The following is a 57,671-nucleotide window of genomic DNA, read 5'->3' as shown; positions in this document are numbered from 1 at the left end:
CGCGATCTGTGCAACGCGATGGCATTGCCCCACTTACAGATTGATTTTCAAGCGTCTAATTTACGTTCAGATTACGGCCAGTCTTTTCTGATTGCGGTATATCGTATCGTGCAGGAACTGCTGACCAATGCCCTGAAGCATAGCGATGCCTCTCAGATCTGGGTACAGTGCTCCGAGGCTGATGGATATTTTTACATTTCCGTAGAAGATAATGGCAAGGGATTTGATCCATATGGGGAAGAAATGAAACAGGAAGGCATCGGACTATCTAACATCCGTAACCGGATAGAGATCTTAAATGGACACCTGGAGATTGATGCGGCAACAGGAAAAGGCGCCGCATTTCATATTCAATTTAAGCTAGAAGGAATAATATGATTTCTGTAATAATAATCGATGACCATCCACTGGTACTCAATGGCTTCGAATTCATCCTAAAAAATACGTCGACGATCGAGCTACGCGGTTCGTTCAGCAATGCGAAAGACGCCTTCGATTTCTTAGCCATCGAAACTGTAGATGTCATCCTTGTCGATATCAATATGCCCGATATGAATGGCATCGATGCGACAGAAATCATCAAAAAAGAATATCCCGATACGCAGGTTATCGCGATCAGCAACCTCAACGAAGGGAGCATTGCCCTACGGATGTTAAAGGCCGGTGCAGTGGGATACCTGCTCAAGAATGTCTCCGCTGATGAACTGATCGAAGGCATAGAAGCCGTGATGCGGGGCGAACAGGTACTGAGCAAGGAGATGACCTTTATCTTAACGGACAAGCAAGACGAGATACCCACCGTTAGCCAACGGGAACGCGAAGTATTGGCTTTAATGGCGCAGGGGCATACCACCCCAAAAATAGGCGAACTGATGTTTATCAGCCCGCTAACCGTCGAAAGCCATCGCCGCAACCTGCTGCAAAAATTCGGGGTTGCGAATTCGGCCTCCCTGATCCATAAAGCCACCGAGATGAAGTTTATCTAGCTCGCCGCACTCGGTTGGTGCGCGTCTGCCATCCACTCCCACTTTTGCTGAAAGAGCCGCTCCAAACGTTCTATCTCTGGCTGATACATGGTCTTTTTCCGCGTGCCAAAATATAAGGTATTCTCCAGCGGCGTGTTGCCTTCCCACAGCAGTTTTACCTTACCAGCAGCAATGGCTTCGCAGCAAAGGAAATCAGGCACCACGGAAAATCCGACACAATCACTCAGGCAACGGATAATGGAGCTGATATTGGGCACGATATAATTGGGACTAAAATCCGGATGTTTCCCAAAATTCTTGATCCAAAAATTTTTCAAATGCTCCATATCCGCAGCCGTGCTATACCACAGTTCCTGTTTCAGCAATTGCACCACCTGCTTCAGATCATTTGCCCCCAACAGCCGTTCGATCTCCTGCGTATCGGTATTGCCACCTGCAATCAGCACGATACGTTCTTTCGTAAATGGCCGGTATTCCAGATTTTGCTGACTTCCCTTTTGCGGTGTCACGATCAGATCGAGCAGCCCATTATCCAGATCCTGTTGCATTTGTGGGTATTCCCCAAATTTGATGATCAGGTTAAAGGGCAGCTCATTAATATGTTCTTCCAATGTATATTGGAATGTTTCGAAACACATCCCCACACTAATGGTGGCCCGGTCAGGCTGTGTGCGCTTATGAAAGTGCTGTTCTGCCGCTTCCAACTTTTTCAGCGGCTCCAATATACAGTTGTACAACATCTTCCCCTTCTCGGTGGGCACCATGCGGCGCGCCGAGCGATCAAATAATTTATCTCCCGTGAAAGCTTCGAGCGAACCCAAATGAAGGCTTACCCCCGGTTGGGAAATAAACAACTCCTGCGCAGCAGCAGATAATGTTCCTGTGTCGTATATGGCCTTAAAGGTACGTAGCCATTCTAGATTCCATCGCATAACTATAATTATTATGATACAAATATACAATTTAAGTTATTTTAAATATAGATAAATATACAGGAGATTTGCATAAACAATAATAAAACACATAGAGACATGAACATATTTATCATCAATGCCGGACAAACTTTCGCCCACTCGGGCGGCAAATTCAACAACAGCGTTACCGAATGGACACAAACGGTTCTTGACAAAAACCAGGTTGCATACCGCATCACGAACATCAACGACGACTATGATGCCGTTGCAGAAGTAGAAAATTACAAATGGGCCGACATCATTATCTATCATATGCCAATCTGGTGGTTTCAGGTTCCCTACGGACTCAAGAAATATATCGACGAGGTATTTACGGCAGGGCATCAGAATGGCATGTATGCCAGCGACGGTAGAAGTCGCAAAAATCCGGCAATCAACTACGGTAAAGGCGGCTTGATGCAGGGCAAACACTATATGGTTACCACGTCGTGGAATGCTCCGGATACCGCATTTACCTTACCCGGCGAATTCTTCGAACAGCAGTCGGTCGACGATGGTGTATTGTTTGGCTTCCATAAGATGAACCAATTTACAGGTATGGACCGCATAGCTGGCTTTCATTTTCACGATGTCGAAAAAGATGCAACGGAAGAGCGAATTTCCAATTACCGCAAAGCGTACATGGAGCATTTGGAGCATAAAATTCAAAACTCCTACATAAAAGTGTAGCACTACCACAAAAAGTCGTACATAAAAGTGTAGTTAGTATACAAAAAGTCGTACATAAAAATGTAGTACACCACAGAAAGTCGTACATATTTTTGTATTTTTGTCTTTATGAAACGTGATCTCTATGAAAAGCTACTCGAATGGAAAGTGCGAAAATCGCATAAACCACTTATTATTCGGGGCGCACGCCAGGTAGGCAAAACATGGTTAATGAAACATTTTGGTAAAACAGAATACAAAAGCGTAGCTTATGTTAATATGGAGAGTAATTCTGTGATCCGTGATTTATTTACCTTAGACTTCAACATTGACCGCATTTTATTAGGCCTTCAGATTGAGACCGGTATTTCTATTGATGCGGAGACCTTAATAATCTTTGATGAAATACAGGAAGCTCCTGAAGCAATCACTTCATTGAAATATTTTCACGAGAATGCTCCTCAGTATGATATTATCTGTGCGGGATCGCTTTTGGGAGTAGCATTGACTCGCCATACGTCATTTCCGGTAGGCAAGGTTGAATTTTTAGATCTATACCCTCTACGATTTTCCGAGTTTGCTGCAGCTTTAGGGGAAAGTGCGCTCGTAACCCTGTTGGAGAATCCCGATTGGGCACTCATTACTGGCTTCTCCTCTCGTTATATCGACCTTCTTCGACAGTATTATTACGTAGGAGGAATGCCTGAAGCCGTAACCGCTTTTGCGGAGAACAAAAACTTTCAGGAGGTACGCGAAATACAAAAAAGAATCCTTGCCGCATACGAGCAAGATTTTTCCAAGCACGCTCCTAGTTCGATCGTACCACGAATACGCATGCTATGGAACTCCATTCCAGCACAGTTAGCCAAAGAGAATAAAAAATTCATATATGGAATTATTCGACAAGGTGCACGTGCCAAGGATTATGAGCTCGCGATCGCATGGTTGATCGACTGTGGTCTCGTACACCAAGTGCATAATGTAACTAAACCTGCTATACCGCTTAAAGCTTATGAGGATTTCAATTCGTTTAAACTATTTTTAGTAGATGTAGGTCTATTAAGTGCTATGACCGATTTAGATGTGCGCACCTTGTTAGAAGGCCAGGCACTATTCCAAGAATTTAAAGGTGCCTTGACAGAACAATACGTGTTGCAAGAATTAACCGCTCGTGGAGATATGAGTATTTACTATTGGTCCTTGGAAAATTCAAGAGCAGAAATAGACTTTTTAATTCAAAAAAACGGTAAAATCATACCGTTAGAAGTAAAAGCCGAAGAGAACCTACAGGCTAAAAGTCTTCGTGTTTACTACAACAAGTATAAACCGGAAACAGCTATACGCGCCTCTATGAGCAATTACCGAAAAGAGGACTGGATGACTAATATGCCGTTATATGCGCTAGCAATCCTTTAAATTTATGAAGACATCCGTATACCTTTTCCTACTAACAATTTTACCGACAGCCTGGCTGAGTTTCAGTAATCCCAGACCGACCGATGTACTATTACGGCTACAAACTCCATGCGGTCTGTTCGCTAAAAGGTGTTTTTCAAGCAATTGAGCTTACACCGGCAAACGTATATGACATTCTTTATCTGGAGGACATAAAGCAGTTCCATTTTCACAATTAACAAAAATGTCCTCTGGTGTTTAATTTATTCGTTTTCGAAAGTGAAAGCGTGCCTGGATAGTGTCCAATATGCATGACATAAAACTGCTGTGTGATTGCATTATCCGATTGCATCTCTCTGATTACTTAAGGTGTAATGATCGCTTTTCGCCTTTGAACCCCTCCGATTTACCAGCCTCCACAAATAAGTGGATTTTTTAATTAAATAAATACAAATATCATTATATTTTACATGTTTTAAATCTTTTAATACATTTTTTCCTAAAAAAATGATTGTAGTTTTGGTATATTATAAATCTATACGTATCCACATGTTAGACACAGAAAACCATCAAAAAGGCTTTTTATACATCATTACATTTATTTCCACAATGGGAGGATTATTAAATGGTTAATCAATTGACCATCGTACTCGGTATCTTACTGCCGCAGGTGATCAATTATCTGATCGCCAAACCAGTCGTGCGAGGTGAAGCACTGTTCGACTCTTGGAACACACAAATGGACTGGCGCTGGATGTTTTGGTCTGAAGGTCTTCCAGCTTTCTTATTCTTTTTACTTTTATTTGTCGTACCTGAGAGCCCGAAATGGCTCAGCACAAAGGGGAAATATGACCAATCAAAAAAGATCCTGCTAAAAATTGGTGCACAGCACTATACCTATGCGGAGACACATGCAGTTGGCAATACCCTGACCTTAACAGAAGAAGGATCTAATTATGCTTTATTCAGAGGAAAAACACCTCGTATCCTTTTGATCAGCGACCTGGATCTTATATTGAAAAATTGTTTATATACTATTTAAGTTATGAAAGTATTTTTTTTAAAGGCCTGCCTTTTATCACCAACCTCAATCTGCTTTGCTATCTTGCTAAATGTATACATCACAGACCTACACGCACAGCAAGAAATCAACCTCTCCGGTTCTTGGACGGTTGCATTAGACGCTGAGGACGTGGGTAGCAAAGATCATTGGGAAGAAAGACTTTTTCCACAGTCCTTGCATCTTCCTGGCACCTTGGACGACGCCGGATTAGGAATCCCAACCACATTAAAACCTAAATTAGAAAAGCCGCAATTGACGCATTTGACCCGTAAGCACCGGTACGTCGGTGCTGCCTGGTACGCAAAAGAGGTCGCCATTCCTCTTGGGTGGAAAGGTAAGCGAACTATATTAAAATTAGAGCGTGTGCTATGGAATAGCCAAGTGTGGGTAGATGGAAAGAAGGTAGATGCGAAGCAAAACAGCTTGATCGCGCCTCATTATTTTGAGCTAACAGATTTTCTAATGCCTGGCCAAACCCACCGGATTACCCTGCGTATCGATAACCGTAAATTTTTTGATCTCAGTTATGAGAATATGGCACATGCTTACACAGACCATACGCAAATCATTTGGAATGGTGTCATCGGTGAGATCGTACTTCAACAGCTGCCAACAGTATGCATTGGTGATGTCCAGGTGTATCCAGACTATCGGACGAAGCGTGTACTTGTAAAAGCATATATTGACAATACAACAAATCGCGATGTGAATGTAACTTTAAAGGCATCTATCTATGCCAAAGGACATTCTAATACGAATGGTTCCGCAAAACAGCATATCAGATTGCGCAGCGGAAAACAGAAAATAGAACTAGCGCTACCGATGGAATATGCGATCTCTACCTGGGATGAATTTAACCCCAATCTGTACACGTTAGACTGCTCGCTGACGGCCAAAGGACTTTCAGATAAAAAGCAAGTAGATTTCGGTTTTCGTAATTTCGAAAGACAAGGAAAAATATTCAAGCTCAACGGTATACCCATTTTTTTGAGAGGCACATTAGAATGTAATATTTTTCCGCTCACGGGCTACCCACCGACTGAAAAGAGAGATTGGATAAAAATATTCCAGACCGCAAAAAATTGGGGGCTAAACCACATCAGGTTTCATTCTTGGTGCCCTCCAAAGGCAGCTTTCGCCGCCGCCGACGAACTAGGGATATACCTACAAATCGAGCTTCCTATATGGTCTGTATCCGTGGGAGAGCTGCAAAGCACTACGGAATTTCTATACAGTGAAGCCTCTCGCATCATTGCCGAATATGGCAACCATCCGTCGTTCATGCTATGGAGTTTAGGAAACGAGCTTCAGGGTAGGATGACGGTTCTTAATAATTTAGTCAGTCATCTGCAAGAAATGGATGATCGACGGCTCTATACGAATACTTCTTTCACATTCGAAAAAGGCCATGGAAATAGGCCAGAACCAAACGACGATTTCTTCGTTACACAGTGGACCAAAGACGGCTGGGTACGTGGTCAAGGGGTATTTAATGACCAAACTCCTTCTTTCGATAAAAACTATCAAAGTGCCGTTGAGCGCATCAACATACCGGTCGTTACGCACGAAATTGGTCAATATGCGGTGTACCCTAATATCAACGAGATTGTTAAATACACCGGCGTGCTCGATCCGTTGAACTTTAAGGCAATACAGGGCGATTTAGAATTTAAGGGAATGCTACCCCAGGCTAATGACTTTCTAATTTCTTCCGGCAAACTCGCCGTAATACTGTACAAAGAGGAGATAGAACGTGCATTGAAAACCAAAGGCATAAGTGGCTTTCAATTACTAGACCTTCATGACTTCCCTGGACAAGGCACTGCGTTGGTCGGCCTGCTAGATGCATTTTGGGAAAGTAAAGGTATTATAGATTCCGCTTCTTTCGCACGATTCAACTCTCCAGTTGTTCCACTCCTTAATTTCGAAAAAGCTACATACCAGAACACCGAAACATTTTATGGACAAATAGCTGTATCCAACTATTCGAGACATATTGGCACCAATCAAACACTAGAATGGATCATACAAGCAGATAATCAGACCTTGGCGTCGGGACAATTGCAAACTGAACTTCACGTTGGGCTCAACGAGGGTCTAGGGAACATCAAATTTCCACTACATAACATAAAAATTCCCACCCGTATAAAAGTAGAACTCAGGTTGAAAGACAGCAAATACCGTAACAGCTGGCATATCTGGGTTTATCCTGCTAACAGCGGCGTCGTATATGGCGATGTGAAATATACTCGAAATGTCGACGAGGCCGAACGTCTATTAAAACAAGGAAAGAAAGTACTTCTTAACCCCGATTGGAAAACGTTAAATGGCTTAGAAGGTAAATTTGTACCTGTATTTTGGAGTCCGGTACATTTTCCAAAGCAAGCAGGTACTATGGGGCTTTTACTAAATGCAAACGATGCTGTCTTTAATAAGTTTCCGACCGACAATCATACGGACTGGCAATGGTGGGATCTGCACTGCAATTCAACTACGATGATAATAGATTCCTTAAAAGGAGGCAAATCATTGGTACAGATGATCGATAATTTTGCGAACAACCGAAAATTAGCACTAGCCTTTGAAGGCCGGGTAGGTCAAGGGAAACTGCTCGTGACTTCGATAGATCTAGATAATAAGCTAGAGGAACGTATCGTCGCCAAGCAATTGTTGATATCAATACTATCATATATGAATAGCGAAGCGTTTTCCCCTTCTGAAATTAAAAACCCAGAATGGCTTAAACAGGAGCTTCATAAACGAGCGGGCAAGCAAGAAAAGCAGGATGCGACAGCAATCTACTAGAAAAAACAGGCACTAGTCCTACGCTTCAGAGTAGGTCTTTAGCAGTCGCTTCTAATTGGGAAGCGACTGTAAATTTCCTTCATTCAGGATAGTACTATTTTTAGTTCTCCACGCCTTGAAAAACTTTTCCAGATTTTTTCTATGCTATCCGCATTCATATGGCCGTCAAATACAATAAGCCTATATTTTAAAACATACGTACGACCAGGTTCTAATACCCAATCCCGATCCTGATCTGGAGGACATAAATCAGGAACTCTCCGACTGCATCCTTCTGGACGACAAGGGCTATCTTTCATCGGAGATCCAGCTTAACCTTTTTGAAGTAGCGAACATCAACCTGGATACGCCAAAGAGAATCAACCAAAAATATTATATCCACGAAAACCAGTATTTTCATTTTTTATCATGGAAATGAATCCCCAAATAACGATCTTGCTGGAAAAGCAACATATGGTATTCCGAGTTATTCTTACATTTATCACCACCGGTTATTTATTATTATTCATTTCCTGCGGAAAAGATCAGGGCACTGACGAGGATATCGTTACCGGTCAGGGATCTCGTTTAAAACATATTACGCAAGGTACTGAGGGACATGGATTAATTGGATCCCTCATGCAGGATTATAGTTTGAGCGGCGAATCATTTACCGATGTCGGCAGCTACCCTATCCCGGTGTATACCTATTATTACACCCTTAACTGGGACTGGAATCAGAATAGTGATCAAGTAAACGCACATCGCGTGCTGAGCTGTTCTTCGGGGCTAGGTACGGATAGTAAAAAAGAAATTTTAGAACAATCCCCTGGGTTTATTGAAATACAGGATGAGCGATTAGGCAAGGCTCCCTATGAAAATGTATTTGCCATCCGTTACCAAGATCAGACAAAAGCAGACTGGCGTTACGAAATACATGTGCTCAAGGTCACGAACAATATGCGAAATCAAGGCATTACCTTAACAGGCTCATACGGCCCTGTACAGCGTGATGATATTGCGGCCTTGGCGCCCAATCCTCCAGACGAAGAAGCCGTTGTTACCGAGCTCCTGAAACTTCTTGAACCTATTCAGTAATAACGACAACTTTTGTAAACCAATATTAATCTCCTATATTTGAATCGCTTTGTGCGCTGAGTTGCCTCCAAACCAAACAATTCAACTATGGTAGCCAATCGACTGCGCATGGACTAAAATATAATGATCCGTATTAACGTTTTTTATGACAAAAAAACCTATTCCGTCTTTCAAACTATTTATTATAGTTCTGATTGCTTTTTGTATTTACGACAACGCTTTATTTGCGCAAACCAAGTATATCACCTATCATTCGAAAGCTGAAGAAAAGCAATTTGAACACTTGGAAGGTTCAGCGCAAAACCTCAAACTTATACTTCTGACGGATCTTGATGAACATGTAGCCGAAGCCGAAATCGCAAAACTAGACCGTTTTATCGCGGGACTAGGCTGGTCCCAGACGAATAATCAAAAACCGAACAAAAAATTAAAACATCTCTTCAAACAGGTACATAATGCGTACTTACGGAAATACGACGGGAGATCATCTACGAGCAAGATGTTTACAGATGGTAGTTACCAGTGCGTGAGTGCGTCTATTTTATATGCGTATATTTTCGAAAAACTTGGTATTCCGTACGAGATAAAAGAACAGCCCACCCATGTATATGTTGTAGCATTTCCCCAGCTGCAGAATATATTGATTGAAACTACTGATCCAATGGTCGGTGTATATATAGCCGACACAAAAGCACAAGCAAAATATGTGCAGTCATTGGTCAAAAATAAGTATCTAGAGCAGGAGTATGTGAACAAAGTCGGCGTGGAAAAAGCATTTAACGAGTTTATGTACGGCAAAACAAATATTTCATTTAAAGAGCTTGTCGGCTTAGCATTTTATAACTTAGGGATCTTTGCTGCCGAAGATGAAAACCCTGAGATGGCCTATTCTAACTTTTACAAAACAAACAAACTATATCCGGCCAAAAAGCATGAGTTTCTGCAATATGATATATTGACAACGCTGGCAAATGAAAGTAAACTGGAAAAGCTGGATGACTGGGATGCTCTAATCATTTTGGCCAATAACACGGATCGGGAAGATAATAAAATGTTATTGAAGCATAGGTTTTCAGTACAAGTCAACAATGATTTGATCATTTCGCGGAAAAGAGAGCAAATACAGGAGATACATAAACATATAAAATCTTCTCTTACCGATACGGCCCTGATGAAGGTATTGGATAATAACTATTATTTTGAGAGTGCCCGATCGTATACACTGTCGGCCGAGTATGAAAAAGCGCTTCCACTTCTGGAAGAAATTTTAGCAACAAATACGGATTCTCCCTTCGCTCAATCGATGTTACTGAATTCTATACATCAAACCGTACTACAAAGTTCCCCTACCGCTGAGTCAATCGAAAAGCTGAATAATTGGATCTTAAAATATCCTGAGCTGCGAGCAGACCCGAATATCCAGCATTACATTGTATTCTATTATAGATCTACAACCGACAACCATCTGAATAACGACAGATTTCCGGATGCACTGAAGTCATATAGACAGTTTGTCAATGAACTACAAAATGACTGTAAAATTAAGGATCGTATAAAAAACGAGGCCATGATGACATTTAAGCACATGATAGGTTACCATCATGCTATAAGAAAAGATAACAAGTCTGCTAAAGCAACTTACGACGATGTAATAGCAATTTATCCCGATATGGCAAACGATAAAGCATTTCGCCGTTTCGCATCCTATCATGAGTAAATGATAGCGCACATACTGAACTCCCGAGGCGTAACGCCCCGGGAGTTTGTTTTAATACCGCCGCCGTCGTCGCTTGCCTTCCAACAACCGACTCACTAAGTAACTGACCGCAGCACCGATCGCGGCCATCAGCGCGGTATGCAGCATGTTAGACCAATCGAAGCTATTCCAGATGGAGCACCCCTCTAAGATTGCCGCGTCGCGATGCTCCTCGCAAAGACGAGAATAACAGTTCTGCTCCCTAGTCTTCTAACTCCTAGTCACCAATCACTAGTCACTAATTACGAGCCCCTCTAGGATTGCCGTCGTCGCTTGCCTTCCAACAGCCGGCTCACCAAGTAACTGGCCGCAGCACCGATCAGAATAATTTCAAAATAAAAAGAACGAAATATCTATAAATTATTTATATTTACGGCACAAACTTATTAGCTTAATTTTATGAACAAAATAGTACTTGTTCTATGTCTTGTAACTGTATCTCTTTTTCAATATAGTTGCAAACAAGAAGAAATTATACCCTATAAAGATGAAAAGCCAACGCAAGTAGAAACGCTAGCCGTCGAAATTATCAATTCAGAACAAGTTGTATTAACTGCAGCTGTAACCTATCTCAATGCGCAAGCAAAAGTTGTTGATCACGGCTTCGATGTCGAATACTACGATGCTAGTGGAAAAAGAGGTGTGCACAATTTCTCTCTCGGCAAAGACGCACAACCAGGAAAGATACGCTTTCCCCTTACCGGCGAGTGGAAAGTTGCGGCCGATAGGGGCATCAGCTATACATACTACCTTCGAACAGAACAAGATACCACTCGAGGCAATATACTGAATTACAGCAAAGACTACGCTAATCCGTTCTCTATACATCCGAACCAAGAATTCAAGGTATATGGTGGAGAGAAAATCACCTTAAAAGGCAGTTTTGAAGATATTAAAGGTAAATATAACTTAGTTATAGACATCAATACCAATACAAGTGTAACTGTTCCTTTTGATATTACGGATAATAACTCGAGCCTACAACTGACTTTACCTCTTGGCATTAGCGCCAATAAGGTTGCATTATATTTGACGCCAATAACAAACAATGGAAGCTATCCCCATAAGCATTATTTAATAGAAGTCGACATCCTCGGAAAGTTAAACCCACCCTCAAATTACACATTATCCTGGATAGAGTCTTTACAGCTACAACCAAGTTCCGACAGCCCTACCTACCCTTATTTTCAAGTAATAATAGGCAATAGAATGGCACGGTACGAATCCTATATTTCTATCCGTGATTACATCAACGCATCAGAAGGAGACAGTTATCGCCTAGGGTACTACAATGGCAGAGATACGGTTATCTTTCCGCATAAATTACAGATCCTACGGCCAGATCCGACGAATATCGGATTCATAGAAAACCGGATACATCCGCACAGCTCAGCACACCTCAAGAATATAGGCTTCAACAATATCTTTGGCGAGGTAAGCTACCAATTTGGCTCGCAGGCCGTACAAGTACGCAGTAACAACCAAGGCATTATGAGTTTTTCCATAGGAAATATGGCCGAAGGTGAATATCCGATCACCATCATCAGCAACAGCTACACCATAAGCAGTCAAACTACACTCCGCGTAGAAAAATTAGTAGCCACCCGCATAGATCAACAAAATACTGCAATGGGAAGTGAAGTTACCATCTATGGTAATTTTATCAATGGAAAGTTTTACAATGTTATTTTTGAAGAAAACATAGAATATGGGATAGCAGCAACAGACGGACAGCTACGTTTTACTATCCCAAAATTAAGCGCTGGTAAGCATAAATTGTCTATCGGCTACTTCAACAACGAGTACGGTGAACAGCATATTGTACCTACCGCGTTAAGCATCGACGTGGCTCTCGCTCAGTATACAGGTTTTTCTCCCAAGAAGGGACAACCTGGATCTATGGTTACCTTAAAAGGTAAATCCCTTGCTTTCGCAACAGTATTTTTTGGAGACACCTTTGTATTTGCTTATCGAATGAATCCATCAGGAGATGAGGTGCAAATTGAAGTTCCACGGTATGCTCAACCCGGTAAGTATAAAATTAGTGCACAAGTATTTGCGCATTGGATGCAAGTAGATGATGTATTTGAAGTTGTCAACCCCTAGAATATATGAATATTTTTTTCCGATATATAAGATCTTGGTTTCCGTTACCATCGATAGGAATCTGCCTATTCCTACTCACTATCTTTCAGGGCTGTAAAGAAGAAACCATTGTGACGACCGTAGACGTTACTCCTATTAGCTTTTTTGTTGAAGGGATCAACGTAATCAATTCAGAGCAGATTAAACTGGAAGTCACCATCCAATACCTTAACGATGAGGAAATTGTAGATTATGGCTTTTCGTTCAAAAAGTCGGGTTACAATCATCAGGAACAATTAATCAGCCTCGGTAAGAGCCCATCGATCGGTCTTTTAACATACGATTATAAACCCAAAGAAAAACTAGAACTTGGGCTATATTACGAGTATTATTTTTACATCAAAACCAATAGGGGGTACTATAAAAGCTATACGAACTCGTTTTCGTATTCTGGCTTAAAAACTATTGTAGAAACATTACCTTACAGCTCAGGTGAGACGGTAACATTAAGCGGAGATTTTAGCATGCTGGATGAGAGTTACAAGGTACAAATACTCGATATCAATGCGCGGCAATTACCGATCAAACTGAATGATGGCCGTACCACATTGTCTTTTACACTACCGGCCAATTACACCGCCCACAATAAGTATATTCAGGCCGTACTTGTCCATTATGAGAGCAGCAGATTTTTTAGTCAAAATCTCGTACGAATCAAGCTCTTAGGAAAAGTATCGCCCCCTGTACGAAAGAGTTACTACTACTATGAGAGCTTAGTTTTCACCGGCATCAACAATAATGAAATTTACAATCACGATGGCAGTCTGCGTTTAATTATCGGTGATCAAGTTGTTCCTTATCGATCTGAAATTAAGATCTCAGATATTGGTGATTTCGAAGGGTCGAGCTTCCGTATTGGATACGTCAACGGCCGTGACTCTGTCATCTTTCCGGATCCGGTCACTATTTTACTTCCGCCAGCAGAGATGTTACAGCTTCGGCAGCGCAAAGCACACCCTTTTTCACAACTGCATCTTGTACAGCGCGATATGATGTTTAATTATTTCATCAACGCGGGCATGCCCATCCTAAAAATTGGTCCTTATGACGCATTATATTATGACGACAATCAGGGTAACCCTATCTCATTCCGAATCGGCGATATTCCAAACGGCAATTACCAGATCGGACTAAGCCATAGACTGGGCGAAATAGAAAGTCCATATTCTTTAGAAGTAGAAGAATTCGATTGGCATGTACTTCCAAACCAAAAGCTCCATTATGGAGATAAGATCACGTTCAAAGGAACTTTTATCGACGGTGTGGAATACGGCATACAACCGTTAGAAATGCCACACTATCGGATGGGGGCCATAGCAAGTAACAACGAGATTACCGTTGAGATTCCTTTTATTTTGGGGGGCCGTACTAGCTGGAAAATTGGCTACAATATCGGTGGTAATCAAACGCGGTATGCTGATAAAATCCAAATCATCGACGTCCTACCGATCACCTTTGATGGCGTCTCGCCTTTACGAGGTACAACCGGAGAAATAATCACGTTAACCGGAAAGGGTATTAAACACGCACAACGCTATTATATTGGCGACAGAGAGATCATTCCCTATGCTATAAGTGCGGATGAAGTAAGGTTTGCCATCCCCTTCAACATTCCGCGTGGCACCACCCGACTTTCCATACTAAGCAACAACGAATTAATTATATCACCAGTCTATTTAGAAATTTTTTAATGAGAATTTTACTATATATCATCCCATCTATATGCGTGCTCTTGTCCTCGTGTCGCAAGGTCGAAAATATCATGCAAGCAGAAGAAACTAAGCCTATCGTGCTCGAAGCAGCCATTCTCGAACACTTGGATGCAAAATCTGCGCGCCTCTCCTGCCGAATAACATCGTTAAATAACGAGATAGTTAAAGAACATGGAATTATTTTGTACTCCGGAATGTTTCCGAATGTGAAAGAAGAGCAGGTGTCCATTGGTGGTAAAGTTGAGATCGGAAAGATCAGCTACAACTACACGCGCTCCGTACCGTTCGAAATTGGCAAAAATTATATGGTTTCCTTTTATGTTCAGACCGAAAAAAGCTTTTACCGAAGTGGGCTAGTTAGCTTTAAGTGGAACAATGTTCAAGTTAATCCACAAAATGATCTAAGCGCCACGACTGGAGAAACGATTACGATTACAGGTAATTTTGAAGGGATCGACGAAAAGTTCATCATTACGGATTGGAATACAAACACCACGACACCTTTCACATTGAGCAGTGATAAAAAATCGCTGTCTTTTGTAGTCCCAAAGACAAACATCCCACATGGTTCTATATTGAATTTCAATCTATCTAAGCGTACAACAGAAGGTGGTAATGAATTCAGCACGATCGCACTTTGCCGTGTAAAAGTATTAGCCTCTATCAATCCACCAGAAATATCGCAGTTATATTTATCTGATGCCATCCCATTAAAGGGCAACAACCTACCTAGTATGTACGAAATCCCGGCCGATCTTATGCTTATCATCGGGGATCAAAAAATCAGGTACCAAAATCCGCTTCGGTTAACGAGTATAGAGGGTCTCAAGGGAAACAACTTAAAGATCGGATATTCCAACGGCAGGGATGAGATCATTTTTCCCGAACCGATCCGGCTAATTATCCCTAATAAGAATGACATACGATTCAATGAAAAAGTTGTACATCCAGGTAGCCAACTACGGTTACAAGGTTTAGAATTCGCTAAGTTTTTCAATTATGGTAGCACCAGCTTTAAAGTCGGTGGTGCTCCGCTTACACAACCAATAAATCCGTTTCCATATAACCTAGATATAATAGTTCCCCAAGTAGCTGATGGTCATCACGCTGTGGAAATTATTAGCCCTTTTTACAATGGAATTGTCAGTACCGAAAAAATAGAAGTTAAGGAGCTCAAGTTGAGCGGCCCGAGTCAAGTTAATGCTCACGTGGGCAACACAATACAGATAAAAGGTAGTTTTATTAATGGCAAGATCTATGAAGTTCATATAGCAGGCCACACTATCTATAATATCATCGCACAAAATGGCGAAATCAGTTTTGAAGTACCCAATCTCAAAAGTGGAAAAAACGAAGTTAAGATAAGCTATCGTCACGAAAGTTGGGATAGCCATTTCTCAACAAGCCCATTCACCGTATTCGTTGAGAAAAGTATGATAAATAGTGTTAGCCCGTTAGTAGCATACCCAGGAGATGTTATTACCGTTACGGGACGAGGTTTAAATACAGGTTCTTCCTACACCCTTGGCGGACATTATATCAATGTCGTTAACAAAACGGCCGATGGCTTTAAGTTTCTAATTCCTTCCGGATTTCAAAAAGGGAAAGCACGCCTAACGATAGAAATTAACGACGACATCATCCAATCGGATGATTATATCGAAGTAAAGTAAATTAAGGTTGATAATAGAAAATGTATAAAACTCCCGAGGCGCAAAGCCCCGGGAGTTTGTTTTAATACCGCCGCCGTCGTCGCTTGCCTTCCAACAGCCGGCTCACTAAGTAACTGACCGCAGCACCGATCGCGGCCATCAGCGCGGTATGAAGCATGTTAGACCAGTCAAAGCTATTCCAGATGGAGCACAACGTACCACCAAGTGTACCTGCCTGCACATTACTCAGTGGTCTCATCGCCCACCTCCTTTCTTTCTCCATTACCCTCCGCTTGTTCGTCGCCATCAATACAACCGATGATGACCTTGCTTTCTTCACCATCCTTCTGATCCCGGATTCCTGCTTCCTGGTCCCCGATTCCCGACTCCTGCTCCCCGGTTCGCATTTCCTGACCCCGGATTTCTGCTTCCTGATTCCCGATTTCCGATCCCGACTCCTGCTTCCCGCTATCCATTACCGATTCGATAACCCCCAGCCCAACGGCGACATATTTTAAAATATTCAATGCCTTTCCCGGCAATTTGATTGGAGCCAGCAGTACCACCTGTACCGCCCGGCTGATTTTGTTTATAATGCTACGCATAGTATTAAGTATTTAGATGTTAGATATGAGACATTAGATGTTAGATTTGAGATTTGAGATGTATGACCGTTACAACGTCATCGCGAACCTGAGGCACGAGGGTGACGCGATCTTATTTTGCAAAAGACAAAAGATTGCCGCGTCGCTACGCTCCTCGCAAAGACGAGAATAACAGTTCTAATCACCAGCTCCCAATCACTAGTCACCAGTAACCAATCACTAATCACCAGTAACCAATCACTAATCACCCCCTAATTCTCAATTCGTAATTCTCAATTCTTACCCCCTAATCACTAAAAACACTTCTGCTTCCATATCCCACAGGCTGTACACCAGTGCTTTCAGCTTTTCCACAGCCTTACGGCTGTCGTCGCCGGTTCCTTCCCCAGTGAGCGTCGTAACCGGAGCAATACAACCACGCAAATCACGCTCGGCATTATTAGCCGCATGGATCAAAATCGCTTCGCGCCCCAGTACGTTGGGGATACCAATCTGTTCACCGTTCTTCGGGTACGTTCTTTTCTCCAGCTTGTACCGCCCCTCCGGGATACAGCTCAACCGTCGTAGGTTGTTCCGATCCGGTAGTTCAATGGTATGGCATATGTGTTCCCCCTTAAAGGTGATGGTTCCGTTTGTGCCCTTCTCTCCGTATTTCCGTCGGAGATAGAGTGTTGCTGTATTCATTTAGTATTGAGTATTTTATTAGTATTAAGTATTAAGACCTAAACCGTCATTGCGAACCGAAGCTTGGGGATATGAGGTGGAGTGAAGCAATCCATAAAAAGATTGCTTCGTCGTTCCTCCTCGCAAAGACGAGAAGAAACATCTCCTAACCTCTAACTCCCAATCACCAGTCACCAATCACCAGTCACCAATCACCAATCACCAGTCACCAATCACTACGGTACATCCACCTGCACAACCGTTAATGCATTATACATACCGTTCGACAGCGGATAGTATCCTCCATTTACATGCTGTAAATAGCTGATCCCCATCAAGAGGATAACAGCACTACCCGCTTGCGGCAACAGCTGTACGCTGAGTGCTTCGGCCGCAGAAACATCGCTTTTTCCGATATCGAGATACGAAGATCGCGCTACGGATACTTCGTCGGCTTCGGGATTCTGCGCATCAAATTCGGCCGCAACAAGCTGGATTTGCACATGGGTAGCTCCTTCCAAGGCTTTGATGACTTTTTTGGCTGTCATCTCGGGGAGTTCAAAAGCTCCCTCACCGCTTGCACGGTCGTAGGATGGCCGTGCCTTCATGAAAAACACCTCGCTGAGCTGTGCTCTCAGGTTGCACTCTACCCCTACCAGCTGTGGTAGGTTAGCAGTCAGCACTTGTCTTTCTCCACGTGCATTTACATCATCCGCTTTTAAAATACGGTGCATGCGCCCGGTAAGCCGATTACTAAACTGCGGGTCGGCACCCTGTACCAACAATTCGCGCAACTGATTACGAAGCTGTTTAGAAACGTTCGCCGAACGTCCGAACTCCTGTCCGTTTTCTTTGGTACGTTGGAAACGCGGATCATTGTTGATCTGTTCTTTGGTAGGGCCGGTCTTCATACGAGCCTGATAACCGCGTTTGTCTTTGTAGAAGGAAAGATCCCCGATCTTACCGTTCAATTTGATTAAACTTTCTTGTCTTGCCATGATATTATATCTTGAATGACATCACAAAGATGTAGCATCAAAAAATGGGTTCTGTTCCAGATGTCCCCTTTTGGGCATAGATGGGGCGACGTGTACCAATATGGGGTCAAATGGGGTCAAATGTCCTGCGGATTACTCAAAAATGCTTTGTAACTTTAGGTTAATAAAAGACGTATAACTTTTTATAAACAGATAGCGATTATACGCCTTATACATGTGCAGTAATTGTTAAGTACTCGTCAAGTACTGATATAGTACTAAACGAGTACACGGCAAAACGTACTTTAAACACGCAATATCGCTATTGGATCTATATGGAACACAACGGAAAATACAATATAAATATTAACCTTTAGTAAAAACAGATCATTATGAATGAACGTGTTTGCATTTATGCAAAAGACATCAGTGTCCTCTTAGGGAAGAGCTACAAACAGTCCGTACGGATTCTTCGTACCATGAAAGACGCCTATGGAAAAGATGCCCAACAATACCTCACTCTTGAAGAGTTCTCGGAGTATACGGGTATTGATATGGAGATCATCCGCCGTAAGTGCCTAAGAAGATAGCCCACGACCCTGAAGTCGACAATTAAACTTAGGTTATTTTTCCTTTTTCTACATTTTCATACGTACTATACCAGTAGTCAAACGCCTTTGCGTAGGTTTTATTAACTTTTGTCATGCCTGAAAAAGGAGCTTTAAAGTAAACGATACGGTTACGGAATCCGTCCTTTTCTACCCGATCTATGGTACTGTGCCGCATGATGAAAGATGAGGTGCAGAAAAAGCGGGGATCGTTTACCAGCACATCCTTTATACTCTTCATCGCCCGAAAATTAAAATTATAATCATCTGCATTGCGATCAAAGCCTTTCACGCGCTTTCTTACTATATCAAATATATAGAAGTCGGCCAGCGTCATTTCGTAGACGATCCTGTTGCGGGTTACTTTCAACAGCGTATCGGATGTCAACGTACTGGAATCACTGGCATGATCCTCTACCGGCTCGGAAAGAACGGTGACATGATTATCTGGCATCTGTGCTTTTCGTATGCGGTAAGCTCTGATGACAACGACCACTGCCTCAAATGTGTACAACGAAATTTCTACCCCCAATATAATGAAAAGCCCTGCTGTCACAACAGGTAGAACACCACTCCAATATGCCTTGAGGGAGAATGCCTGATCGTGTCCGTTGAAATATAGCCATCCAAATATGTTGGCAGCACATAAGGGTAAGATCATTCCCTTTAAAATGAATTGTGCTATAGCAGATACACTCGATCTAAACTGAGAAAGCCGAGGTTTCTTATAGCGAAGCAACCAGCCTGTCAGCCAAAACAAAAAAAGAAGCCCAACACGTTGTATGCAAATTGCAATACAAATCCTTCGACATAAAATATTTCAAAAAAACCTTCCGGTTCTCCATAAGAGAGTACAAAGTGACCCGACAACAATGCCAAGCCAGTGCGAAAAGAAAAAGCGACGATTTTTCGTCGTTTATAGAGGTTCTGCATAGATAAAAAGTATTTGTGTAGCGCATAGAAGTCTACCTGGAGCTGTCCAAAATATCGCCTTAACGTCCAAAATGTCGCCTTAAGCACCGCGAACATACAAATTAAAAAGATATTTTCTCTAGTTTCGGGATTCTTTATAAATTATTTTATCACTTACTACAACAACAAATTACATTATGAGTAAGACTCTCTATTCGTTTGACACGCTAGGCGTGTCCGCGAAAATGAATGACCTGTACGCAGGCACAGAAGCAGAAATCGAGGCCGAGGCGGTATCTGTATCCAGTGATTTCTTTGCCTGGTTAATTTTCAATTTCTACTTAACCAAGGAACAGATTGCCTACATGGAATCCTTGGGGACGGCATTTGCCGAATCGAATGGCAACGATCTCGCTTTTGCTTTCCGTAACCGACTGGACGTAAGACTGACCAAGGGAGAGATCAGTATGCGTACCGAGAAGTTCATCCGAAAAGAACAAAATGTGACATCCGTGTCGCTACCGGGGCAAGAAAGCGACGTAGCAGGCAGCATTGATTACTACATTAGCTAAGTATGGTCGATAGTACAGATGCAAAAAATTATTTGGTTCAGCGCATTAAGTCGTATGTCGACGTATCCGAGTCGTTGAAAGGACAAATCCTCGAACGAACAACTGTAAGAAAGATAGCGAACGACAGAAATCTATCGCTTTATGAAGATGATCATTTTTTCGTTGCCGAGGGGATTTTAAAAAAAGAAAATCAGGACAATCAGGATATTGCCCACTTCATTGTGGAGGGGCAGTTTGGGATATTCCCGTCTGAGTGTTCCAGGTACAGTTTTATCGGAATGGAAAATTGCAAGATCGTAGTCATGCGCCAAGAAAATCTGGATTACCTGCTGGCACAGAACCAAAGTTTATTACCTGCATACCGGCGATTTCTTTTTGAATGGGCTATGCAACGCATATGGCGTACCGAGCTTCTATTGCTGCCTGCAGCCGAAGCAAAGGCGGTTCTTCTGAAAAGGCTCGGAAAATTTGCCAACAGAATATCAAATAAGGATCTGGCCGCCTATCTCTCGGTGAATACCAGCTATTACAGTACGATATGATAAGTAGATGTAGAAATCCAAAGAAAAGAATACGAAAATACAAAGCCAAGTTGTTGGATTTCCAAACCTCACGAGACCATATCGTCCGTAGATTAGCAAGTAGAAAAAGGATGAAATAACCAAAGTAAAAACATGAACGCACGAAGCAACATTTTAAGGTTTCTACCACAGCAGCTGCCAACATCAGATGATAGCTCCACTATTGGCCAATTGCCGATGGGCTACTTCTCTATGAGAGACAGGCGAGCGCTCGGGGATAGCAGTTTTGATAAGGTTGCATTTTGCAAAGGCCCTGCGCTATGGCGTTGGCGTAAGTTTGCGCTCTTCCCCCGTGGGGCGGGGTCAGAAAATATTCAAGACCGCTTGCTGTAAAAGGCAATGCCCCCGGAAGCCGGAGGCACAGCGGCCAACATGCTTGTAACATGTTGTAACCTTATAAATCTAAGTAAAGATAGTTAAAAAATCGGAGGTCATTATGGCTTGGTTTTCATTGAATCCAAGCGGCAATCCTACGCAACCAAATAACTATACATTACAGTCGAGTCAACCCTCATGTAGTGGTGAAGATCAGATCTGTGCTTTACAGGCAAATAACAATGGCAGTGGCCAACCTGTAATAACAGATGCATTAAAGAATGAAATGATCGTCGCTCTACACTCGAGAACTCCATCTGCGAATGTTAGTTTGAAGGATGCATAGGTTTCCGTAACAGCATAAGTCTTTTAGGGCAAGGGGTTAGGTAATTCTAACCCCTTTTGTCATTTACAAGATCTCTTCGAAAACAAGTACTTCGATCTCCTCTTCCTGCAGCTGAGCCCTAAGTCCGTATCTCTTAAGATATCGATCCAGTTCAGCGATGCTTTCGAATTCGGGAATAACCATTGTTTCTTTTGTCTTTACGTTATCCACAACAGGTGGGTATTTATCCGAATAATCGATTAAAAAAGCCAATACCCCGGTACCTTCCATTTTCTGCCCCTCTCCTTCGGCTCCTTGTTTTTTAAATTTCCCGCTGATCACCACGCATGGCATTTTTCGCGTGCTCCAGTAAACGTTTAGACCTAAAAATCCATTCAGGTCATTCAATACCGCTCGTGCCTGATCCTCCTCCCTACGGTGATTCCTATCATAACGCGCATAGCAGATCGCATTTTCCGCTAACCAGCGCTGACTATTTCCCGCTGTCCCAAAATTCTTGTACCGTATTGAATCCTCGACCAGCCACACGTAACGTTCGTTCTTCATTAAAAAATCAGGCTTTTTGATTTTACTCCAGATGGCTGTGTATGCCCCCGAGATGGGCATATTCACAAAAGTGGTTCTAAACAGATCTGTAATCGTATCCTGCAAATAACTATATCCTGCACTGGGTGTGGCGTCCCTAAAACCTTCGAGAACAACAGACCCCTGCAACTTGGATGTAGGTGTTTCCACCTGAGAATCCAGATTGACAAAATCATTTTTTACGGGGAGTTTTATTTTGCGATCACGTGCTAATTTAGATAGGGCTGTATGATCTACAAAATCGGAATGGGTCACCGCCTGCAGTTTATTCTGATACAACCATGCCACATGCGGAATCCCCTGGTGCGGGAAATATTTTCGCAGCAGCGTATCCCCATAAATGATGGGTAACTGGATACCATTTTCGGTTACCGTGGGATTAGTGTTCCAAAATCGCTGCAGAACGGCGCTATCCTGCCAGGATACCAGTACGATCTGTAAGCTATCGCCAAACTCTCCCTGTAGCTTTTGCAACTTGGGAAGGGAAGCAATACAGTTAACACAATAGGTATCAAAGAAATCGAGCAGAATGATCTTGTCCAATGACGCGTTCACAGATACCGGCACGCCACCCGTATGCAATGCAGTAAAGGGATGCATTGGCGGAATCGGCTCACCGATAGCAACCCGTTGGCTTAGATCTATTTGTTTTTGTGCCGTTGCCCACATGGCAGAGCAGACAAAAATCAGGGGTATTAAAAATATGTTCTTCATTATCTATTATTTTGAGGCATCCCGGTTTGTTCAATGACCTGTACCGGAATTTTCGCTGTATATTTTAAAGAATTGGGCGATAGCTCATATCGGGTTCCATTTATGATCCTGACCAGTCCCTTTGCAAAAGCTGGCTCCTGATTAAGACGGCGAAGGTCGGCCCAGCGAAGTCCGCGAAAGATCAGCTCCTTACGTCGTTCGGCTATAATATGCTCGAGCAGAGCATCCGGGGCGGTAATTTGCAGCTCCGTAAAGCCTTCCGCTTGTAAGCGGTTTCTACGTAACGTGTTCAGATCCGACAGCGCAGAACCATCTCGCCCCGTCCTTACCGCCGATTCGGCTCTTATCAGCAACATTTCACCGGTTGTTAGTCCCACAAAAATCCCCGCGGCGGTGTTGTCGTACGACCCTTTGAAAAAGTACGTATCTGGATCGAAGTCATGCTCCTGAAAGTACACCACCTTCCTGAGGTCTTCCACTTCATATGCATCATACAAGTTGCTATCAACACGTGCAAATGATTGACCCAACGGCCCTGCCAACATACTTGTAGCCGGGAACAGCACCTCGGTATTAAAACGGGGAACAGGTGCTGCGGAATTCCAATCCAACGTATTAAAATCCAAAAGAACGGGATGGAGCGTAAGCGCGGAATCGGCATACAGATAAGCCATATCATACTGCGCCATGTCAAGATACACACGAGCGAGGGCGGCATATGCCGCGGCTCGCGATGGCCGGCCGTCTACCCTCTCATTCAGCGGCAGTGATGATGCCGCCAGCTTATAATCTGCAAGGATCTGATCGTACGTTTCTATTAGAGAAGATCGAACGGAAGCATAGTCGATATCGGGACTTAGGCGCAGCGGAATACCTAGTTCCCTATCGGCGCTTGCCGCATTATACGGACGAGCAAATATTCGAGCCAACTGATGAAATGCAAAAGCCCTGAAGAAATAAGCGCCACCCTTCACCCTATCAAAAAGTGCCGGATCAGCCGGGCGATCGACCTGATCAACCACCTCCAGAACCTGATTAGAGATATAGACTGTTTTGTACGGATTCGCCCACTGAAATACCGATATATTTTCTTCATCGCTCCATACATAAGCGTTGCGTTCGTCAATATCCGAAAGCGAGAGCCAGTCCGAGGTGTTCAGGTAGTAATCATCACTTCCAATCTCGACCAGCGTCGGATAAGAAGCATTCATGGTGCTGTAATCATTCAACAGCAGATCGGCATGTTCCAGCGTATACGGAATTGCCATTTTCTGATCCGGCTTCACATCCAAAAATCCAGAGCAGGACATACATACTGCAAGGCCCAAGATACCCGATAAGAGTTTAATATTAATCATATTCAACATATTAGAGATTTATATTCATTCCAATAGAAACAGCAAATGGATCTGGAGCAGTGCCGCCAAACTCGGGGTCGATGCCGAGCTTACTGGCACGCCATACGGTTCCAAGATTCTGCAGGTAGGCATATACCTTTGCATTTTTAATCCCTCTCTTGCCCAGTGCGCCCAGATTATAGCTTAGCTGCACATCGCGGAGTTTGATCTGGCTTGCCGGTTCGACAAGCGCCGAAGAATAATAATACAACTGGCTGGCGTAGTAGTCGTTCGGATACCTAAAAACCGGCACATCGGTACTGTTCTCGTCTCCCGGATTCTGCCAACGTCTGGCATAGTCTGCGTGACCAATGCCTGAGTCGATGAAAAACTGGTTGTTAAACGATTCCCGTAGAAACTTGTGCCCAAGTTGAAACGCAATATTGAACGAACACTCCAATGACCGATACGAGAAGCTGTTACGGAACGACCCGAAATAAACGGGCATCAGTGTGCCGTGGTTTTCAAGTTCGCTGACCCGAGAGTCATTTACGATCGCGGCGTAATCCGTGGACACCTCCCCTTGATAGTATCCGCGCGGCATACCTGTTTCTGCATCCAGCCCCGCCCATGGGAAGGCCAATAGGCTATAGAGATCCATCCCTTCGATCGGTGTAAGTGCCAGGGTATTATACGGACCGGCTACAAAGTTGAGCCCACGGTCATCGCTCACATAAGACTTCAGTACCTTGGTGCGGTTGTAGGCGAATACCAGATTCGATATCCATCTAAAGTCCTTCGTGCGCCAATTTACCGTTTGCAGCGACACATCAACGCCCCTACCATCAAGGTCTGCGCTATTGATGTTGAGTGACGAAAAACCTGTTGTGGGATCGATCTGCGTACTGGCAATAAGATCTTTTGGCTTTTTGACATAGTACTCGATTGCCCCCGAAAAACGTTGGTTTACCGTAGCAAAATCCAATCCCAGATTAAACATGCCTACACGTTCCCATCGTAGACTGGGGTTTGGAGGAGATTGCATCGTCGCATAGGGGTTTCCGGTAGTGTAATGCGGTGATGATGATACATTGATGATCGGATACGCCGCTGTGCTGTTATTCACGTTGCCATTGTAACCGTATGTCGCGCGAAGCTTCAACAGCGAGAAATATCTCTGCTCCGCAAAACCCTCGTTCGAGAGTATCCATGCGGCACCTACCGACCAGAACGGTTGTCCTCTATCATTGGAACGGACACCGAAAAGATTGGAAGCATCCTTTCTAAAACTTCCGCTTGCCACATACCGATTAGTATAAGTATAGGATGCATTCGCAAAATATGAGGTATATCTATTGGTATATTTCTCGGCCTGTGCATAATCTATCAATGTCGCCGTGCCGGCAATGCCGTTCAGGGCAGGCACACGCGCACCATACTGGACAGGCTTGAATGTCATGGCCTCTGGATCATAACCAAAATAGACCGATGAATTCATTTCACTCTGTATGTGCCTGATTTCTGCTCCGGCAATCGCGCTCCATTCATGCAAGTCATTCCATTTCTTATGAAAATCCAATTGTGTCCTCCCTTGTTGTGTGTTGTTATACCGGTGGAGCACTTCCCGGTAGTCGCCTACGGGAATATTCCAGATCACCTCGTTGGCATTCCATGAAGCATGGTAATTGATCCGTTCCCGCTGTACAAAGGCGCCCATGCCCTGCCAATTTTCGGTAGGCTGCGTAGCACGCTGATAGGCATACATGGCCGATACTTTTAATGATGACCATATCTGGTAGGCCACCTGGGTATTCATAAATGTTTCTCTTACGGTAGTGAGCGCATGTGTCTGGTCCAGCTCGGCCAGCGGTCTGTACTGCCAATCGAGCAAACGACCGCCAGCAACCGTATCCCGAAACGTAGGGTTACGCGCCACGGCATCCACCACCAACGGATTGCCATAGTCATCTGCCATCTGCAGATACGGGAAATTACGTGTCATCATATTGTAGCCCATATAAATGTGGCTATCGTTCCGCCGGGATTCGGTATAGCTAATCCCGACATCTATAGTCAGGTTCTCTACCGGCCGGAGCTGCGTATTATTACGCAGGGTCATCCTGCTGTAGGAAGAGGTGACCAGATCCTCCCTGTTATTGTCGTAGCCCAATGCGAAAGACGTATTCACCTTTTCGCCCCCACCCCTCAGCTGCGCACTGTACTGTTGGTTTACCGCAGGCCGATAGATATATGCGAGATAATCCTCCCGTGCATCCACCCCCCGTAATCGATCCAGCTCCAAGTTGACCTCATCTTCCGTCAATGTCCCTTGTCGCTGCTGCTTCAAAAGCTGGATCACGGGTGTTAGTCCTACGCTATAGCGGTTCATACGGCTGTTCCAATATCCTTTACTAAAAAGTTCGCGCTCTAGATCGATATAGTCGCTGCTGGCCATCTGTGGATAATAGTATAGATCGGGCTTCTGTGCGATCGTGACATTGCTGTTCACGGATAGCTGAAAAGGTTGGTTGTACTTCCCCCGTTTTGTGGTTACGATAATCACGCCGTTGCCGGACTGTGCGCCCCAGATGGAGGAAGCTGCGGCATCTTTTAACACAGTTACATTTTCAATGTCGTTCGGATTGATGTTGTTAAAATAACCATTAAGCTGATCAAAGTTGTTCGGATACGGCACGCCATCTACTACCACCAATGGCCATCTTTCCGAGTTGATAGTACTTACTCCCCTAACATTTATATTCAATAGTTTACCACGATTGGAGGCAAAGGATTTATTGCTTGATATACTTGGAACCACATCCTCTAATCGACTTACGAAATCCGTCGATACCTTACGATTGAACAAGGCCGAATCTACAAATTCGAACGATCCCGTGGCTCTTTCTTTAGGGATACGTTGATATCCCGTACTCACCACCTCTACTTGTTCGATCTGGTTCTCCGAGGGTTGCAGCGTGATGTCTACGGATGTTGTCGTTTCATCGTAAGCGACAGTCTGTGCCGCATATCCAATGTGGTGAATCTTTAGTGTTCCTTTGGGTTGGGGTGCCGCGATACTAAACCTCCCCTCTTTATCCGTTAATGTGTATTTATTACCTACCTGTACGGATACCCCTTCGATAGTCTGCCCGTCGGCAGCCGAGCGTACTTCTCCTCCGAGCGTACGCCCCGACTGCGCCTGGGCATCACTAAACAACACACATATGAAAAACAGGCAACAAACTTGCAGAATACCGCTTAAAAAATTTTTATTTGTTACATTAATTTTTCCGGTTCGCGGATTTTGTGTAGGCATTTCACGGTTTTGAAAACTTCGTTTAAACACATTAAACACAGTTTCACGAACAGTTCGCAGAAATAAGTAGTTATTTCGCGGAATTTTTGGGCAATTATCTTGGTAATCTAATCGAACATGATCCGGTAGTTTCCAAAAACTATTTTCTTCGTCATCATCAGGATTACAGCGACGTGATGATCTGCTATTAGATAGCGCATCCCTACCGTTATCATCGTCATTACGAGGAACGGAGTGACGCGGTAATCTTTCAGACGGCATTTCAGCAACGTCATCGCGATGAGCGAAGCGAAGTGGCGATCTTTTTGTTGTATTTAGGGCACTGTCTATCGTTGGCAATAGCGCATAGCTTTCCCCTTTGCGTAATTTTCGCATTCTTTAATGGTTAGTGTAAAGACCAAAATCTTTACAGATAAATAAATCAGTTGATTCATTCGGAACGCGCTTTTCACGGCTTCATATCAGGTTAATCGGTATTGATTCACGCATTTTCCAGAATAAAAAATAAAAAAACCGACCTTACTTGTATCGAAAAACTATACATATTGTTCAGGAATAATTTGTTCGGATTAAATAAAAGCTTACCTTTAGTTTGCTAAAACAAGGTCAAGACCGATTTTTAACACCGTGAACAAGCACATGCTTTAATCTGCGTTGAAGGTCGGCACAGACATCAAAGGAATGATAGTACTTAGAAAGTATCCGTCATTGCGAGGAGCATAGCGACGTGGCAATCTTCACTTTCGTGAAGCACAAAGGTAATTGTCTATTGCAACGTGGCATTCCCCCTCTCCTCTTTTGTCTGTATACTTAACATCTTATTCAGGTGCACAGTATACGTTCTTATAAAGGTGTTTAATGGAGAACCACGACCGAGAATCCTGGATTCTGGTGGTGTCGTTTGGGATGTTAGTTTGTTTCGTTCTTCTCATAATTTTTATAGTTTATGAAGAACGATGTTCTGCTCGTGAAACTTGGAGGAACGTCTATTGACAAAATAATAGAGCAAACTTCACTGCTTCCGACCGATGGTACCGCCAGGAACCTCTTCTATTCCTACACGAGGATTAGAATTTTCCACCGAAAGACTGACGTGAAGCCCGCCCTATTGAATAATACAAAGTTATAAATATTCAATAGAATGGCGAACCCACGGTCTACTCGCTGGATAAACTGGCGGTTTTTCGGACGAGAGAGACATCGTTTATGACACACTTTATAAGTATGTCAATTAAGTCGTCATCTTATTTAACTACACAAATATACAGATAGTTAAGTTAAAAATGAAACTATAATATACTTTTTATTACAAAATACTTTAATTCAACTATTTAAAATGAAATTTGAGAGATTTATTAAACAAATTGATGTAAATTATAAAGAAAAAATTTCGGCAGCTAATTTACCGAAGAAAGTTCTAGATAAGCTTGATTTAACACTTAGTAAGGATATAACGACCGTTCGAGGTTTGGATTTTTATCATATAGTGGCTTCGGTATCGCAAGATTTCGAAAATCATACAGTTAATGCATTTGAAGAATATGTCAAAAAAAAGAAAGCCAAAGATGATGCAGAGGCTACCGACATTGACAATAAATACAAAGCCTTCATAAAGCAATTCATAGTTTTACAGCAAGATGTAGCCAAAGGTGCAAAAATACAAGATATACGATTGAGCAGAATTCTAAATCGTGAAATCCCAGATTTCTTGGCATGGGAGGTATACGCAATAGCGGTTTCAAGAGAAGTATCGATAAAAAGCGCTTTCGAGGAGTTGTATAAAGATTAATCTAGTGTCACAGATTATGACATCACGACTTAAATTATAACAACAATAAAATATTTTATCAGATATGGCGATTATCCCACCGCTTAGCATCGAAAAGTGGTGAGAAAAGCTAAAAAGTCCGCCACCGACCATCTACTTATCGCTTCTGAGCTAGAATGCGCAATATCTAACATCACTATTCACTCGCTGGTATATGCAAATCGCTGGCGCGTGGAATCTGTCCCGTGCCTAAATGATATAGAGATCGTCTTGGATTTGATGCGTCCCACTATCCCGCACCGAGAAAAGTTTGATCTACCGAAATGGGCACACAAAAAGCGTTGCCATTCGGAACGCTTGCCATATCTATTATCTATTTAAGCACTAAGCTTTATACTAAATCACTAATTTCTTTGAGGGAGAGACATGTTCCCTTGGTTATATCCGCTACTAGAAATACCTATTTTTGACCTCTAATGCTATTGATCGCTTCACTTCCGGCGTACGACTATAGTTATTTGTAGCTTCGGGTATCGTTTAAATTTCCCTTCAAAAGTTCAACAATTATTTTATCTCTTTCTTGGTTTAAAGAGGGATAAAATATATTAAGATCAATCAAAACAATGGGCATACCACGACTATCAGGTCTGAACAGAACCTTATCAACTAATTCTTTACAAAAATCAATTGAGTTTGCATCTGAAAAAATTTCCGTACACTTCAAAAGAAAAGATTCGAAAAAATGTTTGGGTTTACTTATTACTAATAAATTGTCTTGTTCAGGAAAAATTGTTTGAGATAGATCTAAACCTCTTGAAAATATAACATCATTTAAAAGCGCTTTTTCGAGGTTAATGACAGGTTTTTTCAAAGGCTTCGGCTTGTTTTTTAACAACCAATTTCTATAATAGAGGTTCTCTGCATACGAAATCCCGTAAAACCAAGAAGAGGTAATCTCGCCTTCAAAGACAATGTCTATAAGATTAGCTCCGTCAAATGTCGTTTCTTTATAATTGTTATTTAAAAAAACTACTTTCTCAATCTCTACATTTCCTACAGTTACTTTTGAAAAATTATTTGACTCAAATATGGAATCAAACCAATTACCAGAATTTAGAAATACTGATGAGTGAAAATTACAGTTTGTAATTTTACATTTAATAAAACGACAATTTAAAAATTTAGAATTTGCAAAACTCCCTCCTTCTAAAGTACAGTTCGTAAAAGAGCAATTTTTCAAAACTTTAGATCCAAAATCAAAGTTTTTTAATTGTTGGTGCTCAAAAATACTTTTAATTATATCACTCATTTCATAAATTTATAGATCTGAAAAATCTTTAATGTGGTTTATCTATACAACAGGGGAACACCTTCACCACTATACTTTAAGGTGTGGTTTAACCAGCTACCTGAAGTAGTAACATCCCACCAATATCTTTCAAGTAACCCACTTCCTAAAACGTCTGCACCTCGATTTGACAACCCCATCTTTACCACACCGAGTCTTTCTCCTGTCCGGAAAATTAAATTCTTAGAAGCATAAAATCTAAAAGCGCGATCGATTCCCTTTCCTTGCATTAATGCTTTAATACCGGGAGAAATACTGTTTAACAGAACATAAGACTCCCGACCGACATATTGAGGATTAGCAAGAGCTTTCTTCATGGAATTTTTCATTGCTAAGGTTAATATACCTTTCAATCCTAGCTGTAAGGATATTTTACCTAGCATATATATCTCACCACTTCCACTAGCTAAAGATGCAAAATTCATCAGGTCAACCGCCGGATCTCTCGCCGCGTTAATCTGTTGCCGATATTTAATTACATCATAGGGTCCACTTTTGAAGTACGGATGGTCTGCCCCGTAATCTCGAATAGAAGCCATAGCATTATCTATAAGACTATTGCTTCTGTTATTATTGGAGCCGTGAGAAATAGAGACCTCATCCAAGGCAACAACATCATCTGTTGTATTAAAGTTTTGCCACTGATCAGGAGTAAATTGATTATTGTTGTTCAAAGTATCTAAACCGAACAAATCAATATACGTTAATGGATTATTCAATACGTATGCATATCCACCATAATCGTAATGCATTTCCGCCATTGGATCCACCACATTCCACCGTCCTATCTCCGCATCATAGAACCTAGCTCCGTAATCGTAATGGCTTCCGCAACTTTTCCGCTGTTTCCCGAACTTGCTGGCACCTCAAAAGCGGCTGTCTCAAAGAACTTTCCTGACCCAAAGATAGCAGTTTAAGTGGCTTTTGCAAACGGCATTTTATGGTTTGGTTGATCGTCTGTTACAGCAAAGGTAGCCTCCGAAGGTTTCGGCCGGTAAAGGGCTTTCGCGGCATAAATGCTCACTGCGCTCCGCTTTATGCCACGTTCCCTTGACAGGCCGTCCTTCTGCTGCTCCTGGTGGCCTAACAGATGATCTCCCCGAACCCCTGACGACATAGGTCGCCTACAGGTCGGCCTTCCGGTGATGGAATGGGCTTCGGTAATTGCGGTGGATCTGTGCGGCATATTCCTTCGCCTGAAGGGTCCCAAGGGGTTTGGGGAATGGAAGATTCCCCAATATACCAATGCCATGCTGCCGCAGGCCTGCGCCTTTGACTGACCGGAGGGAGATGCGCACGTGCGTTGGAGAGGGGCTATTTAATATAATGGCATTATAGCTGCCTTCAGGCCTATAATGTCCCGTTATGTTATTTAGCTTCGGGCAACAGGGCGGTGGAACCCGGGATTTGAGATGGCTCTTTGATGCCGCCAAAGGCTGGCAGCAATGTGCCGACGGGGCGGGATGTGAAGGGTTGGCCGAGGGGTGGGATTATTTTATTTAAGGATCAGTTATTTAAGGGGATGGTGTTTGTTCAAAGCTTCATGAAGGTCTTCGAGGTTGGTGGTCAGGTAACCACAGCGAGACAAAAGCGCATATGTTCGCTACCCTCGATGCATTTATCAAGGTTGCCAAGCTGAAGAGTATTGCGGTATTGTAAAATAACAAGAGGCTGTATCATAAGTGGTTTTTGGTATCAAGGTGCCAAATTAAATTTTGAAGGTACTCTCCAGTTTAATAAAAAACGACAATTTTCTAATCGAGAATTGTCGTTTTTTATTACTTTTTTATTTTTTAGAGAAGCGCCTCGAAATTAAATTCTGTTTGTGAATTTGATTTTGACTTATGATACATCCTCTCTTACTTTATAAAAATTCTAGAGTGTTTATTATCTTTTCAAAGTCGGGGTACTTTTCTTCAGTGTTCCGGTTACCTATGGCGCTGTATGTAATGCTATATAAATTTCTCCCGTTGGTAGTACTGTAAACACACGTCCCCTTCCCATTTCGTATGAGCTTAAATTCCTGTGCCTTAAAATGGTTGAACTGCTTTACTACTGAACTCGGTATTGTGCATCCGCATTTTGATAATATCGCCTGTTTGTATTCTGCTCCGTATACGTTGGGAACATTCTGACCGCTTGGCATTGTCACTTTGGTAATGCTGATTATATACTGCTCCTTTCCCTCTTCATCTTTTATAGTAAAGGTCTCTACATAGCCTTGTGCCTTCTCCTGTCTCTGGCTATCGTAGTTCTTACCCAAATCAATCTTGTAATCCGGCGTTTGGTAAATCGTGAACAATAAAATTAATAACAGGTTAGGCATTGTCTAAATGGTAATAATCTAATTCATAACCTGACTGTGCTAAAATCTCTTCTACTTTTTCCAAAAAGTCAATAGCTGTATCATTGGGTGAAAACTTAAACGCTATACCAATTTGAAATCCCTTACCCTTTGCATCGGGATAACTTTCATATATTTCCCCACTTTCAATTACTTCTAAGTAGGCGTTAATCTTATCTTGCAATAAAACTAAATGTTCATTTTCGTCATCCCATTCTAAATGGTCTGATATCGTTAGCACAACCACATTTTTTTGGTTAATGCTTATTGTATCAATTACTTTGCTATTCTCGACTGACATTCTATAAAATTTTACTGATTTATCTCCTTCTTTGGTCTAACAATATCAACTTTTGTAGGCGGTATTTTTGTGCCTCCTTCAAAACCGGGTTTACCTTTACCTACAACCGTACCACCTTTTTCTTCAATAGAGGGGAATGCTGATTTTTGATTTTTAGTTAAAGGTGCTGTTTGTGAAGATTTTGCTTCCGTTAATTTTACTTTTCCACTTGGATCCTTACTTGCAACATCAACCCTGGTTTTTACTCCATTTTCAGCCTTTATTGTTACCTGCTCAGCTACATTTTTATGACCTGTCTTTTTAAGATTATCTGTAACAACACCTTCAAATTGCTTTCCTTGTTTGGCATTCTCAACAACTTTTGAAGTTGTTTTCACGGCATCTACTGCATTATCTGCTTTATTAATCGCTTTAACACCCGCTCTAACTGCTGCCCCCGCCCCGACAGACATTGGCACAAGAATAGAAGCACCATCAGCACCAAGAGCCGCCCAATTTGCGCCGCTGGTAGAACCTGTGGTAACTTTTTCGTGTACTAAAACTCCAACATCATACAATACAAAGCCAACATCTACAACAGCATCCAACCAAGGACAGAAAGGACATTGACCGTCTGGGTCGTCATACACAATGGGGTTGTTCCAAAATGCACTGTATGGCGACTTATCAACTTGGTTTGGGTGCTCCGCCATCGGATCCACCACATTCCATCGTCCTATTTCCGCATCGTAGAACCTAGCTCCATAATCGTACTGTCCCCCAAGCTCGCCCTGGATTTCCTTGCCATTGTAAAGATACTTATTATTCCCCGCAGCCACAACACGCTGCTTGCCGAATGGATAGTAATCATCTTTCTGCAGTACCTCCACCGCATTATTGTTCGCCGGGTTACGGTACACCGTAGACCTCACATTGCCCAGATGATCCGTCAGGTTGTAACGGTACGTATATGTATTGGTGGACGTATTGCGGTACGCCACGCCTTCGCCCATATGGATCAGTTCGATGTTGTTCCCGTTATACTCTATACCTCCGACGTAATCCCTGTTTCCACCCTGGTTGGAGTATTTGCGCAGCTTGGCGCCCATCGCATCGTAAAGGTAACCGACCCGCACCGAAGCATTGTAAACCGAATCCGGCAGGCTCAGGTGGTTGTAACGAACCGTCATACCTGTACGGTCCCTTGTGGCATTGCCGTTGGCATCGTAGAGATAGCTGTTCGCATTGCCCGAAAGGCTGGCCAGCCTGTTGCTTTTATTGCTGTTATTGTACGTATAGGTCGTCGATGTGGTCGCTGTCGTATTTCCAGTATTACGTGCAAGGGTCCTGATATTGCCCATATCATCGTAGGTCAGTGCTTCGATCATGACTGTTGTTCCCGTGCTCGTTCCATTGGTCAGCCGGTTGAGCCTGTCGTATGCATAGCTGAACGTACTGTTCGTAGCAGCACCATGCCCCCAGAGCTGCTGGGCGATATTGCCGTTATACTGGGCGTTGCCAAGGGTAGTCCCCGCACTGTTGACATTGTAGTTCAGCTGATAGGTGAACTGCGGGGAGCTTGCACCTGTCGCCCAGCCTCGTTCGTTGTAGGCATAGTCCACTGCGGTATGGTAGTTGGCTCCGGCCTTATCTCCGCCAACCGATTTCTTCTTCAATTGCCCGATCTCGTTGTATTCGTTCTTGGCAAGGGTTACTTCTTTCAGTGGGTCATTGATATAATGTTTGCTCGCCGTTAATCTGCCCACATGGTCGTAACTGTTCGTGGTGACTACCGTGGTGGTAACACCTTTTGCCATGTGCACACGCGTACTTTTGGTCAGTTCGCCAACAAAGGAATATTCGTTGGTGACACGGTCGGTACCATTTAAATGGTTCTGCGATACCGATTGGATAAGTTGGGCCCTGTCATCGTAGTAGTTCACCGTAAGCAGCGGAGCCGTTCCGTCGTCCTTGCTTACTTTCATACCCGTAAGCAGTGTCTTTATTTTCAGACTTTTTGTTATCCCCTGCTCGGGAAGTGTGGCGGCATTTGCAAAGGTATAATCATCGTAATAGCTGACCGTAAGTTCCTGCAGACGCGCAAGGGTGTCCGGGAAGCTTTTCAACGTATAGTTCGCCGTGCCGATACGGTCTTCCCACTGCGGCACCTTCAGATCGGCCCATGCCTGTACCTGTTTGCGCGTAGCCGGGTTCACGTTGGTGTAGATCCCCGTAGAGGCAATACGGCCGAAAGCATCGTACTTCGTATAGCTCCATTTCTTGGCCGCACGCTGCACCGAATCCTGTGTCAGGATGGGCTGGTCGTTCCTGTTGTAGACAATATATTCCCAATATTTCCCGGGCACCTTCTTCTCGACGAGCCTCCGCCTGCCGTCGTATCTGTAGGCATACACCTGCTCATTGAAATCGGTGCTGTTATCGGTTACAGTAAAGGTCGTATAGCCCGGCGGGATTACATAGCGCAGGTCGCCGAAGTCATCATACACATAGTAGGTGTTAAGCGCCTCGGTATTGCTCTTCCATACCCGTTTCAGTACCACACGGTCTTCAAAGTCCTTATATTCCTCCACTGTGCCGCCCTTTCCATTGGCCGTTACCCAGTTCTCGTCTTTTGTAACGGTCCTGTACAGTTTACCTGCTGCGTAATAGGGTGTCCCGCTGGCCCCCAGGTTATTGGCATTGATGGTCCACAGGCGGACATCGCCCGCTACATTCGTACCGTACTCCATGGCAACCGTATGGCCCGTAGACGATGCCGTGGTGACGGTGCCTCGGTCTGCTGCCGGCTGCCACGCCTGCCCAGGGGCTCCCTGTTCCAGTACGCGGTTCAGCGGGCTGTTCTCGAATACCGTCTGGGAATACGGCTGTGCCGTTTTCTTTACATGGCTGTCCCAGCTACCGGTAGTGGCGTAGTAGGCCGTCTGGTGGGTTTTGGCAGCCGCCTTGTAACTGATGTCGTTGTTACCGGTATGTAGCGAGCTAGCTGCATACGGAAGGTATTTTTTACTTTCGCGGCCGAAACCGTCGTACTCGATATGCTGGATAATATCTTTCTTTGCCGGACTGGCCTGCCACTGTAGAGACTGCATGGGCCTGCCCAGTCCGTCAAAATACTGGATGCTCCGGCTCACCGAGTCAACGGGTTTGCCGGACATTGCCTCGACACTCTTATAAGCGCGTCTAGGTACGGTCTCCAAGATATAGTTCTGGTCGCTGCTGCCGAAATTGGTACCTCCCGAAGAACCGCCCACTGAAAAAGTGAGGATCGAAGTGGCAGTCCCGCTGGAATTTCGCGCAGTCACCGTGTAGCTCTGGCTGGCCGTAGCAGCAGATAGCTTGCCGCTGATCTTTCCTGTGGAACGGTCAAATGTTAGACCGCTAGGAAGTGCCGGACTAATGCTATAGGCTGCCTGTATATTCACTTTTTTGATACGGTTGGACGTATTCTCTGTAATATGGTATTTACCGTCGGGTGTCCGCGAGATACCGAAAGGGTTGGTAAACTGACCGCCTGTCGAAATTGTCGTAACATAGCCCGAAGGGGAGATATAACGCAGAGAATTGTTCATCATGTCAACCAGATAAATACTGCCATTATCGACAACCAGATTGTTCGCATTGTTGATGCGAGCCGTACTGCCCTGTCCGTCTACATTCCCTGCCGTACCGTTCCCCGCTATTGTCGTCACCTGGCCCGAACTTATCCGGCGGACGGCATGGTTGGTACGGTCGGCAACATAAAGGTCTCCATTGCTATCGAAGGAAAGTCCCATCGGATAGTTGAATCGTGCCGTTAAAAGAGCTCCGTTCTGAAGCCCAGCCGTACCGCTCCCCGCATATGTGCTTACCACACCTGCCGGTGTGATTTTGCGGATACGGTGGTTGTAGGCATCTGCGACATATAGGTTCCCTGCCCCGTCGAAGGCAAGCCCCATCGGGTACTGGAACGAGGCCGCCGTACCCGTACCGTTGGCAGAGCCGATACTCCCACTCCCTGCAAATACAGTTACCACACCCGAAGGCGTTATCTTACGGATACGGTGGTTCTGCTGGTCGGAAACAAAGATATTGCCAGAGGCATCTACCGCAACGAAGCTAGGATGGCGGAAACGCGCTGCCGTACCCGTACCGTTCACATAGCCATATGAAGTACTGTTGCCCCCTGCGAATACGGTCTGCACCCCTGCAGATGTGCGCTTAAAAATGGAATGGTAACCCGTATTGGCAATATACAGCGAGCCATCAGCGCCGCTCACCGTATTCAGCGGATTATAATAGCCGGATGCCAGGGTCTGCTCAACCGTGACCGAGAATGTTGCCGCATCACCGCTGTTCGTCGGTGACCAGTCGACCTGCTCGTTCACCCCAAAGGTACGTGCCGCTCCGTAGCTGATGACCGGTGGACCAGCGGATAGCGGCTGCACCATACCACCCTCCGGCAAGACCTGCACGGTATTCATCATGGAAGCCGAGGTGCCAGACTGCAAATGTGCGTTCAGGGTATCGGTCTGCGCTCCGGCGCTTAAGAACTGCACTGCAAACAGCAGAGACAGGTAACTATATAGTTTAATGGATGGTAGCTTCATATCCTGATCAATAAGGGATCGTGTTTTCGTTAGTTAATATTATGGTTTGTATTTGTAGCGGTAGTTCTTCAGTACGTTGTCCTCGAAATCCAGCACGTCCTTCAGACGTTGGAAGCCATCGTATTTATAATACTGCGTAATCCCTCGTGGATCTGTCATGCTCGTCATGCCAACCAGTGGTTTGTAGGTAAAAGACCTGACCATCGACCTATTATTATTTCGTAAGGGTAGAATAAAAGACTCAATCTGTCCATAATTTGGGGTCAATGTCAAAAATTCTGAAATATTTCCAGGACCACCAAGCAATGACTCAAGTGTTGAATAATTAACATTTCTAACTTCCGCTACCGGATATTCACCAAGGTAAGACCATATATAATTTGTATAAAAAATAGCACGATTTAACACGCTTAGAGGTTTTCCTCTATTGGAGTATTTCAAAAATCTAATATCCTCATATTCTATGCCATCTGCCTTCTGAAGAAATACAATTTCTGGAAGATACATCAGACCGGGGAACACATTATACGCAATTCTCTGTCGATAAACCAATTGGTTATTTCCGACGAAGTTACTCTGCTCAATCAACGGTTCAACAATATTCTTAGATAACATTCCTGCATATATCCCATTAGGGTCCCTATTTAGTTGAACCATATCATAAGGGTAAACAAATCTTCTTGTTGTAAGCACTCCATTACTATTAACTTTTGCAATTTCGGTAGGACTAGTAACAGATGGATTCTCATAAACAAATTCACTTATCTTCTTTATAAGTTCATAACTACCATCTGCCTTTTTTACATAACCCCACTCAGATTCGGATTTCAGTCTATAATCGTTTTGAAGTGATATTCTATATCCATTCACGTGATATTTATGTTCTGGTTTATCAGGGTAACATCCTATTGTACCAACTGTACCATTTATAAAAAGAGCATGATACCATTTATTAACAATAGTTCCTACCACGTAATTATCGTTTACAATATGGTTCCCGCTTTCATAAACATTCTTGACAACAAGAACGGTATCTCCTTGTCCATTGAAAACAGCCTTTTTTAATAGTTTTCCCATTTTCCATTTCTCTTTTTGGTAGTAGGTATGAGATGCGTACCGAATGTCTTGTATACTCCTATCTAACGAATATTCATACACAATTTTACCGTTTCCGCCTTGAAGTTCTTCTATAACCCTACTGTAACCAATGTGACTCCCATTTACAACACCAATGGGCGAAATAGAAGAAGCAGATACTCTAGCACAGTTTGCCGGAGGAGGGATTGGACTAGTATTACTCGTAGGACATAACTCAGTCACGGTTCCTGAAGCATATATCGGGTAGTAATGAAGAAAACCACTTGATTTTGTAGTGTCTTCTTCAAGTCTGTATTTAAAAGATCTGATGTTTGTATTGGCACTACCATCAAAGTCCTTTATTTTACTAATTCTCAGGCCGCCAACCTTTGCATTTGGATTTGAAGCGGGGAGAATATACGTAATGGCTGAATTCATTGAAAAATGATCGAGGTAGATTAAACTATAATGTGGCTGTTCAGCAATCAATCTCACCGTGTAAACTCCAGGGGAAAGGTATATATTTCTAATATAATTGTCGTTATATACATCTTCGAACCCTTCTCTAAGCAACATATTCCCTGTACCGTCCAAAATTTCATAGTAAGCCTGAATCATATTTATCGGGCCATGGTTATTAGTGACTTGCGCCTGAAGCAGCACATCTACAAGTTGGGCATGGTACAATGTGAAAGTGGTCTGCTTTATAATATCGTTGTAGATGTTAGGATCAGTGTATGAGACCCCTAGTCCGATGCTACTGAACTCCCTCTCCCCCATATCGATCCTTTCGCACAAATCTTCAAGCCCATAGTCATGTGATTCGTATTCGAACTCAGTTGTGCCTCCCGTAGGGTAGATAATTCTCTTTAACATCCCTGTTACTCCATAGTTCTCGTTACTTCGTCTATCCGCAAATTTTTCTGCATTACTTCCAGTTAATCTATAAAAGACCCCTGTCGAATCATTACAGTTATTGATCTGAGGAATAAGGGTTCCGGCAGTATTGTTTCCGTTATAATATCCCCAATGATCTTGTGCTAGCGACGTAGACAATGGGAAAAGATTATTTTCGTAGTATTCGAAAACATGATCCTTGCTGTTAGATCCATCGATTACGTCAAGCTCAGTAAATGAGCTTAACTTAAGTCGCTTTTGGTTATTTTGAGCAGAAAAATAACCATACGAAAACTGACATTGTCTCAATAATTCTCCCGATTTATTGACAACACGGATTCGATCTAGCTTTTTAACTAACGGATGATCCTCTCGTAAAGAAACATCAAAATATATAGTACCTGACAACCCCTCAATACTGACAAGATTCGAAACTTCACTTACAGATTCATTTGTATTTCTACTATTTAAACTTGAACACGGAGAAGGATATCCATTCATTACATTCGTATATTTCACTTCGGATTCAAAAAAACTTGATATTTTTCCAGATTTCGCATATTTAAGATTGATTTGATCTCCTTTTTGACTAACTATTTTTGTCAAATAGAATGTTGATGCATAATGTAAATGGTTAGATACGGGATTTGCAAAAAGGAATCTGGTATATTCAATGGCGTCGCTAGATTGACCAAAATAATATGTATTTCCTTCGCCATCGACAATTTTCCATTCCCAGTTTCTGGGAAATTCTGTGGATCCGAGTGATAGGTCTCCTTCGGGCGGTATGATTTTCAAACTGCTTTTAACAAGTGGGATAGCCTTGACTGCATTGCCATCCCGCGTTAAATAAAATTCACCTGCCTGCCCTAAAAAGTTAAAGTAAAAAACATCTGGCTCTGTATCTTGAAAACCCTCAACTACATCATTTGCAAGATTTTTGTCGTAAGAAACATCAGCATCACGTGCGGGAGCCTTTAACATGCCATAAGTATCCTCATCGGGTAACCCCCTAACAACTCTTGTAATCAAACCTCCCGAACCCAGCGAAAAACCCATACCAACAGATGAAGCATGCTCCGACACCCTACATCCCGAATAATTGTAACCCAGTGTTATGGGAAGATGGATATCTCCCTCTGAAAATGTATAAATACTAAAATCATTCTGGACCTGCCCTGTAAATAAGTTGACAGGCATCTCCCCATATTTACCTAAAGATACTGCATTGGGGGATGGCGGGATGACATTCGTAGTAAATTGAGTTTGACCGGACGAAGTGCCAACTGAAACCAACACAAAGACTATTAAAATAAAAGGTTTGGCTTGTCTCGCAAATATGAGGTTTGCAAACAAATTTGAGATTTCTAGGTTTTTTTTAAGTATACGTAAACTAAAAAAAGGGCAAATTTGGGGTTTCATAGATACAGTAGATTAACATTACAATACAACGATATCACTTTTTCTAAACAAAACCTATGTGCGGTATTAAATTTCATGATAAATTAACGTCACCCTACCAAAAAGCCAGCAAATTATTAACTAGATGTTTCTAAAAAATAAAGTTCCACTTTTTTATGCCTGCTAAAACATTATTTTTTTCACTGTCTCGTGTGATTGAACCAGCAAAATGAGATGTGTTCAAAAAACTGTAACAGGTATACGCTTAACTATACAGAAAAATTTTCCAACGAAGTAGATAGTGTTATGGTATAGGGAAGATTCGTGTATGTTCGACTTGCAAAGCTCCCCTGTCCACCATAATTTCGTTCTACAATGATGAGGACTCATTAAAAATCTGCTCTTTCAGATCGATGTACTCCGATGTATTCATCTGCGGATAGTAGTAGAGAGCTAGCTTTTGGCCAACCGTTACATTGCTATTGACCGAGAGTTGAAAAGGCTGGTTAAACTTACCCCCGTTTGGTGGTGATGACAATTACCCCATTTCCCGACTGCGCTCGCAGCTGGCGCTGGAATGTTTCCGGTGCCCACATGGAGTTCATCAAAGCCTACCGTTAAATCAGCCTGAATTATAAAATCCGACCTATGGTTTCCCGTAAAGATCCCCTCCTACCAATTAAATATATTTGAAATAATTTCAAATTTGCAGAATGTATTTAGCTCTTTCAGTTGCATTTATCGAAAAACAACTTTATATTAGAGGGACGATTATTAACAGCTAACCGAGTGAATGACATAGTGCGATGCGATAATAGGGTGATATTACGTAAGGAAATATCTTGCAGAAGCGGACATTCACAAAACAACAGCGGTTATATATCCAGTTAAATTTTGTTATATGAAAATAAACTTCTACCTAACCTGTATTCTGCTGATGCTCATCACAAGTGTATCATGCAATCTGCCTGACGTGATCTCGATGAAATATTACTATCACAGTGGAAATCATAAGCACGGCACCAAGGATTTCAAAGGTGCTATTCAGGATTTTTCCAAGATAATAGAAATCAGTAACAAAGAAATTAACGCGTATATATCGAGAGGCAGCTGCTATTTGGATCTGAAAGCGTATCAAAAAGCTGTCGACGACTATTCAGCTGCAATAGAACTAGAACCGGAAAATCCACTGGCGTATGCGTATCGTGGCAGGGCTTATTACGACTGCGACAGCATTGAACTTTCTTTGGCAGATTATAACAAGGCTCTACAAATAGATCCGAAGTCAGTATACGCTTATAACAATAGAGGTTTGCTAAGATTCACGAACAAAGATCTTCCAGGTGGCTGCCAAGATTACAAAATCGCAGCAGACCTAGGCGATGAAGAATCGGTGGAAATGGTCCGTACCTATTGCGCAGAGTTTCTGAGGGAAGAAAAATGACACCCAACTTACGGAAAACCGTAAGGAGGTTTAAGGGAGGTTGGGTAGGTTTAAACCAATAAAACGTTATATGAAAGATAAAACAACAGCAGCCGTATTGGCATTTTTCCTCGGAGGAATCGGTGTACATAGATTTTACTTAGGGCAAAACGACATAGGTTTTTTGTGTTGAAGAAAAGAAAATTATCACGCAGACAGAATTTGAAAATGCAAAAAGGAAGTTGTTGTAAACAAGCGACACGAATTATAGCTGAAGATGAACTATTATAGAATATTATCGCTATTCAGGGACCAGAAATATATCATACTGTTACTGATATTCTGCAAACGACACCTAATATGCTTTCTGGTAATGGTGTAGAGGAGAGTTATAAGGTGTGGGGTTATGGTCTTCAGCATGATGATCAGGATCCTCCGATCGATTACATAAATATATTTTTGGATATTTTGGAGCCAAATTTTGACAAGCTTAAAAAGATTGGAATAAATCGAGATGATATAAGTATATGGAGAATCTACGAATACAAAGAGATATGCAGTATGGAGATCGCGCCGCAAGAAACGAAAAGGCTGGGAGACAACGGAATTACACTTTGTATTGATTGCTTTGAAAAATAATAATCTTAAGAAGATGCAGCTCTTGAGCAAAGTAAATCAAAAACTCGTCCTGGAAAAATCGCCATAGTAAATTAGAACAAAGGTGCTGCAGGAACGCTATCAGTACCTTTTTAAGAAAATAATATTTAACCCCTTACACATTGAACATTTTTTTACTAATTCTAAAAACTATAGGAGTAATAGCATTTACTACCTTACTTGCCACTAACCTCATAGGACTATTCGTAAGAGCGCTCTATCAGCGAGAGCTGATAAACCATTTACGTAATACTGACGACGTACCGATAAAAGAAATGATAGATGATTTTGCTCCTAAGAAGCGTCTTTCTCTCATGGTATTATTATTTTTAATGCTCATATTGGCGGCTCTGTTTTTGTACTATAAATATTTTGGTATTTACGTTGCGGTGGCATTATTGCTTATGATGATGTTTAGATTGCCCGATTTAATTAGTGACATCCACGGAAAGAAAATTGACAAAAAAAACTACACACTCACTTTCTTAGCCTGGATTCCAATGCTTCTAATTGTATGGAATTACTTTTTTAAATTGTAATGATATCCGAAGCACCAGATGACAAACACCGAAATATTGATAAATAGAATAGCTCAGGATCGAATTGAATTCCACGAAGGGTGTACTCTCCTATTAGATGATACGCAGTTCAATTTTGATGAACTGTTTGTTATACTAAGAAACTACATCTTTAATTCCATTCCAGAAAAAACTAGCTACAGCACGGAAGCCTATCAAAACGCAATTCGAACGATTCCATTGAAACCAACTTTTACGCCGATTGTGATTTTAAATTCATATCCGACAAAAATAGCCTTCAATAAACTTAGTGAGCTCCCTGAGATCGAAAGGAAAAAAACTATAAAATCGCTGCTCTGGATTTTTAAGATAACGGACACAGAAAGAAGAAATAGCAAATGCAAAGATAGATGCGGTCATGAATGGCATAATATAAAATAGAGGTTGACTTGGTTTTAATCTTAACGATTTGATTTCGATTGCCTTTCCGGAACAGTTATCCGTTAGGTCATTACTCCGATATTAAAACACCGATCTACGGTTTCCCGTGAAGCCCCCTCTTATCCGATAAATATATTTGAAATGATTTCAAATTTACCGGATGTACTTAGCTCTATCAGTTGCATTTATCGAAAAACAACTTTATATTAGTGGAACAGTTATTAACTATAAACCCGATGAATGACACAACAGCATATCATGAGAATATTCCGCGAGGATATGTAGAGGAAGGACGCTATCCCGGATTACTTGAAAGGGTAAAAGCGATAGTGATCGACAACGTACTGGTACTAGTATCATTATTCCTCGTTTCGGCTATTATTTCTGCCTTTGGCGGTGCTCCAGACAGTGTAAGAATAATCTGCTTGCTCTTTATCTTCTTCTTGTATGATCCCTTGTTCACCAGCATTTTTGGCGGCACGGTTGGTCATATGATAATGGGATTGCGCGTAAAGAAAGAGGACGACGTAAGTAAAAACGTAATATTTCCGCTTGCGGTAGTACGCTTTATCGCGAAGGTATTCTTGGGAGCTATTTCATTAATAACGGTATCTACCAATGCGCGAAAACGGGCTATCCACGACCAGATATCGGGTACGATAGTGGTGTATGCTGAGCGTAAATAGATAGCAAATTATTGAACTATAAAATTTAAAGACCGTAATAACGTATGGAGATAACACTATCAGAGTCGAAGAATATCACCGAAGAAAACATCTTGTCTTTGTACCATTCCAATAAATGGAGTGCCGCTAATAAGCCAAAGGAGCTGTTGCCTGCGCTTGTTAATTCGCATACACTGATTACAGCATGGGAAGGTGATACGTTGGTAGGACTTGGTAATGCGATATCCGATGGACATCTGGTGGTGTATTATCCGCATCTCCTAGTTCTCCCCTCTTATCACGGTAAAGGCATCGGGCAACTGATTATGGTGAAGATGCAGGAGAAATACAGAGACTTCCACATGCAGATGTTAACAGCAGACGGAAAATCTATCAATTTCTATAAGAAAATCGGATTCGAAAGAGCCGGACAAACGGAACCGATGTGGATTTATTTCGGCGGGGATCATTAATATATATAGTAACAACGGGCTACGTTAGATTTGGATAAGGAAGAGAATTTGTGAAGTGTGGAAAACTTTTGCACTAACTGGTGGTTGATAAACAAATACAATGATATTTATTACTATATTTATCATACTTAAATAATTACCTTTGCATCCATTTATGAGAAAATCTGAACATGAAAAATCAAATCTTTGAGTATTTTATTTTTAAATCTCTTGTTCATTTACGTGACAAAAACCGCAATAACGATTTAAGTGTACTTAAATGCATGAAATTACTGTTTTTCTTCTCAACTGTTAACGATGATAAGAATGATTCACTGATCGACCAGTTTGATCAGGTTTACGCTATGCCACTAGGTCATGTTGAAACAGACATCTATACAGCAATGAAAAATAATAGTTTTACTTTTTTTTCGTTCACGAATCGAGACACTGTATTAAAACATTCTTCTATCTATACAAACAATTTTGAGAGCCAAATTATTGAACTTGTTGATCCTAAATTCGACTTATTATTGGAGAAAAATCCAAATATTTTTTCCTTGTCTGCCTATGAACTTGTTGAGTTAAGTCACAAGTGGTTTTCTTGGCGATACTATTTTGCTCAAGCTAAAGCGGAATCTAAATCAAAAATGAAAATCCCTATAGAAGTTATTAAAAACGAGTACAAAGTATATAGCTTCTAAAAATACGAAATGGACACCCAATATTTAGATGGTGTATTTAGCACTGTAACTAGCTACCAATCAAAGTTATCGGAAACTCTTGCAAGCCTAAAAAGAGCTACTATACAAGAAGACAAAGAAACAACAGTCGCCACCGTCGAAGATATCCTCGACTCTAAAACCATAGAGACGAATGACAAATTGACGACAACTTCCATATCAAATGAAAGCAATCAAAAAACTAACGATCAGATCGGCGGAGAACAGCTGAGTATTAATGATTCTATATTTCGCATTTCAAGTCTTGATAAAGAAAACTCTTCAATACAGGAACTTCCCTTAGATAATACAAACTTCTCAGAAAACGAACAAAATGTCACAGATCTCCTTGGCATCTTTTCAAGCTATTCGGAAACCTCAATAAGAGACGTTGTAAAAATCCTTAGCTACAGTTTATTATCTGGAGAATTCCTTACAATCGAAAAGTTTGAAGAAAAGATAACGCTTTTAATTCAGCAAACACAGCAACTAATTACCGAAGCCGAAGACTCGATACATATCACGGCAGCTCTACTAAATTTCACAAACTCAATTATATATTGTCTAGATGAGTATCGAAGATTTTTACAATATCTTTTTGCAAACTTTTCGAAAAATCGCTCGGAAGACTACTTTCAAATCGAAGATGAGAGTATAGATACTATACCAGACCTACCGGATGAGCTTCAGAATGTGATTCGTCTATTTAAATTAGTGTTGAAAGTATCAAGAAAAGATTTATTAATCAACAGCGACCCATCTGAACTACGTAATTTGGCTTTACTAGCTCACCAAGTTGAAAAATTAAAAAACGTTCAGCAGTCTGTAGCATTTGCCCTAGAGATAAAGCTTGAATTTTTGATTCACAAGTGGGATCAAAGATATAAGCGAAAAAATCCAGAAAGCTCTATTAAATATAGAATAGGAAACACTGAGAAATCACTAAATGGCTTAAAAAATAATATTTCCAAAATCGAGGAATGGAATAACAAAATCTATTACCACTATGATTTCTGTACTGATTCAAACAAGTACGGCTATTACATCCATGATGCTTTAATAAAAAAACGGAAGGGATACAGCAATTTAAGTTTACTCGAATTACATGGGTTAATTAAATTTTATAAAGATTTTTCGAAATCCGAGAGTGAACTAAAAAGTATTGTAGAGTACCTGCTAGATACAGATTTTTCCGATCGTCATAACTACGATCAGTATTGTATTGAAATTATTCGAAATTATGCCATCAACAACTATTTCTCTTTAATTTCAGAGAATAAGAGTCATAATCTTGACAAGTACCAAGAAATATATCTAGACTGCAAAAGTAAGCTAAATCACCTCAGTAATAACTATTTTCTCCAAATGAAATATTTGGAATATGTACTTGAAAGAATTGACGACGAATATTCAAAATCATTAAAGGAAAATCTAATCAGCGTCAATAAAAAATATGCAAGAAAAATAGGAGAAGAATGCAGCTCAATTCTAGATGAATATTACGTAAAAAAAGAATGGGCAAAGAGCCACGATAATTATATTGTCATTCTTCCATATGAAGAATCATTAGTCGATGTATCAAGTATCGATAAAGATTTACCAAAAATACTTTTTTTCACTAGTTTTGTATTACCTGATTACAAAGATTCAATCGATTTCAACTATTCAAAAATCAGACAAAAATTTCGAGAAGTCAAGGCACTTACTAGCGTAGTACATAGCTTAAAAGGTGACCTACAAAAACTAGAAGAACTCAATAAAGAATTTGACAAGAAAGATCTAAAGTCCATTGAAATAATAAGTCTGTTTACAGCCATAATAACATTTGTGCTTTCATCAATTCCTGCATTTAAGTTTGTAGAAACGGTTTATCAGGCTTCACTTTTCATGTTATCGATGGCAGCATCTTTAGGAATTTTCATTTTACTTATATTTTCGTTTACGCGTGGTTTCTCCAATTTCTTCTCAAAACAACGAAATTGGTTAGTTTTTCTGGTAATAGTGTTTCTATTTATAGTAACCTCTTTTAGTTTAATTAGTTTTGAGAATAAATCAGTTAATGGTATTTTGGAAAAATCAGTTCCAAACAGAATAGAAAAAAATAGTATAGATAGTTTAAAAAAGGATTTGGGAATACATACAAAAGAGTGAAATACAGCATATACTTGAAATATTTTCCACATTTGTAACGATGCCAGTGGCACTATACTGAAACCTCGTATCCGTCCTATGAAGTACATATTGACTTAGATCCCATTAGGCTTTAGCTTTGTTGTATGAACAACTTAGAAGAAAAACGTGTGCGTATGCTATCTATGATAGCAGACTGGCAGCAGAGTGGAAAAAGCAAGAAAGCTTATTGCGCGGAAAATGGGATCAACGAAGCGACCTTTTATTATTGGTTTTCGCGCAGTAAAGAAAATGACACTTCCAGGGGTAGCTTCATAACAATCTATAAGGCGGCCAGAAGGAACGATATTGAGGTTATTTATCCCAACGGTGTACGTATAAAGATCGAAAATGATCTTGCTCTTCTATCCCAACTGATCCGTCTGTACTGATGTTTGCGTTGGGTTCATCGCATCGCTTTTATCTTTACGATAGCCACTGTGATATGCGAAAATCTTTTGATAGGCTCTGCGGACTGATCAGTTCAGGGATGCAACGCCAGGCTACCAGTGGTGAGGTTTTCGTATTTCTGAACCGTAGCCGTACGCATATGAAGCTGTTGCATTGGGAAAAAGGAGGCTTTGTCCTTTATTATAAGCGTCTGGAGAGCGGTACTTTTTTGCCGCCGGGCATAAAAGACGGTGAACTGTCCTGGAGTGACCTGGTATTGATGGTCGAAGGTATACAGGTGGTAAAAAGTATTCAAAAAAGACGTTTTTCTTTTCCTTAAAAATGCTTTTATATATGTATAAAGCAACTTTTTGCGTATCTTTATGCTATGGAAACAGCACTGGAAAACCTCTCGAAAGAAGACCTTCTCAAGGTCATTTCCAGTCGTGACCAAACTCTTTCTGAGCGAGATGAAAAGATAGTTTATCTGGAAGCTCAGCTTTCCATGTACAAGCGGATGCAGTTCGGGCAGAAGCGCGAACGCTTTGAGGGTGATCCCAACCAGACCATGCTTCCCTTTCAAACGGAGCCCGAAAAAGTAGAAGAGCAACAGCAGGAAATCAAAAAAAAGATCGAGTATGTACGTAAACGGCCCAATCATAAGGGACGTGCCAAATTGCCTTCACACCTTCCTATAGAAGAGGTTGAGATCCACCCAGAGGGAGATCTTTCGGAAATGGTGTGTATAGGCAAAGAGATCACCGAAGAACTGGAATGCGAACCTGCAAAGTTCTATATCAAACGCTATATCCGCTATAAATATGCGCCCAAGGACGGATCAGGCGTCTCCATTGCCGAACTTCCCGAACGGGTGATCGACAAAGGTATAGCAGGGCCGGGCTTACTGGCAATGATATTGGTCGGGAAATATATGGACCATATGCCGCTATACCGACAGAAGCAGGTCTTCGCAAGGGAAAACATACAGATCCCCTCATCAACGATCGAAGGATGGACCAGACAGGCACTGGAAAAACTGGAACCGTTATATGAAAATCTTGTCTTCGACACCAAGGCAATGGGTTATTTGCAAGTCGCTGAAACGCCAATAAAAGTACTGGACAGCGATAAAAAAGGTGCTGCCCATCAAGGTTATTATTGGGTATACCATGCTCCACTGGAGGGAACAGTGCTATTTGATTATAGTCCCACCCGTGGTGGTATTGCCGCTGTGCCCATGCTTGGAAACTTTAAAGGGTATCTCCAGACGGATGGCTATGCCGTATACGATAGCTATGCCAAAAAGAAAGAGGTAACACACCTGGCCTGCCTAGCACATGCGCGCCGTGAGTTCGAAAAAGCATTGGATAATGACAGACCCAGAGCAGAAAAAGCCCTGTTGATGATACAGCAGCTATATGCTATCGAGCGAAAAGCAAAACAGGATAATCTTTCTCCAGAAAAGATAAAGGAACTGCGGCTAGAAGAATCCTTACCTATAATCAATGAAATGGGCAAATGGATCTTTGAAGAGATCAAGAATACACTTCCAAAAAGTCAGATCGGTAAAGCCATGGGCTATGCTTACGCAAGATGGGATGCTTTATCAGCATACTTATATGACGGTAATCTGCTTATCGATAATAATCTTATCGAGAATGCTATTCGCCCAGTTGCGCTAGGTCGTAAAAACTACCTCTTTGCAGGAAGCCATGAGGCAGCACAGCGCGCAGCAATGATATACTCTTTTTTCGCTATATGCAAAAAACACGAGGTAAATCCATTTCAGTGGCTAAAATACGCCCTGCAGAATATAGCTTCCATAAACCATAAAAATCTAACGGATCTTTATCCACAAAACTTCAAGAAATCAACTGATATGTAGTTCATAGGCCGGATACTGTCTTGCAAGTAAACTATTTTATTAACTGTCGTTACTGATTTTGTTAATTCTTCTTATATTGCATTAACCATATTAACAAAAACTAATTAAAGATGTCCGATAATAATTTAGAAAAAGATGAAAATCCATCAGCGGAAGAACTTCAAAAATATGAGAATTCATTGCAATTGGTATTTTACGAGGGACAGATTTCATGGCAGATGAATGTTTTATTTGTCGGTTTAAATATCGGAATAGGAACTATTCTCCAAAGTAAATTAGAAAATTTTGACAGGCTTGGTACCTTGACAGTCGTATTATCCATTATAGGTCTAATAATTAATACTTTCTGGCTGGGAACTTTTTTTAGGAATAACAGGTATTATGAATTTCGTATGGCACAGGCTCGTAGCGCTGAACCTGAACAATTCAATTTAGTAAATGGTGCTGGATTTAAATTTTCAAATGGACAGAAGATTACCTTTCCTGCAACTTCCAGTGTCGAAAAGAGCAAACATAAATTGAGTTCGTTCGAGCAACTGTGTTCAAATAAAATGGCGATTCTTGTCTCAATTATATGTTTTCTTGGCGGTTTTCTTTTTTTATTGATTGCCTCCTTAATTCCCTCCATTAAAGTATTATGCAAATAATGAATAGTGACTCAGAGAGAATTAGAATAAAACGAAATCAAGATGGAAAATAAATCTAAAGGAGACGTAGGCGAAGATTATGTCAATCAGCTGGCATTCAGGTCGTATTTAAAATATTGGTGCTATCCTAATCCTAAAGACATCACTGGAGACAATAAAGAAATTTGTGATCTGCTGATAGCCTTTAGGGATACACTAATTCTCATATCAGTTAAGAATCATAGTTTTGATGGCAACTATGAGCGATATAAGAAAAAGGTGATTCAAAAATCTACTAAACAGTTAAACGGTGCTGAACGAAAATTGTTCAAATCCAACCGTGACGTCTATGTTAAGCATCCCGACCGTGAAGCTGAGCTTTTTGATCCTAAGAAATACTCTAAAGTATACAAGCTTACTATAAATGTAGGAGAACAGTTCGAGCATTATGAACTTAGCGATTCTGAAAGTAGCAAGGGATTCATATCGATCCTTAATAAGGAAACATTCGAAGCCATCATTAATGAACTCGACACAATAAAGGATTTTGTAGAGTATCTCGACGAAAGGGAAAAATTATTATTCTCGGACAGGACAGTACTGATCAAATGTACTGAACGGGATTTGCTTGCAGTCTTTTTAACGAATGGCAGAGAGTTTCCAAATGATTACACTTCATCCCAATACAAAGAAATCACCTTGAGCCTAGAAGGTGCTTGGGAGTCATATGATAAGAGTAATCCTGCCCTGACAAAACGTCGCGCGAATAAAGCCAGTTATTATATCGATAACTTGGTTCAAAATGACATACTGAAACTTTCAGACGGTGAAACACTCGCAAGAGAACTGATGAATCTTTCTCGAACCGAGAGGAGAATGATGGCAAATACGTTGTTCGACTTAGTAAATAAATATCAGGATCAGAACGGCGTATTAGCAAGAAGGTACTCGGTCTATAATGGGATAGGACATCTGATCATATATTACCCGTCAGAAGAAGACGAGAGCAAAATAGACTGGATTCTAAAGAAAGCACTTGAAATTTATGCATACAAGACGAATTATCGTGAAAAAGAGATTATTCTGTTGGCTGCAACCAGGGGGCTTAAGAACCCGAAATTTGGAATGTTTGTTGGAAATCCTGATGCACCCGAAGAAGCGAAGAGAACGATTGAAGAACTGACAGCGAAATTTGGCTGGTTTGAGGATATGAAAGTTATCTATCACATTGAAAAAGAATATCCCGATGAACAAGATTAAGATTTTTCTACGCAAAACACTACGGTTTTTGAGCTACAACTATGCTTCATTTGCATTTGCAATGGCGTATGGAGGTATTATTACCATTTATACTTTAGATGTTATTAATTTTACCGCTCTTGCTGGAGCACTCGCATCCATAGCTACACTCTACTTTGGAAGTCTAAAAATAAAAATTGAAAATGACATCTTATTCAAGGAACTATTTAAATCATTTAATGATCGCTACGACACGCGATTTAATGATCTAATCAATTGTTTAAAGGCAGACGAGTCAATCTCGCTAACTATGGAACAGAGAAATTTGATAATCGATTATTTTAATCTTTGCGCAGAAGAGTATTTATGGAAAACTAAGAAACGTATTCCGACAGATGTATGGAGAGCGTGGAGAGCTGGAATAGAAGAAAACCTGAAGGTTACTCAGATAAAAGATCTTTATGAAAGCGAAGTCGCAACTCCATTGGGGAGAATGTCATATTACGGCCTATATGAAGAATTGAAAAGAAATTAACTTCACATCTTAAATCTTGGACTTGAACACCATTGTTGCACTTGACCAAATAGTTGAGAAAAGGAGTGCAATTGAAAGCCTAATCCAAAATGCAAACATTACCTTGACAAACGGAAATGAATGGCTATGGAATCGCCCAGAATGCGAAAGCAAAAACATTTGTGTTTTCAAATGGCAGACAATGGACAACGACACAAAACTTATTGAATCGAAAGACAATTTAAAAATGGAAACTAAAAAAAATGCCAACTTATAACAACATCGGCTTGGCGAAATGGCGGGTTAAGGGATAAAATCAAAGTTTCTGTTTTTTTTATCCGCAACAGCTTTTTATATTTCCTTTTTTTATAATTTAGTAAATAATAAAAAGCTGTTGCTCAGGCTAGTGCAAAATTGAAAGTTTGGGCGTTCTAATCTGTCGCCAAGCCGCGGCTCGTTATACGGCAGCTTAAAAGACCACACCGTGAAGATGAGAATTTACATATTGACAATATTAACCTTGACCTTTTTTGCTTGTTCGACAGACAATAAACAGACAACAGAAAATTCAAATAGTATGCTTAAACTTTATAAACTAATTGACAACCAACTTCACTATTGGGAGACGTGGGAAAAAGACGAAAAAACCGCAATAGTTCATTGGGGAATTGTTGGACAAACTGGACAAAACAAGGAAGTTAAGAGCGGACTTTTTTCAAATTTCCGTAAAACTGTTCAAAAAGAAATTGACGAGAAACTAAAAGAAGATTACGCAGAATTTGACGAAGACAATTACGCATTTTTAGAAATAGAATATAAAATTGACGGCTTTGGAACTGAACAAGACCTTGACAAACGACACCGACTTGAAGAAAAAATGGACGAAATTTTAGGTTGGACAGGACTTGGACATACAGACGGAGGAAGTACTGGAAGCGGAACAATGGAAGTTGGTTGTATAGTAGTTGACTTTGAAATTGCGAAAAAAGTAATTGAAGAAAAACTACAGGACACCGAATTCGGTGACTATTCAAGAATATTTAAAATGGGCAATGAATAAATGCCGATCGCATAATAAGGGTTTTGCGTCAGACGGGGTGGCGTGGTAGCCGAAAGTTTACCGCTTTTATTTACCGAACGCAAAGTCCCAGAAAGTTAGCGGTCAGTTTAAAGTCAAACGCATCTAATTACAGTTTTAAAAATGTTTAATAAACAAATTGAATACGGATTTTGGTTTTGGAGCGACAAATTAGTTGGCGTTTTGACAATGCTTTCTTATTTAATAGACTATAAAATTGGGGAGGAAGAAATCAAAATTCTTAAGCTAGAGCTTCAAGGAACAAATGACGAAAAGAATCAGTGGATTACACATAAGTTGAATGGCAAGCTAAATAGTATAAGTCTAAATCTTGCATATGATGATGAAGAAGGAAGTGATATGATTCACATTAAAATAAAATGTTCACCTAACTTGAAACCACAACTTGAAGCACTTAATTTATTTCAAACATTATTTAAAAAGCTTGATATTGCAGACTACTAGATGAAATAAAAACCGAACCGCTAACAAGGTATTGGAAAAGCGGGGCCAAACTGCAAAGTTCAATGGCAACTCTTCGATTGAACTTTTGCACAAAAAAACAGATTTGTACTTCGGTTGCCCCACCATCGCAAAGCCGGAAACCTTAGACGATATTTAAAAACAAACGTAATAAAATGAACACAATTGAATTTATTCCATTAATTGAGCCGCCAACTAAAAAAGACAAGGAAAGTGAAATTAAGCCCCACTAGTTGTCTGTAATTTTTATTCATATGCCAATTATTAAAATTTATAAGACAAATTTCTAGAGGGCGTGTGCAACGTATTTGCACATTGTAATAAAAAGGAAGAAAACGATTCTCTAATGAGTTTAAAGAAAATTACAAGAGTATTTATGGAGGGTTTATGGGATATTCACTCAAATATCTTGTGAGTTATAAAATCTTCTTGTATTTACGCTTTACCGAACTGGAATTGCGCAAGCAATACAATACTTCGTCCAGTTCATTAGGCAACAAACAATCAAGAACTTTATAATGGACATTTTCCAATGGATACTGATCTTGTATAACATGTTTATCATACATATCGATCTCCTGCCCATATATGGCGGTAAGTACGGGGAATGTAAAGCCGTTCTTCCCGATTATGCGATCCCGAACAAAAAGATAGCAGTTGATACAACCCTCAGGCACTTCGACACAGCCATGATCTTCGGGAACGCGATGGGGAAGATAGATTTTGCTAGTAGGCAAAGATGCCAAGATTAATTGACCATCGATATCTTTCAGTACGATAAAGTACTTGTTTTTACTGGCGGCACCGTTCTTAAAATAAAACGGCGTAAAATAGAGTATGTTTCCAGGAGTAAACATAAGCGCATTATTTTAAGGATTTTGAAGCATTCAAATATTCGAGATGCTGTGCATAGGCCTCTTGCCCTTTTTCGTCTAGCAACGTATTGAAGTCAATCTTAAAGTCCGTAGTGATAACCCGCTCATTCAACAAATCATCCAAAACACCTTCCTGCTTGGCAGTCATTGTCCAAGGTGAATGTGGACTATGGGTAAGCCCAACCAATTCTTTGGCCGTAAGGTGTCCAAACTTATCAATAACATCGTCCAATATAGAAAGTTCTGTATCGGAAAACTCGTCATCTTCGAAATCTTGAATGGCGGAAACATATGTCCTACCCTCTTCCTCTGGATGTGTTCGTATATAATCTTTGAGCATATATTGCTCGGTAGAACTTAAGTCGGAAAACAAATCTTTAGCAACCGGGCCAAGTTTCCAGACTTCAAAGTCTAGATTTAAGAAAGGACGCGCACATTTGCGGATCGAGGTCTCTTCCAGAAGGTAAACCAGCTTTAACAACTTGGTCTTAGACAGATCCGGCACACGCTCTGCAAAATAAACAAGTGTATTGCCAATTTTGGCAATATCGTCTTTGGTATAGATATGCGGCTGGCTCATCGTCGAATTATTGAAAATTGTTTGCGGATACAAAATACGTAATTTTTTAGGATAAAACAATGGATGAAAGAATAAAGCCCCTCCTCATCGAAGGGGCAGTCAGTTGTTTTTCATGAAAATCTGTTGTTACTAGATAATGTTAACTCGTGTGACATGCGTTCGCACAGGTCGCACAACCATTAGTTTTAGTATAATACTTTTTAGCTTCTCGAACAGCCGAATAACAACTGCTGTGATACCCTAGGTCTTTCACACTGTTGGCTTGACCGAGCCAATAACACCCTTGCTTATGCACTTCATGGTCACCATTGAACTGTGCGGTGTTGTTTACGTAATACTTGTCCATTTTACTTCTCCTTTCTGACACCTTTGAAAGGTGTGCCATCCTTTTTAACGTCCATAAATCTCCCTGTGTCAGCATCGCGCTTGACCCATTGTCCAGTCGTAGGATTATTCACCTGACTGCGGCTTCGCACGGCTCCATTGCGATGCCCATCTCCTTTTGGCGGATTTGTTGCCATAGTTAATTTTATTTAAAAGCAGACTTCATTGACTACTTGCATACAAAACTATCATACCACTATGCAATCTATTTGCACAGTAATGATTATCTTTAAAAAAAATCGATTACCTTAAAATATGGCTGCTAACAAACAAGCTCTGATACGGCACAGAATTATAGACAACTGCCTGTCCAATCCGCAAAAAAGGTATAGCTTCGATGACCTACTGGATTGTATAAATAAGGAATTGCAAGAAATAAACGGCGCGAATAGTGGCATCAGTATACGTACATTGCGTGGAGACATACAGCATCTCCGTAGCCCTGAAGGGGGAAATGCCCCTATAGAGTCTTATAAGAAGTATGGAAAATCGTACGTAAGATATAGTGACCCGGAATTCAAGTTGTACAACAAAAGCTTGAATGCTGCAGATATACAACAATTAAAAAATGCGCTGGAAACCTTATCAAAGATCGAGGGACTTCCTCAGATGGGCTGGGTGCAGGAACTTGGCACAAAGTTAGAAGAAACTTTTTTCCTCGAAAAGACAGATCAGCTGATAATGAGCCACGATAACAATAGATACCTCAAGGGGATAGAAAACCTAGGTAGGCTATTTCATGCTATACTCAACAAATCGACTCTACATATTCGCTACCAATCTTTTAAAAATGAGAAGGAGACAGCTTTTGACATATCTCCCTATCACCTTCGTGAATATAATAATCGATGGTTCTTGTTTGGCAGAAATAAAGGATATCCAAATCTGACCAATCTAGCACTAGACCGTATATTGTCCATAGACGAAGGTAAGCACACATATATAGAAAACACAGAATGGAATTTCGAAGAATATTTTGAAGACATTGTTGGCGTCTCGTTTGAGTCCAAAAGTGTAGAAAAAATTAGATTGTGGTTTAGTCCTGCTGCTGCTCCATATGTGATCTCAAAACCGCTTCATGGGTCACTAAGAAAAATATCGAAT

52 protein-coding genes and 2 pseudogenes (2 of these 54 only partly in view) are annotated in these 57,671 nt (G+C 41.5%); 35 read left to right on the top strand and 19 right to left on the bottom strand.

The window, feature by feature from the left end; genetic code table 11:
• Together FAZ19_RS07430 and FAZ19_RS07425 are read left to right on the top strand one after the other, a co-directional pair.
• Positions 1–378: the 3' portion of a tetratricopeptide repeat-containing sensor histidine kinase gene (locus FAZ19_RS07430; protein WP_136820089.1), read on the top strand. Its footprint begins 1,614 nt before the window's first position; the window shows 378 of its 1,992 coding nt (coding positions 1,615–1,992); its start codon lies off the left edge, out of view; the stop codon is at positions 376–378.
• Complete coding sequence (locus FAZ19_RS07425; protein ID WP_136820088.1) at positions 375–986, top strand: response regulator transcription factor; 612 nt, start codon at positions 375–377, stop codon at positions 984–986. The genes FAZ19_RS07430 and FAZ19_RS07425 overlap by 4 nt, the downstream gene beginning before the upstream one ends.
• On the opposite strand, the gene FAZ19_RS07420 is transcribed toward FAZ19_RS07425, so the two are convergent.
• Positions 983–1,918, bottom strand: a complete 936-nt coding sequence (locus FAZ19_RS07420; RefSeq protein ID WP_136820087.1) for a LysR family transcriptional regulator — start codon at positions 1,916–1,918, stop codon at positions 983–985. The genes FAZ19_RS07425 and FAZ19_RS07420 overlap by 4 nt on opposite strands.
• Positions 1,919–2,017: 99 nt before the next feature.
• Between FAZ19_RS07420 and FAZ19_RS07415 the strand changes: the two genes are divergently transcribed.
• From FAZ19_RS07415 to FAZ19_RS07395, 5 genes and pseudogenes are all read left to right on the top strand, one after another.
• Positions 2,018–2,629 (top strand): NAD(P)H-dependent oxidoreductase, encoded by a 612-nt coding sequence (locus FAZ19_RS07415; RefSeq protein WP_136820086.1) that lies wholly within the window; start codon positions 2,018–2,020, stop codon positions 2,627–2,629.
• 108 nt (positions 2,630–2,737) lie between these two features.
• Entirely contained in the window at positions 2,738–4,024 is a 1,287-nt protein-coding gene (locus FAZ19_RS07410; protein WP_136820085.1) for an ATP-binding protein, read from the top strand.
• An 83-nt stretch (positions 4,025–4,107) separates the two neighbouring features.
• Positions 4,108–4,218: pseudogene (locus tag FAZ19_RS07405) on the top strand (transposase); the annotation flags it as partial.
• Between the two features lie 410 nt (positions 4,219–4,628).
• Positions 4,629–5,045 (top strand): MFS transporter, encoded by a 417-nt coding sequence (locus FAZ19_RS07400; RefSeq protein ID WP_136820083.1) that lies wholly within the window; start codon positions 4,629–4,631, stop codon positions 5,043–5,045.
• Positions 5,046–5,048: 3 nt separating this feature from the next.
• A complete protein-coding gene (locus FAZ19_RS07395) occupies positions 5,049–7,871 on the top strand; it encodes a sugar-binding domain-containing protein (RefSeq protein WP_136820082.1) in 2,823 nt (940 codons plus the stop codon).
• Positions 7,872–7,954: 83 nt separating this feature from the next.
• On the opposite strand, the gene FAZ19_RS07390 is transcribed toward FAZ19_RS07395, so the two are convergent.
• On the bottom strand, positions 7,955–8,170 hold the full coding sequence (locus FAZ19_RS07390) for a DUF6807 family protein (RefSeq protein ID WP_136820081.1): 216 nt from the start codon (positions 8,168–8,170) through the stop codon (positions 7,955–7,957).
• Between the two features lie 115 nt (positions 8,171–8,285).
• Between FAZ19_RS07390 and FAZ19_RS07380 the strand changes: the two genes are divergently transcribed.
• The 5 genes from FAZ19_RS07380 to FAZ19_RS07360 all read left to right on the top strand — a co-directional run bounded on the left by FAZ19_RS07380 (position 8,286) and on the right by FAZ19_RS07360 (position 16,234).
• Positions 8,286–8,948 carry a hypothetical protein gene (locus FAZ19_RS07380; protein WP_136820080.1) on the top strand — a complete coding sequence of 221 codons (663 nt, stop codon included), beginning with the start codon at positions 8,286–8,288 and terminating at the stop codon, positions 8,946–8,948.
• 145 nt (positions 8,949–9,093) lie between these two features.
• The gene (locus tag FAZ19_RS07375) at positions 9,094–10,665 is read left to right on the top strand and encodes a hypothetical protein (protein WP_136820079.1); all 1,572 of its coding nucleotides are present in this window, start codon (positions 9,094–9,096) and stop codon (positions 10,663–10,665) included.
• Positions 10,666–11,103: 438 nt separating this feature from the next.
• The gene (locus tag FAZ19_RS07370) at positions 11,104–12,810 is read left to right on the top strand and encodes a hypothetical protein (RefSeq protein WP_136820078.1); all 1,707 of its coding nucleotides are present in this window, start codon (positions 11,104–11,106) and stop codon (positions 12,808–12,810) included.
• 5 nt (positions 12,811–12,815) lie between these two features.
• A complete protein-coding gene (locus FAZ19_RS07365; protein WP_136820077.1) occupies positions 12,816–14,540 on the top strand; it encodes a hypothetical protein in 1,725 nt (574 codons plus the stop codon).
• Positions 14,540–16,234 carry an IPT/TIG domain-containing protein gene (locus tag FAZ19_RS07360; protein ID WP_136820076.1) on the top strand — a complete coding sequence of 565 codons (1,695 nt, stop codon included), beginning with the start codon at positions 14,540–14,542 and terminating at the stop codon, positions 16,232–16,234. The genes FAZ19_RS07365 and FAZ19_RS07360 overlap by 1 nt, the downstream gene beginning before the upstream one ends.
• Before the next feature lie 221 nt (positions 16,235–16,455).
• Here the strand turns inward: FAZ19_RS07360 and FAZ19_RS23845 are convergent, their stop codons facing one another.
• The 3 genes from FAZ19_RS23845 to FAZ19_RS07350 all read right to left on the bottom strand — a co-directional run bounded on the left by FAZ19_RS23845 (position 16,456) and on the right by FAZ19_RS07350 (position 18,479).
• Positions 16,456–16,818: a hypothetical protein gene (locus FAZ19_RS23845; protein WP_169305598.1), complete on the bottom strand. Its 363-nt coding sequence runs from the start codon at positions 16,816–16,818 to the stop codon at positions 16,456–16,458.
• 279 nt (positions 16,819–17,097) lie between these two features.
• Positions 17,098–17,502: a DUF5675 family protein gene (locus FAZ19_RS07355; RefSeq protein ID WP_136820075.1), complete on the bottom strand. Its 405-nt coding sequence runs from the start codon at positions 17,500–17,502 to the stop codon at positions 17,098–17,100.
• Between the two features lie 215 nt (positions 17,503–17,717).
• Positions 17,718–18,479 carry a hypothetical protein gene (locus FAZ19_RS07350; protein WP_136820074.1) on the bottom strand — a complete coding sequence of 254 codons (762 nt, stop codon included), beginning with the start codon at positions 18,477–18,479 and terminating at the stop codon, positions 17,718–17,720.
• Between the two features lie 371 nt (positions 18,480–18,850).
• On the opposite strand from FAZ19_RS07350, the gene FAZ19_RS07345 reads away from it, so the two are divergent.
• Positions 18,851–19,048, top strand: coding sequence for a hypothetical protein (locus FAZ19_RS07345; RefSeq protein ID WP_136820073.1), 198 nt, complete (start codon positions 18,851–18,853; stop codon positions 19,046–19,048).
• Between the two features lie 28 nt (positions 19,049–19,076).
• On the opposite strand, the gene FAZ19_RS07340 is transcribed toward FAZ19_RS07345, so the two are convergent.
• On the bottom strand, positions 19,077–19,727 hold the full coding sequence (locus FAZ19_RS07340; protein WP_136820072.1) for a hypothetical protein: 651 nt from the start codon (positions 19,725–19,727) through the stop codon (positions 19,077–19,079).
• A 448-nt stretch (positions 19,728–20,175) separates the two neighbouring features.
• On the opposite strand from FAZ19_RS07340, the gene FAZ19_RS07335 reads away from it, so the two are divergent.
• From FAZ19_RS07335 to FAZ19_RS07325, 3 genes are all read left to right on the top strand, one after another.
• A complete protein-coding gene (locus FAZ19_RS07335) occupies positions 20,176–20,550 on the top strand; it encodes a hypothetical protein (protein ID WP_136820071.1) in 375 nt (124 codons plus the stop codon).
• Between the two features lie 2 nt (positions 20,551–20,552).
• Positions 20,553–21,092 (top strand): cyclic nucleotide-binding domain-containing protein, encoded by a 540-nt coding sequence (locus FAZ19_RS07330; protein WP_136820070.1) that lies wholly within the window; start codon positions 20,553–20,555, stop codon positions 21,090–21,092.
• A gap of 475 nt (positions 21,093–21,567) precedes the next feature.
• On the top strand, positions 21,568–21,792 hold the full coding sequence (locus FAZ19_RS07325) for a hypothetical protein (RefSeq protein ID WP_136820069.1): 225 nt from the start codon (positions 21,568–21,570) through the stop codon (positions 21,790–21,792).
• 63 nt (positions 21,793–21,855) lie between these two features.
• Here FAZ19_RS07325 and FAZ19_RS07320 read toward each other — a convergent pair whose 3' ends face one another.
• The 3 genes from FAZ19_RS07320 to FAZ19_RS07310 are packed head-to-tail and all read right to left on the bottom strand — an operon-like array spanning position 21,856 to position 28,119.
• Positions 21,856–23,091 (bottom strand): TlpA family protein disulfide reductase, encoded by a 1,236-nt coding sequence (locus tag FAZ19_RS07320; protein WP_136820068.1) that lies wholly within the window; start codon positions 23,089–23,091, stop codon positions 21,856–21,858.
• Positions 23,091–24,449: a RagB/SusD family nutrient uptake outer membrane protein gene (locus FAZ19_RS07315; protein WP_169305597.1), complete on the bottom strand. Its 1,359-nt coding sequence runs from the start codon at positions 24,447–24,449 to the stop codon at positions 23,091–23,093. Before FAZ19_RS07315 ends, FAZ19_RS07320 begins: the two co-directional genes overlap by 1 nt.
• 10 nt (positions 24,450–24,459) lie before the next feature.
• On the bottom strand, positions 24,460–28,119 hold the full coding sequence (locus tag FAZ19_RS07310) for a SusC/RagA family TonB-linked outer membrane protein (RefSeq protein WP_136820066.1): 3,660 nt from the start codon (positions 28,117–28,119) through the stop codon (positions 24,460–24,462).
• Positions 28,120–29,080: 961 nt separating this feature from the next.
• Here FAZ19_RS07310 and FAZ19_RS07305 point away from each other — a divergent pair.
• On the top strand, positions 29,081–29,533 hold the full coding sequence (locus FAZ19_RS07305; RefSeq protein ID WP_136820065.1) for a hypothetical protein: 453 nt from the start codon (positions 29,081–29,083) through the stop codon (positions 29,531–29,533).
• A 493-nt stretch (positions 29,534–30,026) separates the two neighbouring features.
• Here FAZ19_RS07305 and FAZ19_RS07300 read toward each other — a convergent pair whose 3' ends face one another.
• The 3 genes and pseudogenes from FAZ19_RS07300 to FAZ19_RS07290 form a co-directional block, all read right to left on the bottom strand.
• A complete protein-coding gene (locus tag FAZ19_RS07300; RefSeq protein ID WP_136820064.1) occupies positions 30,027–30,821 on the bottom strand; it encodes a pentapeptide repeat-containing protein in 795 nt (264 codons plus the stop codon).
• A gap of 38 nt (positions 30,822–30,859) precedes the next feature.
• Positions 30,860–31,699: pseudogene (locus tag FAZ19_RS07295) on the bottom strand (RHS repeat-associated core domain-containing protein); the annotation flags it as partial.
• A 74-nt stretch (positions 31,700–31,773) separates the two neighbouring features.
• A complete protein-coding gene (locus FAZ19_RS07290; RefSeq protein WP_136820062.1) occupies positions 31,774–32,046 on the bottom strand; it encodes a hypothetical protein in 273 nt (90 codons plus the stop codon).
• 179 nt (positions 32,047–32,225) lie between these two features.
• Between FAZ19_RS07290 and FAZ19_RS23840 the strand changes: the two genes are divergently transcribed.
• Entirely contained in the window at positions 32,226–32,363 is a 138-nt protein-coding gene (locus FAZ19_RS23840) for a hypothetical protein (protein WP_169305596.1), read from the top strand.
• Positions 32,364–32,724: 361 nt separating this feature from the next.
• Here FAZ19_RS23840 and FAZ19_RS07285 read toward each other — a convergent pair whose 3' ends face one another.
• From FAZ19_RS07285 to FAZ19_RS07270, 4 genes are read right to left on the bottom strand one after another with little or no spacing between them, the layout of a single operon-like run.
• On the bottom strand, positions 32,725–33,186 hold the full coding sequence (locus tag FAZ19_RS07285) for a hypothetical protein (RefSeq protein ID WP_136820061.1): 462 nt from the start codon (positions 33,184–33,186) through the stop codon (positions 32,725–32,727).
• Positions 33,179–33,505: a DUF6572 domain-containing protein gene (locus FAZ19_RS07280; protein WP_136820060.1), complete on the bottom strand. Its 327-nt coding sequence runs from the start codon at positions 33,503–33,505 to the stop codon at positions 33,179–33,181. The genes FAZ19_RS07285 and FAZ19_RS07280 overlap by 8 nt, the downstream gene beginning before the upstream one ends.
• An 11-nt stretch (positions 33,506–33,516) precedes the next feature.
• Positions 33,517–38,091: a DUF6443 domain-containing protein gene (locus FAZ19_RS07275; protein WP_136820059.1), complete on the bottom strand. Its 4,575-nt coding sequence runs from the start codon at positions 38,089–38,091 to the stop codon at positions 33,517–33,519.
• 39 nt (positions 38,092–38,130) lie between these two features.
• Positions 38,131–41,364: a hypothetical protein gene (locus FAZ19_RS07270; protein ID WP_136820058.1), complete on the bottom strand. Its 3,234-nt coding sequence runs from the start codon at positions 41,362–41,364 to the stop codon at positions 38,131–38,133.
• 1,003 nt (positions 41,365–42,367) lie between these two features.
• Here FAZ19_RS07270 and FAZ19_RS07265 point away from each other — a divergent pair.
• From FAZ19_RS07265 to FAZ19_RS07195, 16 genes are all read left to right on the top strand, one after another.
• On the top strand, positions 42,368–42,910 hold the full coding sequence (locus FAZ19_RS07265; protein WP_136820057.1) for a tetratricopeptide repeat protein: 543 nt from the start codon (positions 42,368–42,370) through the stop codon (positions 42,908–42,910).
• A gap of 70 nt (positions 42,911–42,980) precedes the next feature.
• Entirely contained in the window at positions 42,981–43,082 is a 102-nt protein-coding gene (locus tag FAZ19_RS24440; RefSeq protein WP_136820056.1) for an NINE protein, read from the top strand.
• A gap of 167 nt (positions 43,083–43,249) precedes the next feature.
• A complete protein-coding gene (locus FAZ19_RS07255; protein WP_136820055.1) occupies positions 43,250–43,528 on the top strand; it encodes a hypothetical protein in 279 nt (92 codons plus the stop codon).
• 575 nt (positions 43,529–44,103) lie between these two features.
• Positions 44,104–44,505, top strand: a complete 402-nt coding sequence (locus FAZ19_RS24435; RefSeq protein ID WP_373287724.1) for a DUF5958 family protein — start codon at positions 44,104–44,106, stop codon at positions 44,503–44,505.
• 236 nt (positions 44,506–44,741) lie between these two features.
• Positions 44,742–45,191 carry an RDD family protein gene (locus FAZ19_RS07250; protein WP_136820054.1) on the top strand — a complete coding sequence of 150 codons (450 nt, stop codon included), beginning with the start codon at positions 44,742–44,744 and terminating at the stop codon, positions 45,189–45,191.
• A gap of 44 nt (positions 45,192–45,235) precedes the next feature.
• A complete protein-coding gene (locus FAZ19_RS07245) occupies positions 45,236–45,643 on the top strand; it encodes a GNAT family N-acetyltransferase (protein WP_136820053.1) in 408 nt (135 codons plus the stop codon).
• Between the two features lie 170 nt (positions 45,644–45,813).
• Complete coding sequence (locus FAZ19_RS07240) at positions 45,814–46,326, top strand: hypothetical protein (protein WP_136820052.1); 513 nt, start codon at positions 45,814–45,816, stop codon at positions 46,324–46,326.
• Positions 46,327–46,335: 9 nt separating this feature from the next.
• Complete coding sequence (locus FAZ19_RS07235; protein ID WP_136820051.1) at positions 46,336–48,495, top strand: hypothetical protein; 2,160 nt, start codon at positions 46,336–46,338, stop codon at positions 48,493–48,495.
• Between the two features lie 125 nt (positions 48,496–48,620).
• Complete coding sequence (gene tnpA, locus FAZ19_RS07230) at positions 48,621–48,905, top strand: IS66 family insertion sequence element accessory protein TnpA (protein ID WP_229707407.1); 285 nt, start codon at positions 48,621–48,623, stop codon at positions 48,903–48,905.
• Positions 48,905–49,243: an IS66 family insertion sequence element accessory protein TnpB gene (tnpB, locus tag FAZ19_RS07225; protein ID WP_136820050.1), complete on the top strand. Its 339-nt coding sequence runs from the start codon at positions 48,905–48,907 to the stop codon at positions 49,241–49,243. Before tnpA ends, tnpB begins: the two co-directional genes overlap by 1 nt.
• 48 nt (positions 49,244–49,291) lie before the next feature.
• Positions 49,292–50,788, top strand: coding sequence for an IS66 family transposase (gene tnpC, locus FAZ19_RS07220; RefSeq protein ID WP_136820049.1), 1,497 nt, complete (start codon positions 49,292–49,294; stop codon positions 50,786–50,788).
• A gap of 110 nt (positions 50,789–50,898) precedes the next feature.
• On the top strand, positions 50,899–51,435 hold the full coding sequence (locus tag FAZ19_RS07215; RefSeq protein WP_136820048.1) for a hypothetical protein: 537 nt from the start codon (positions 50,899–50,901) through the stop codon (positions 51,433–51,435).
• A 42-nt stretch (positions 51,436–51,477) separates the two neighbouring features.
• Positions 51,478–52,674, top strand: coding sequence for a hypothetical protein (locus FAZ19_RS07210; protein WP_136820047.1), 1,197 nt, complete (start codon positions 51,478–51,480; stop codon positions 52,672–52,674).
• The gene (locus FAZ19_RS07205) at positions 52,661–53,188 is read left to right on the top strand and encodes a hypothetical protein (protein WP_136820046.1); all 528 of its coding nucleotides are present in this window, start codon (positions 52,661–52,663) and stop codon (positions 53,186–53,188) included. The genes FAZ19_RS07210 and FAZ19_RS07205 overlap by 14 nt, the downstream gene beginning before the upstream one ends.
• 556 nt (positions 53,189–53,744) lie before the next feature.
• Positions 53,745–54,227, top strand: a complete 483-nt coding sequence (locus FAZ19_RS07200) for a WGR domain-containing protein (RefSeq protein ID WP_136820045.1) — start codon at positions 53,745–53,747, stop codon at positions 54,225–54,227.
• Positions 54,228–54,368: 141 nt separating this feature from the next.
• Positions 54,369–54,710 carry a hypothetical protein gene (locus tag FAZ19_RS07195; protein ID WP_136820044.1) on the top strand — a complete coding sequence of 114 codons (342 nt, stop codon included), beginning with the start codon at positions 54,369–54,371 and terminating at the stop codon, positions 54,708–54,710.
• A gap of 434 nt (positions 54,711–55,144) precedes the next feature.
• Here the strand turns inward: FAZ19_RS07195 and FAZ19_RS07190 are convergent, their stop codons facing one another.
• The 3 genes from FAZ19_RS07190 to FAZ19_RS23835 all read right to left on the bottom strand — a co-directional run bounded on the left by FAZ19_RS07190 (position 55,145) and on the right by FAZ19_RS23835 (position 56,704).
• Positions 55,145–55,585, bottom strand: a complete 441-nt coding sequence (locus FAZ19_RS07190) for a hypothetical protein (RefSeq protein WP_136820043.1) — start codon at positions 55,583–55,585, stop codon at positions 55,145–55,147.
• 7 nt (positions 55,586–55,592) lie between these two features.
• Positions 55,593–56,183, bottom strand: a complete 591-nt coding sequence (locus FAZ19_RS07185) for a Panacea domain-containing protein (protein ID WP_136820042.1) — start codon at positions 56,181–56,183, stop codon at positions 55,593–55,595.
• Between the two features lie 347 nt (positions 56,184–56,530).
• Positions 56,531–56,704, bottom strand: a complete 174-nt coding sequence (locus FAZ19_RS23835; protein ID WP_169305595.1) for a hypothetical protein — start codon at positions 56,702–56,704, stop codon at positions 56,531–56,533.
• Between the two features lie 118 nt (positions 56,705–56,822).
• On the opposite strand from FAZ19_RS23835, the gene FAZ19_RS07175 reads away from it, so the two are divergent.
• Positions 56,823–57,671 carry the 5' portion of a helix-turn-helix transcriptional regulator gene (locus tag FAZ19_RS07175; RefSeq protein WP_136820040.1) on the top strand. 174 nt of this gene lie beyond the right edge of the window, so the window shows 849 of its 1,023 coding nt (coding positions 1–849); it begins with the start codon at positions 56,823–56,825; the stop codon falls past the right edge of the window.

This window comes from Sphingobacterium alkalisoli (assembly GCF_005049105.1).
In the GTDB taxonomy this organism is placed as follows: Bacteria; Bacteroidota; Bacteroidia; order Sphingobacteriales; family Sphingobacteriaceae; genus Sphingobacterium; species Sphingobacterium alkalisoli.
This window is presented reverse-complemented; position numbering and strand designations above follow the sequence as displayed.

Coding starts and splice junctions, on each gene's coding strand:
- FAZ19_RS07420 (WP_136820087.1), bottom strand. CDS start 1,918: ATGCGATGGAATCTAGAATGGCTACGTACCTTTAAGGCCATATACGAC.
- tnpB (WP_136820050.1), top strand. CDS start 48,905: ATGTTTGCGTTGGGTTCATCGCATCGCTTTTATCTTTACGATAGCCAC.
- FAZ19_RS07340 (WP_136820072.1), bottom strand. CDS start 19,727: ATGATCTTACCCTTATGTGCTGCCAACATATTTGGATGGCTATATTTC.
- FAZ19_RS07195 (WP_136820044.1), top strand. CDS start 54,369: ATGTTTAATAAACAAATTGAATACGGATTTTGGTTTTGGAGCGACAAA.
- FAZ19_RS07185 (WP_136820042.1), bottom strand. CDS start 56,183: ATGAGCCAGCCGCATATCTATACCAAAGACGATATTGCCAAAATTGGC.
- FAZ19_RS07300 (WP_136820064.1), bottom strand. CDS start 30,821: ATGAGTGATATAATTAAAAGTATTTTTGAGCACCAACAATTAAAAAAC.
- FAZ19_RS07370 (WP_136820078.1), top strand. CDS start 11,104: ATGAACAAAATAGTACTTGTTCTATGTCTTGTAACTGTATCTCTTTTT.
- FAZ19_RS07240 (WP_136820052.1), top strand. CDS start 45,814: ATGAAAAATCAAATCTTTGAGTATTTTATTTTTAAATCTCTTGTTCAT.
- FAZ19_RS07345 (WP_136820073.1), top strand. CDS start 18,851: ATGAATGAACGTGTTTGCATTTATGCAAAAGACATCAGTGTCCTCTTA.
- FAZ19_RS07410 (WP_136820085.1), top strand. CDS start 2,738: ATGAAACGTGATCTCTATGAAAAGCTACTCGAATGGAAAGTGCGAAAA.
- FAZ19_RS23845 (WP_169305598.1), bottom strand. CDS start 16,818: ATGCGTAGCATTATAAACAAAATCAGCCGGGCGGTACAGGTGGTACTG.
- FAZ19_RS07310 (WP_136820066.1), bottom strand. CDS start 28,119: ATGCGAAAATTACGCAAAGGGGAAAGCTATGCGCTATTGCCAACGATA.
- FAZ19_RS07360 (WP_136820076.1), top strand. CDS start 14,540: ATGAGAATTTTACTATATATCATCCCATCTATATGCGTGCTCTTGTCC.
- FAZ19_RS07330 (WP_136820070.1), top strand. CDS start 20,553: ATGGTCGATAGTACAGATGCAAAAAATTATTTGGTTCAGCGCATTAAG.
- tnpA (WP_229707407.1), top strand. CDS start 48,621: ATGAACAACTTAGAAGAAAAACGTGTGCGTATGCTATCTATGATAGCA.
- FAZ19_RS07280 (WP_136820060.1), bottom strand. CDS start 33,505: ATGTCAGTCGAGAATAGCAAAGTAATTGATACAATAAGCATTAACCAA.
- FAZ19_RS07305 (WP_136820065.1), top strand. CDS start 29,081: ATGAAATTTGAGAGATTTATTAAACAAATTGATGTAAATTATAAAGAA.
- FAZ19_RS23840 (WP_169305596.1), top strand. CDS start 32,226: ATGTTATTTAGCTTCGGGCAACAGGGCGGTGGAACCCGGGATTTGAGA.
- FAZ19_RS07380 (WP_136820080.1), top strand. CDS start 8,286: ATGAATCCCCAAATAACGATCTTGCTGGAAAAGCAACATATGGTATTC.
- FAZ19_RS23835 (WP_169305595.1), bottom strand. CDS start 56,704: ATGGCAACAAATCCGCCAAAAGGAGATGGGCATCGCAATGGAGCCGTG.
- FAZ19_RS07350 (WP_136820074.1), bottom strand. CDS start 18,479: ATGGCAAGACAAGAAAGTTTAATCAAATTGAACGGTAAGATCGGGGAT.
- FAZ19_RS07265 (WP_136820057.1), top strand. CDS start 42,368: ATGAAAATAAACTTCTACCTAACCTGTATTCTGCTGATGCTCATCACA.
- FAZ19_RS07235 (WP_136820051.1), top strand. CDS start 46,336: ATGGACACCCAATATTTAGATGGTGTATTTAGCACTGTAACTAGCTAC.
- FAZ19_RS07290 (WP_136820062.1), bottom strand. CDS start 32,046: ATGCCGCACAGATCCACCGCAATTACCGAAGCCCATTCCATCACCGGA.
- FAZ19_RS24440 (WP_136820056.1), top strand. CDS start 42,981: ATGAAAGATAAAACAACAGCAGCCGTATTGGCATTTTTCCTCGGAGGA.
- FAZ19_RS24435 (WP_373287724.1), top strand. CDS start 44,104: ATGACAAACACCGAAATATTGATAAATAGAATAGCTCAGGATCGAATT.
- FAZ19_RS07390 (WP_136820081.1), bottom strand. CDS start 8,170: ATGAAAGATAGCCCTTGTCGTCCAGAAGGATGCAGTCGGAGAGTTCCT.
- FAZ19_RS07425 (WP_136820088.1), top strand. CDS start 375: ATGATTTCTGTAATAATAATCGATGACCATCCACTGGTACTCAATGGC.
- FAZ19_RS07325 (WP_136820069.1), top strand. CDS start 21,568: ATGGCTTGGTTTTCATTGAATCCAAGCGGCAATCCTACGCAACCAAAT.
- FAZ19_RS07250 (WP_136820054.1), top strand. CDS start 44,742: ATGAATGACACAACAGCATATCATGAGAATATTCCGCGAGGATATGTA.
- FAZ19_RS07215 (WP_136820048.1), top strand. CDS start 50,899: ATGTCCGATAATAATTTAGAAAAAGATGAAAATCCATCAGCGGAAGAA.
- FAZ19_RS07395 (WP_136820082.1), top strand. CDS start 5,049: ATGAAAGTATTTTTTTTAAAGGCCTGCCTTTTATCACCAACCTCAATC.
- FAZ19_RS07200 (WP_136820045.1), top strand. CDS start 53,745: ATGCTTAAACTTTATAAACTAATTGACAACCAACTTCACTATTGGGAG.
- FAZ19_RS07365 (WP_136820077.1), top strand. CDS start 12,816: ATGAATATTTTTTTCCGATATATAAGATCTTGGTTTCCGTTACCATCG.
- FAZ19_RS07255 (WP_136820055.1), top strand. CDS start 43,250: ATGCTTTCTGGTAATGGTGTAGAGGAGAGTTATAAGGTGTGGGGTTAT.
- FAZ19_RS07415 (WP_136820086.1), top strand. CDS start 2,018: ATGAACATATTTATCATCAATGCCGGACAAACTTTCGCCCACTCGGGC.
- FAZ19_RS07400 (WP_136820083.1), top strand. CDS start 4,629: ATGGTTAATCAATTGACCATCGTACTCGGTATCTTACTGCCGCAGGTG.
- FAZ19_RS07375 (WP_136820079.1), top strand. CDS start 9,094: ATGACAAAAAAACCTATTCCGTCTTTCAAACTATTTATTATAGTTCTG.
- FAZ19_RS07335 (WP_136820071.1), top strand. CDS start 20,176: ATGAGTAAGACTCTCTATTCGTTTGACACGCTAGGCGTGTCCGCGAAA.
- FAZ19_RS07355 (WP_136820075.1), bottom strand. CDS start 17,502: ATGAATACAGCAACACTCTATCTCCGACGGAAATACGGAGAGAAGGGC.
- FAZ19_RS07190 (WP_136820043.1), bottom strand. CDS start 55,585: ATGTTTACTCCTGGAAACATACTCTATTTTACGCCGTTTTATTTTAAG.
- FAZ19_RS07275 (WP_136820059.1), bottom strand. CDS start 38,091: ATGAAGCTACCATCCATTAAACTATATAGTTACCTGTCTCTGCTGTTT.
- FAZ19_RS07245 (WP_136820053.1), top strand. CDS start 45,236: ATGGAGATAACACTATCAGAGTCGAAGAATATCACCGAAGAAAACATC.
- FAZ19_RS07210 (WP_136820047.1), top strand. CDS start 51,478: ATGGAAAATAAATCTAAAGGAGACGTAGGCGAAGATTATGTCAATCAG.
- FAZ19_RS07320 (WP_136820068.1), bottom strand. CDS start 23,091: ATGAAGAACATATTTTTAATACCCCTGATTTTTGTCTGCTCTGCCATG.
- FAZ19_RS07205 (WP_136820046.1), top strand. CDS start 52,661: ATGAACAAGATTAAGATTTTTCTACGCAAAACACTACGGTTTTTGAGC.
- FAZ19_RS07315 (WP_169305597.1), bottom strand. CDS start 24,449: ATGATTAATATTAAACTCTTATCGGGTATCTTGGGCCTTGCAGTATGT.
- tnpC (WP_136820049.1), top strand. CDS start 49,292: ATGGAAACAGCACTGGAAAACCTCTCGAAAGAAGACCTTCTCAAGGTC.
- FAZ19_RS07285 (WP_136820061.1), bottom strand. CDS start 33,186: ATGCCTAACCTGTTATTAATTTTATTGTTCACGATTTACCAAACGCCG.